We start from the raw sequence: 57,671 nt of genomic DNA on the forward strand, positions 1-57,671 counted from the left end.
GCCTTTGAGGTCTGGCCAGTAGAAGTAGTACAATTGGCGAACCTTTCAGTAGCCCTTTAGGGTTTGGTCAGTAACAAAGGCTTTCAGCCGCAGAGAAAACCACCCGTTCTCACGGGTGGTACTTATTTGATTAAATATATATTTTTTATCTACTGATCAATAAACAATTCTCAAGTAAACGGTCCAAGATATACTCATTTATAGGTTCAGACTTTATGAAACAAGCAATTGCATTAAGAGAGACTTTCTATTCCTTTTTTGCCCACTCCGGTCGCTGTAGGCTACAAAGAACCTCCAGCTCTTTTTCTCGTAAATTACAATACGAACTAACCGTATGTAAATCGTTATCGACATACCCTGGATGACACATGACTTCAATTGAATCGCTCTTACTTTCTTTGAGTCGTTCAAAAATATCTTTAGAGACTCCAGGACCATAAAAATCTAAGTACAGTTCATTTGTTAAAAGGATTTCCTTATGGTCAGATAAAGTGTCAACTTTTCTAACTGGTACCTGGAACTCATTTGCGAGTTTAACGACAACATCCTTAAGTGGTTCCCAGCTGTGGATATGATGGTGACTATCGATGTGATGAAGCTCAAGTCCTGTGTTTAAAAATGCTTCAATCTGCGTTCTCCATTCAAGCTCAACTTGTTCTACATTCGGTGCCTCAGAATGTGCATACGTATTACGATATTTGAAAAATCCATCTTTGTTTATTAAGTCAGGAACCTCTGTACTTAATGGCTTTCCCCAAGTGAGTACAAGGTGGATTCCTACCTTCAAAGAAGGAGTTTTTTTCGCAGCAAGAACGGCATGCTCAACTGCCAAGCCATTCATCATTAACGTCGCGGAATCGACAACACCATCTATATGGCTTTTGATGATGCCGTCATTGATTCCTTTTGTTAAACCAAAATCGTCTGCATTAAATAATACTCTCATTTATAATCCCCCCATTTTTGTGGAACCAAATTTGAACAAACGATTTTTGGCTCATTTCGTGTCTAGCTTGGTTTCACATGCCCTTTTCGTATAACTGAAAGGGCAGAGAGGAAATGAACCAAAAATTAATACCAACATAGAACAAAGGCTAAAAGATAATTTAATCTTGAGGGTAGAAACGCTCAATCACAAAGTTTGTTTTATCTCCTCGAAAATAGGAGCGTGAATATTCAACTTTCTCGCCTTTTTCATTTTCTGCAATGGTTTCAATGTAAAAACACGGAGAATCAGGCTGGCATTTTAAATGAGCACAAGTTCGTTCGTCGGCAAGTGTGATTTCCATTTGCTCTGTTGTTTTTGCAATGTGAACGCCGAATACATCTTTAAAAGCGCCATATAACGAAGTTTCAGCATGCTCTTTCGTGATTCCTGGTGCTACCGTCCATGGAATATAGGCAATTTCAAACTGTGTTGGTTCTCCATCAACCTTCCTCACTCTTTCAATTCGCTGAATCGGATCATTTAGTTCTATCTCCAACTTGTTCAAAAGTAACTCATTTGCCGGTATTACATTGATAGTAACGAGTGTGATTTCAGCTTTCTTTCCTTGTACAGCGACTTGATCTTTGTATTTTTTAAAGGTATGTGACAATGTTTGACTAACTTTTTGATCAGCAACATAGGTACCTTTTCCTTGATGTCGTTCTAGATAGCCTTCTAATGTCAGTTGATTAAGGGCAGTTCGTACAGTGGTTCTACTCACGTTAAATTCTTCGCACAATTCAAGTTCTGTAGGGATTTGTTCTCCCTTCTTATATTTTTCCGATTTTATTCGATCAAGCAGTTCATCTTTTATGTAGGCGTGTAATGACTGATTTTTATCCATATGGTAAACCCCTTCAAGTATTCTATGGTTTGAGTTTACAAGATAATACAATTGTTCGCAATTGTTAATACAAATTTTAAATTTGTATTATTTGTATGAATATCATTATTACGCAAATAAGCTTTTTTATCGCCTCTTTTTATGTTTATATGTAACGACAATATGTGATAAGATATAACAAATTTTATTTTTTAGAAATAGGTTATATACAAATTTTATATTGTATGATATATTTTTGTAAAGGTCATATGTCTAAAAATTCACTCAACATTAAATTAAGTCAATTACAGATAAGGAGCTCGTCATTATGTCTCTAAAATTAGTGGTTGTTGGTGGAGGTTCGAGCTATACACCAGAAATAATAGAAGGGATTATCCGCCGTCATGAAACATTTCCTGTTAGCGAAATCGTTCTAGTTGATATAGAAACGGGAAAGAAAAAACTTGAGGTCGTCGGGAATTTAGCATTGAGAATGATTGAGAAGTCGGCTAAACCGATTCAATTGTCATGGACATTAAATCAAAAAGAAGCGCTTGAAAATGCCGATTTTGTCTCAACTCAAATCCGTGTAGGTGGATTGGAGGCGAGAGCGAAGGACGAACGAATTCCCTTAAGTCATGGCTTTATCGGACAAGAAACAAATGGAGCAGGAGGCATATTTAAAGCATTCCGTACAATTCCAGTCTTAATGGAGCTTGCGCAAAATGTCCATACCATTTGTCCAGAAGCTTGGATCATTAATTTTACAAACCCTGCCGGAATTGTAACAGAAGCTTTGTTAAAGCATTCTCCTCATAAGAAGGTTATTGGGGTTTGTAATATCCCGTATAATATGCGGCATTCAACAGCGGAAATTTTGGACTCCTCACCACAAGACGTTCAAATCGAATTTGTGGGCATGAATCATTTTGTGTTTGGAAAAAAAGTCCTTGTAGAAGGAATTGATCGGACAGAAGAGATGTTGAAGAAAATTTGCCATGCTGATTTTGGTTATTCTCCAGCGAATATTGTCAATCTTGGTTGGACTAAAACATTTATCGAATCATTAAAGATGCTTCCAAATCCTTATCATCAATATTATTTTCAAACAAAAGAGGTTTTAGAAAAGGATATAAACGCATTTAAAGAACATGGAACAAGAGCAGAAACAGTGCAAAAGCTAGAAGAATCGCTGTTGAATTTATATAGTGATCCAAACTTACGGGATAAGCCGAAGGAGCTTGAAAAAAGAGGCGGTGCTTTTTATAGCGATGTGGCATGTAGCTTAATGGAATCCATTTACAACAATCGAGGTGACGTTCAGACTGTGAATACGTTCAATCAGGGATCCATACCAGAGTTACCGCCTGATGCAGTAATAGAAGTAAATAGTGTCATCACTAGAGAGGGTCCTAAACCTCTTGCAATTGGAACTTTGCCCCCTGCTATTAAAGGGATTATCCATCATATGAAAGCTTTTGAAGAACAGGTGATTTGCGCAGCTTTGTCAGGCGATTATCATGAAGCGTATGTTGCGTTAGTGATGAATCCATTAGTTTCAGACGAAAAAATGGCAAAAGTGCTCCTTGATGAACTATTGGATGCCCACAAGCCTTTTTTACCACAATTTCAATAGAAAAAAAGATTATATAATTCCAAGCTTTATAGACTTTCCAATCCTTCACTTATGAAGGGTTTCCTTTCAAAGATTTTTGTAAGCGGTTTAATTATTGGATTTCGTACATTTGAACTGATTAAGGGCCTTTTGGCAACTTGAAGGGGGAGATGCGATGAATCATAAAATAAGCATTATGTAAATGAACATCTCTGCTTTTACACCGTATATGGAGTGAACCTGATTTTTAAAAATTCCTTATAGGGAGGTATTTTAATGCAATTTTTGATAGCATGGTTGGAAAAATATTTTCTACCACTTGCCGGCAAAATTGGGGGACAGAAGCATCTTATTGCTTTGAGGGATGCCTTTATTGGAACGCTCCCAGCCACGATGGCTGGTTCTGTTGCAGTAATGCTTAACGCTCTTTTAAGAGATTTGCCTCCACAATTCTTCGACGGTTATGATGGGAACAGTATACCAGTCATTAGAGAAATTATTGCGGTTAATGGTTATGTCTGGAATGGAACACTTGCGATTGCCGGTTTGATCTTTGTGTTTTCATGGGGATACAACATTGCCAAAGCTTATGGGGTCAATGAATTATCCGGAGGAATCGTTTCTACAGCCGCTTCCATTGCTGGGATTACCTTTTCCTTCTCCGGTGGAATTACCGGTTTGAATTTAGACGCGGCCACTGTGGAAGCAATAAACGCAGCAGGCTGGTCTGCGACTACTGAAGGGATAACTGCGGCAGGATGGGGCTGGCTTCCATTGAATAATTTGGATGCCAATTTTTTCTTTACGGCGATGATTATTGGCTTTATCGCTACGATGATCTATGTGAAATTGATGTTAAAGGATATTACCATTAAGTTGCCGGATTCTGTTCCACCGGCTATTTCGAAAGCCTTTGCCTCGATCATTCCGGCAACTGTAGCTTTGTATGTTGTTGCTATTTTCTATTTTGTATTCTCCAAGATCGTACCGGATATGACGTTTTTACAATGGCTGCAAAAAACAGTTGCACAACCGCTACTTGGATTATCTCAAGGCTTTGGAGCCGTTGTCCTTGTTGCCCTATTCGTGCAATTGTTCTGGTTCTTCGGAATCCATGGACCGAATGTGCTTGCGCCAATTTTAGAGGGAGTTTTCGGTGTAGCTCAATTGGAGAATGTAAACTTATTCCAACAAGGAGGAGTTGATTTAGTACTTTCTGAAGGATATATGTGGGTTCGCGGCTCCTTTGACGCTTACGCCTGGTATGGCGGTTCAGGCGGAACGATTGTTTTAATTATCGCACTTCTTCTTTTCTCGAAACGGAAGGATTATCGAACCGTTGCTAATTTATCTGTCGGACCAGGAATTTTCAACATTAATGAGCCAATCATGTTTGGATTGCCAATTGTATTGAATCCGTTAATGTTCATTCCATTCTTACTTACACCAGTTGTGTCGGTTTCAATTGGGTACTTTGCAACATTGTGGGGACTGGTTAATCCGGTATCTCAACAAGTGGTATGGGTTACTCCGCCATTCTTACTGTCTTTCTTGGCCACAGGGGCAGACTGGCGTGCTCCAATTGTTACATTGGTTGCGATGCTCGTATCATTTGCCATTTGGATCCCATTTGTCATTGCAGCAAACAAGATGGCTCCTGATGCAGGACAAGATGATAAAATTGTGACAGATTTGGGACATGATAACAAATCTGTATAAAAGTGAAAAAATAATAGTGAGGGGCTGCTTCCATAATGAAGTGGCATCCCTCTTTTCATCAATGAGGAAAGGAATAGAAAAATGATTGAAATCAGTACAGGTGTACATCAAGAAAAAATTATTGAACTATTAAACAATTATAACGAGGATGGGATTCAATTTACCTTTAATGAAAAAAAGGGGATCAACCTATATTTTTCCACAAACATAGAAGATTTGGAAAAGGCAGCAAGTGTTGCGAAGTCGGTTATTAAAAAACAACCTTGGGGCTCAGTGCTTTATTTCCGTTCTTCTCCTCTTTCGTAAAAAAATGTTCATTTTGTATTATAATGGAACAAAGAAATGTCAGTGTTCATAAATGAATAAATGAAGATTGCAGAAGAAAATGCTAGAGAAGTATTGCTATGAAAAACTGCGATTTTATAAAAAGGATGATTAACGTGGCGAAAAGAGGGCTATTTCTTCTTAGTATCGGTTGCCTCCTATTTTTATTTAGTGCAAATGCTAAAACGGGGGAGTATGAAATTTTTAATTTAACTACTGCACTCGTTTTAGTAATAGTCGGTGCAATTATGGCTGTAAAGGGAAAGAAGAGAAATAATACTCAAAAAGATTAGGTGAATCTGATGGAATTAGTGAAAAAAATGAATGTACCAGTAGAGTTTCTTTATGAGACGATTTTAAAATCGGTTTTATCAGATATCCATTCTCAAACGGGGAAAAAATTATCGGAAAAACAATTACAAGGGTTCGAATACGAAAAGACATTTTCAAAGCATGCAAAGGCTACCATTCGGATCGAAGAAATTATGAAAAATGAATTTTATCAGTATCGTACAACGAGTAATAAGCAAGATTTTTTAGTCACCTATAAGCTTCGTCCTTTAGAGAATGGTAGTTGCGAATTGCACTATATTGAAAAAATGGAGTCTTTTGGCTATCTTCAGAAATTAAATGATGTCCTTATCGGCATCATCTGGTCTCCGTTAAAAAAAAGAAGATTTAAAGAAATGCTTAACCAAATAGAAGCTACCCATGTAAAAGAGAGCACCGGGACGTGAATGGATATTTTTATAGCTTTTATAATGAGGCTGCTGTTTTATGGCTCATTTCTGCATAACTAATCGATGTCTGAAACAAAGTCTTCACACAGCCAAAAAACGTTTGTGCAACAATATTATCAATGCTTCTAGTTAAAGGAGAATGGCGGGAATTTAAGCTAAGTAAGATCGATAGGAGGAGAGAAACAATGAAAACGATTATGTTGGTTTGTTCAGCGGGAATGAGTACAAGTCTGTTAGTAACAAAAATGCAAAAGGCGGCAGAGTCTCAAAATATTGAAGCAGATATCTTTGCTGTTTCAGCTTCCGAAGTTGATGAGAATTTAGCTAAGAAAGACGTGGATGTTTTATTATTAGGACCACAAGTCCGTTATATGAAAGCTCAATTTGAAAAAAAGCTTCAGGATAAAAATATCCCAGTTGATTCAATTAATATGCAATATTATGGGATGATGAACGGTGAAAAGGTTCTAGAGGAAGCACTGAATTTAATAAAAAATAAATGAGACGATTTTTTTATGGGAAAGTTTAACCGTTTTCAAAAAATAAAGAACTATTGATATTCGTTTACAAGCTAAAATTTTGAAAATCCGTCGAGTGAACATGACCCTAGGGTTTGTACCTGACTTTAAGATATTAGAGTAATCTATCGCTTTTACATTGCAACTTGAAGGGTGTGTCAAGAAAATGGTCGATGAAACGTTAGAAATGATTGCTTTCCAGATTATTAGTAATGTCGGTTCAGCAAAAAGTATTGCCATGGAAGCTCTTTATGCAGCGAAGGAAGGGGATTTTGTTCTAGCTGAAGAAAAATTAGTGGAATCAAAAAAATATTTAGTTGAAGGACATAAAATTCACACTTCCTTAATTCAAAGAGAAGCTGCAGGAAACAAGGTTGAGTTTTCTATGCTTTTTATGCATGCTGAAGACCAATTAATGAGTACTGAAACGATTTCTGAATTAGTTAAAGAAATGATTGAAATGTATCAAAGGTTCGGTAAATAATGGTGACAGCTCTTATTGGAGATAATAACTTGATGTTTTACCGAAAAGTCGAGAAAAGGGACCTTCTCTTTTAAAGAGAGGTCTTTTTTTTGTGTTGTTTTTTTAAGGACCTATCTCGCTTAGTCCGTTTAGACCGAATAGGTTTCTTATTCGGACAGGAGCCTTTTCGTTTAGTTGGTTCAGTCGAAATCCCCCTTTTATTCGGACTGGAATAAAGAAGGAATGAAATGCAACAACGGTTCAGCTAAAAGAGTACGCTGTTCGACATCATTGGATGAGCAAAAAGTGGCTCAGATAATGGAATATAAGAGTAACATAAATTGAATATTCTAATATTTTAACAAGAATCACTCTTTCTCATGAATAATTCATTCCAACTTGGGAAATGAATAGATTTGGGAGGAGTGAAAAAATAGAATGTTACATTTTAAAAAATGGACAAGAAGAAGTCTGATGACAATCTTATTTTGTGCAGCAATATTGACAACATATCAGGGAATTTCTGGAGTCGAAGCTAGAGCTTTACCAACATATTTCAATAGTGAAGACGAGCATTATGAAGAAACAAGCTCTCATACAGAACATAAATTAAAGCCAATGGAGGTTGCATTTAAATTTCTTAAAAGAGTAACCAATCTTGATTTAAAAATCTCATCGAGTGAAAAGGTAGCAGGGACAGTGCCAACACTAGAGGAAGCAATCGATTGGACTCAGTATCCAAGTACAGAAGTAGTAGCTACTGGATACACAGCCGGATACGAATCGACAGGAAAAGGCCCCGATCATCCCCAGTTTGGAATTACGTATTCTGGCGTAAAAGTAACTCGTGATTTATATTCGACAGTTGCTGCTGATTTAAATGTGTTTCCAATTGGTACAATTCTTTTTATTCCTGGATACGGCTATGGGGTTGTTGCCGATAAAGGAGGAGCCATAAAGGGAAACAAGGTGGATTTGTACTACGAAACGGTAGAAGATGTTTACCGTGAGTGGGGGAAAAAGAAGGTTGAAGTTTATGTGATCGAAAAAGGAAAGGGAAAATTGACGGAGGAAGAATTAAGAGCATTAAATGAAAATGAGTCGATGCAAGTATTTCGTCAACAATTTAACCAATCAAAAAGTCAATAAATGAGGGCAGGCACGTGAAGTCGAAAAAGAATCAAAATATAGTGAACCCCCAGGAATCACCATCTGTTAAAGTGGTGATGATTCCTGGGGGTTTTTTTCTTGAGTTATTTTGTCATCAAAGATGGACTAAGTAGTGTAAAATTAATGTAAGGATGATTCCTGTTAATCCTCCAAAAAAGACTTCAATTGGTTTATGCCCAAGTAATTCTTTTAGTTCTTTACGTTTCTCTTGATCGGGCTTATGAGGCCAATCTTTGGCTTCCTCAATAAATCTGTTAAAATCAGCAACGAGCTGGTTTAGCACGATCGCTTGTTCTCCAGCTTGTCTGCGTACACCTGTTGCATCGAACATTGTGATAATGGCAAAAATGGCTGAAACAGCAAATACGGAAGATTGCATTCCTGCTTCAAGTGCCACTCCAGTAGATAATGCAGTAACGGCTGCGGAGTGGGAGCTAGGCATACCACCAGTACTTGTCAGCAAAGACCAGTCTAATTTTTTTGTGACAGCAAAATGAATTGGCACTTTGACAAATTGTGCGAATAGGATTGCTGCTAATGCAGCCCAAAATGAGAAATTGACAAATAGCTCCATGCTGTAACCACCTTTGTTGATCGTAATAAGGTCTATTGTTTACTATTATAAGTCTTCTCCATACAATTTTTTGTAAGCTATAAAACGAGAGGAGTATGTATGTTGAAAGATTATCCACTTGAGTATTATCAGTTTTTTGTGCACTTTAACGAAGGTGATTATTACACCTGTCATGATTTGCTCGAAGAAATGTGGATGACAGAGAAATCAAATTTATTCTTAAAAGGATTATTACAAATGAGCGTCGCCATTTATCATTATGAGTATGGAAATGTCAAAGGTGCTCGCTTAATGATGACGGCTGCTCATGAATATTTACAGCGTTATCGTCCAAAATATTGGGGCCTTGATCTTGAAAAAGTATATCAATTTATAGAGGAGTGCCTCATTATTATACCACAACATATCGATCGAGTTTCATTTTCTCATGTCGATTCCTTACCTGTGTTGCCAAAGCTTCTGTTGTATTTGGAGGAAGATGAATAACAATACGCCAACATGCTTCAGTCGAAAGAAAAGGTGATATCGATTATAATGAATACATATTCTTGGAGGTGACCACATGTTTGAGGTAAAAAATGAAATACAATTTCAAGATTCATTTGAGTGTCTAGTAATAGGAGTTTTAGATAAACCTGAAAAATTTTCTGGCTCGTTGTCTAGGTTAGACGAGTTTTTCACGGGACAATTAACAGAGCTTGTGAAGAGTGGCGACATATCAGCGAAAAAGAAAAGCATTTCAAAGATACATACATTTGGCAAAATTGGTGCAAAGAGATTAATCTTCGTCGGGTTAGGTAAAGAGAAAGAACTAACATTGGAATTGCTGCGAGAGGCGTTTGGAAAAGCATTTAAGGAAATCCAAGCTTCGAAATTGACTGAGGCGGCGATTTATCTTGATACATTTGTTACAGAAGCGATCGAATCTGTAGATGCTGTCCATGTTTTAAGCGAGGCATTACCGTTAGCAACCTATGAGTTCGAAGGGTATAAACAGAAGTCGAATGAACCGAAGAAAGAAATAGAGAAAGTCATTATCTTAACTGAGGACGATGCTGATGAAATGAAGGCAGCTGCAACGGTTGGCTATGTGTACGGGAAAGGCACCAATTCAGCGCGCACATTGGTAAATACGCCGGGGAATTTATTGACAGCAACCGATATGGCTAATTACGCTAAAGAGCTTGGCGAAAAATATAATTTCGAAGTAGAGATATTAGAAAAAGAGGATATGCTAAAGCTTGGAATGGGAGCTCTTTTAGCAGTTAATCAAGGCTCTGATGAACCGCCTAAAATGATTGTTTTAAAGTATCAAGGCAAGGATGAGTGGTCAGATGTGATCGGCCTTGTGGGAAAAGGGATAACATTCGATACTGGCGGCTACTCGATCAAACCGAAGGATGGCATTGTTGGAATGAAATCAGATATGGGTGGAGCGGCTGCTGTTTTAGGTGCGATGGAAATTATCGGAGAATTGCGTCCTGAACAAAACGTCGTTGCGGTTATTCCATCCACTGACAATATGATCAGCGGCACAGCTTTTAAGCCAGATGATGTGATTACCTCAATGAGCGGAAAAACGATTGAGGTATTAAACACAGATGCTGAAGGCCGACTTGTTCTTGCTGATGCTGTCACTTATGCAAAGCATCACGGAGCCGATTATTTAGTCGATGTGGCAACATTAACAGGTGGCGTTATTGTCGCTTTAGGTGTGGATACAACAGGTGCATTGACGAATGATGAAGATTGGTTTGAGCAAGTGCTTGAAGCGTCATACGAAGCCGGAGAACCGATCTGGCGCTTACCGTTATTTGCTAGAGATATTGAGAGGGTTCGCAGTAGTAAGATCGCCGATTTAAATAATTCACCGGGACGTGAAGGGCATGCAATCATGGGCGGTGCTTTTGTTGGTGAATTTGCTGAAGGAACACCTTGGGTCCATTTAGATATTGCTGGAACGGCGACAACAAGAAACCCATCTGATGTAGGACCGGCAGGAGCTACAGGTGTGATGGTACGTACGCTAGCACTTCTTGTTGAAAGATTCGAAAAAAATTAAACAAAATACGGCAGGAAATTTTCTCTTGTTTTCAAGCTGTAGACACTCGAAAAAATCGAGATTGTCTACAGCTTTTTTGTGGTTAGGAAATTTTTGCTATTTTACTAATGAATATATCAATACTTAGTGTTAAGCGGCAAAACTCTCCTTCCTTCGCTCGATCAAAGATTGTACGGCGATGAACATATCATTGATTTCACCTGTGTAGGAGCAATACGTATGAAGTGTGAGAAAAGGCTTGGCAATTTTTTTACAAAAAAGTATTGTAAAAAAATTTGACACCTATAATCTACTATGCTATTTTAATACATATATTTTAATTCTCTACCAATTTAGCAAACTAAAGCACCGAGAGGAGAACATGTAATGAATGCGGTAGTGGTCGCAGTTTTCGTCATGTTAATTTTAAGTTTAATAAGGGTCAATGTCGTCTTAGCGCTTATTATTGGCGCACTCGTTGGTGGGCTAACGGGAGGGCTGACTTTAAATGAAACGATAGAGGTGTTCTCCGGTGGACTTGGGGGAAGTGCAGAGGTTGCACTAAGCTATGCGTTATTAGGTGGTTTTGCGGTGGCCCTATCGAGCACAGGACTTCCTAATTTATTGGTGGATGGGGTACTAGGAATCATCAAAAATGGCGGAGATTCTGGGAAAAAATATTCCAAAGCGCTGATTGTGTTTTCGATTTTAGTGCTGGCCTGTTTATCACAAAACCTAGTTCCTATTCATATCGCTTTTATTCCAATCCTTATCCCGTCTCTTCTAAAATTAATGAATGAATTAAAAATAGATAGAAGATTAATTGCTTCGGTTTTAACCTTTGGTTTAACCGCTCCATATATTTTACTTCCAATTGGTTTCGGAAAAATATTTCAGGATATCATTGCAACGAATATGGAAGATAGTGGTATGGTGGTCAATTTACGTGATATTCCTGTTGCTATGCTAATACCGACAGCTGGACTTGTTGCCGGTTTGCTTTTCGCTGTATTTATTTCATATCGTAAAGAAAGAGTGTATGAAACAAAAGAGATGGAAGCAACTACAAAAGGTTTTTACTCAAAAAGCGGGATTGTGTTTGCGCTAATTTCCATCGTAGGAGCTTTAGTCGTTCAGTTATTTCTCGATTCAATGATCTTTGGTGCATTAGCAGGAATTCTCATTTTATATATAAGTGGTTCCATGAAATGGAAGGAAGCGGATCACCTTTTAACAGAGGGAATGAAAATGATGGCCTTTATCGGCTTTGTGATGCTTTCGGCCTTTGGCTTTGCCGACGTGCTAAAGGAAACGGGACATGTTGCTACTTTGGTGCAACAAGCTGCCCAATTAATTGGCGGGAGCCAGGCACTAGCGGCACTTTTAATGCTAGTCGTTGGATTGCTTGTTACGATGGGGATCGGTTCATCCTTTTCAACGATTCCGATCATTGCTACTATTTTTGTTCCGCTTGCGCTCGAGTTAGGGTTTAGTCCAATGGCGACGATAGCTCTAGTTGGAACAGCGGCGGCTTTGGGCGATGCCGGTTCACCTGCATCAGATAGCACATTAGGACCTACAGCTGGACTAAATGTAGATGGTGGGCATAATCATATTTGGGATACTTGTGTTCCTACTTTTGTGCATTATAATCTCCCTTTAATTCTTTTTGGTTGGGTAGCAGCGATGATATTATAAAAATGGAAAAAATTGTATCTTTCAAGCAAGTGAAGCTCACTTGCTTTTTTATTTGATTGAACGTAGCGTATCAAAAAGCTGAATCTTGCTTAAGCTTTATTTTATTTATCTATTTCATTTCAAAATATTTAACACCCGACTTTATCTGAAAACTACAGTGTTCATCCTATTTATATTCAACTTTTGTAGGTAAACGTTAGGTGAAGTAGACGTAAAGCCCACTCTTAATAGGGGATATTTGCATATGAAATAGTGTAGGGAAGTTGTAATAGAAGGAGGGAGTCGAATGTATCATTATTATAGAAATCCAGTCGCAAACGATCAGCGCTTTTTCTTTTTTGGGGCACCATTTGTTGGAGGGTTGTTAGGAGGATTGGCGGGAGGACTGATTGGTGGAGCCTTCTATCCTCGTCCGAGACCATATCCTGTTCCAGTTGCCCCTGTGCCATATGGTTATGGTGGTTTTGGAGGCTATGGAGGCTATGGAGGCTATGGTGGGTTTTATGGTGGACCACCGATTTATTAAGATTGAATAGGGTCTGAAAGAATAAAAGCTCTCTTTTGAAAAAGAGGGCCCTTTTTTATAGAAAGGACCGGGAGATTTTTGCCCGGTTTTTCTTATGTTTCCGGAATTGTAGGGTGAAATTCTGGAATTAATGCAATTTTTCCGGAAATATATCTGCTTTTTCCGGAATTAAGCAGAAAAATTCCGGAATTAATCACGATTTTTCCGGAATGCATCTTCGTTTAAGTCGTGTAGTATACACGATTTTTTGGTTGTTCTTATTACAGTTGATAAAAAGCTCCTCTGTTGGAAAGTTTGTGGGTCACAAAATTAGTAGTGATTCGCCCTGTTCACGAATAGATGCCGGTACATCCGTGAATTTTTCAACGTTTTTCTTAATTGATAGCTTTGTTAAACAATATTGTTGATGAACCGACTTTTGACTCATTTCGTTTGAAATCAAGTTTTCATACGCTTTTTTCACTGCTGAAAGATCATCTGATTCCATAAGCCAAAAATCAACACCGACATAGAGTAAAGTTTTATTGATAAAAAACTACATCCACTTCAAAGAAAGGTTAAGGTGGCAGCAATCAACATGATCAACAGCTGTTTTAAAATCAAGCTTCAATCCGTCAGGAGAATAGGACACAGAAGGTGATGATTGAATTCCAGTCTCCTTTAACATTTCGTTTACTTTCGTTTTATTAGAGCTTTGAGCGGCAGTCATCAAATCAAATGCGAATTGATGGGAATTTGCCATTTTAGCTAATATAAGGCTGGCGTCTTTCATCAAGGTCTGCATATGCTGAGCAGAATGCATAAAGATATCAGGGTTTACGGTAGGAAATTGCCTGCTCTTTATATATGGTATAAATCGAATCGGTGCTGAATATTGTCCGTAATAATAAGGGGGAGGAGAGTATGCTTGTGAATAGAAGGCGGAATGATAATACGGGTACATCGAACTCATCCCCTTTCCTTTTTAGTTATATATATGTTAGGGGAGGATAGTGCATGCATATTTCATTACCTGTACTCCATGCGTATTTTACCTGAATCGAATACTGGGCAAAATTACAGACGTTTATATGAAGAATTGGTATAATTTGATGAAGAGCATATGTATAAAATAAAAGCCTGAAGATATTGGGAAGAGATGAATGTCCTATTTGGCATTGAGAAAGAGGCGTGCAAAATATGGAACTTGATTTTATATTGGACCTCATTGAAAGTAGCGGATATTTAGGGCTTTTTCTATGGCTTTGGTTAGGGGTATTTGGCGCGCCATTGCCAAACGAACTTATTGTGATGACAATTGGAATTGCTGCTTCGCAAGTCGTATTAAATCCAATTGTTACCTTTTTTGTGACCTATGGGGGAATTGTAGCGGCTTTAACGACGGCCTATTTACTAGGTCGATTTGTCGGCAGACCAATGTTGCCTTTCCTACAAAAAAGAAAGCGCTTTTCTAAAGTGATAGAAAGATCTCTTAATGTGATGAATAAATACCATTCATACTCCTTAACCTTTAGTTATTTCATCCCCGGTTTAAGAAATTTTGTTCCGTTTTTATATGGCGTTAGTAAACTACCATTTAAAACCTTTTTGCTCTTTGCCTATTCAGGAGCGTTTGCTTGGCTTGTCATTATGTTTAGTTTAGGCTACTGGTTTGGGGACCACAAGGAAAGAATTTTTCAGATGGAGACAGAGATCCTTTTTATAGCCGCGGTTCTTATTGCAAGCTATTTTATTTTGAAACTGATCAAAAGAAAAAGAAAACAAAAGATTAATTCAATCACATAATAACAACGTTCGATGGGCCATTATTCGAATTCATAGGGGAGGGAAAAGTATGGATCTAACAAAAACACTTATTCATGCTCTTGGAATTGAAGTGATTAAAGTTGAAAAAGGGTTGGTCGTTGCGACAATGCCTGTAGACGAGCGAACGCGCCAGCCGTGGGGGTTGCTCCATGGTGGAGCTTCAGTAGCATTAGCAGAAACGGTTGCCTCTGTTGGAGCCTTTGAGCTCGTCGACAAGACGAGTGAAGTGGTCGTGGGACTCGAAATAAATGCCAATCATGTCAGAGGAAAAAAAGATGGTATTGTCACAGCTACAGGGACTGTCTTGCATAAAGGGAAAACAACGATGGTTTGGGATATTAAGATTACAGACGAAGAAGAGCGGTTAATCTGTGTTTCTAGATGCACCATGGCTGTTATAAAAAGAAGGTAAAAACGAATTCGTTTTTACCCTCTATTTTCCTCTAATGAAAAGACGTTTCGTAATTTATGTTCATGGATGGCAGCGGGTGTGATGCTTAGCATTTTATTACGGATAGAACAAAGAAAGGGAATGTCGATTTGTGCTACTTTTCCAAAGATGCGGGAGTCTTGAGTAATTTTCCGCGTTCTTTCAATTCGCAGCTCTTCAAACTTTTTAAAAGCTAGATGTAACTCATTCTCACTCTTTAAACTTTTGCTTAAAAAATAGGCATCTTCAATAGCCTGACAGGCTCCTTGACCTAAGTTTGGTGTAGTCGCATGGGCCGCATCACCTGTAAGGATGATACGATCGTATGTAAATTGGTGTAAAGGGTCAAGGTCGTAAATGTCGTGTTGGATGACATGACAGTCTAAAGTTTTATCAATTAATTGAGGAATCGGATCATGATAGTATAAAAAATTATACAATAGTTCCTTAGTCGTCCAAGATGAGAGCTCCGGATCATGTGGTGGACAGTTTTTTAAAGCATACCAATAGAGCCGATTTCCTGATAAGGGTATGATCCCAAAGCGACCTTTTGGACCCCAAGTTTCGGAAAAACTTTTTTTAATATGATTGGGACAATTGTGAAGAATGCCCCTCCAGCATGTATAGCCCGCATAGCGCAGCTTTTTCAACGGCTGAATTAGTCTGCGAATGTTGGACTTGATTCCGTCACTAGCAATAAGGTATTCGGTAGCAACCTGTTTACCATTTTCGAAATAAAGATCGATTCCATAAGGAGTGTACATAAAGTCACTTAGCTTTTCATTAAAGGAAATCATATCATCCTGAATTTTTTGTGACAGAATTTGAATTAAATCTTGTCGATGTATAAAAGTATAGGTGGGGTAGTCTTTGGAAAGCTGATAAATTTCGGTGAGTTCTTTTCCTGAGTCTGATAAAATTGTCCAAGAATCGGTTGAGAAGCCGTGTTTTTTTATGTCTGCCATGACGCCTAATTCATGCAATGCTTGTAGAGCATTGGCTCCCAATAGAATTCCTGTTTCCAGCGAACTAAAATGTGTGCTTTTTTCATAAATTTTCACAGTAAACCCTTTATTTTTTAAAGCGATCGCCGTGCTTAAACCACTAATTCCGCCTCCAATAATGGAAATTAAATTTTTCAAAAGAAACACCTCCCCACAAAATTATCCTATTATTACTATAAGCTACCAATTGCGGACAGAGGTATGGATAAATATTGAACATTTCCCAGTTGAAGGGAACCGTTGAATTCTTGTCACAAAAAGGCTTGCAACAAGGTTTGCTGTCCAAAAAAGCCATTTCATTCTTGAGAGATTAAGGATTAGGTTTTAGGGAACGCAAACAGTTGCACATCTTGCGCAAAAGATACTTAGTTATCAAAATTTATTTCTCGACTAGGCTGAAAGAGAGTTTGAGCGTAGAGGTATGCCAATTAAGACGTGACAAGGCGTTTAAACCGGGAAAGAAAGGTTAAAAAAAGCAAATGGAGACAGTCGAGATCTGTCTTCATTTGCCTTTTTATAATCTATTTTAATTTAATTTGTTTCTTTAGAAGCGGCGATTTGTTTCGCTTTTTTTAGATCGTCATGGACACTGCGTTCCGACATTTTGACGCCGGAATGATAAGCAGCACGGCTAATTAGATGGCCGGCAACTGGAGAGGTCATGAATACGAAGGCAATCCCCAGTATAAGCCGTGAATTAAAATGTCCTTCTAAAAAGTAGAAATAAAGAAAGGTCCCAAATAATATTGACATGACTCCTAATGTCGCCGCTTTAGAAGCCGCATGATTTCGAGTATATACATCTGGAAGTCTGATGACTCCAAAGGTTGCAGCCAGACTGAGAAATGCTCCAACTAAAATAAAGAAGGCGATGAAATAACTAGCGATCTCGTTCACGTTCGAAAATAACCCCCTTCTCTAAATACTTTGAAAAAGCAACCGTTCCAATAAAAGCAAGGATTCCAATTAGAAGGATTACTTCTAAGAAGGCATTTGTCTTAAGAACGATTGAGGTAAGTGCAATAATAGCAATTAAATTAATCCCAATGGCATCAAGAGCAATGACTCGATCGGGAATCGAAGGCCCTTTAATGACTCGGTAGATGAGACCAATCATGGAGAGAGCTAAACAAAATAACGCGACATGGATAACCGTATCTAACATTACTGGCTCACCTCCAGGATTGCTTTTTCAAAAGTGTTCTTAATACTGTTGACTGCGTCGTCTACATCATCGATATCCATTGCATGGATGTACAATGTTTTCTTATCATCGGATACATCAATGACTAATGTTCCAGGTGTCAACGTTATTAGATTGGAGAGCAGTGTAATTTGCCAATCTTTTGTTAAAACCGTTTGATAAGCGAAAATCCCGGGGCTTATATCAAGTTTTGGCTTTAAGATAACTTTAAGCACGGCAATATTTGATAGCAGCATCTCTTTTAAGAAGATGAGCATAAGCTTGATGAAAGCATAAACTCTTGCTAAATAAAAGCGTGAGCCGAAAAAGCGTCTAAAAACAAAAATAATGATAAGCCCAAAGAAATAACCTTTAATAAAGCTGGATAGATCAAATGAGACTTTTATAAACATCCATAAGAAAGCAAGAAATACATTAAGTAAAATTTGAAAGGCCATTCCCATCACTCCTTTAAGACAGCATCAATGTATAGACTTGGATTTGCTAGTGTCTCTGCTGCCTGAGAAATATACGGTAAAATGGCTTCTGTACCGATACCGTACACTGCTGAAAGAATTACCAGTATGATTGGAGAAATTAATAGCCATTTTACAGGTGCTTTTTCTTCGTTCACATAAGTCTGGTCTTCTCCCCAAAAGCCGTTAATAAATATTTTCATCACCGAGAACAAGACAAGTAAGCTTGAGAGTAAAACAACTGCGGCTCCGAAATAACTTTCTCCTTCAAATCCACCTTGGACGATCAAAACTTTTCCGATGAATCCACTTAATGGTGGAATTCCAGCCAGAGACAGTGCTGCGATAAAGAACGTCCAACCAAGTCCTGGATAACGCTTGATTAACCCGCTCATATGGCGAAGATTGCTTGTTCCAGTAATGGCTATGATAATCCCTGCTAGAAGGAATAACCCAGCTTTAATAATCATGTCGTGAATTAAATAGTAAATCGAACCAGTGAAGGCATCAATATTCATGACGGAAATTCCGTATAAAATGACACCGACGGCAACAATGATGTTATAGATGATGATTTTTTTTACATCCCAATAGGCAATTGCCCCAATGACTCCAATAATAATGGTCAAGATCGCTAAAATTTGAAGGAGTTGATGGGTAAAGCCGACATCATGGTAGAAGAACAATGTAAATGTTCTCGTTATGGAGTATACTCCCACTTTTGTTAATAAAGCTCCGAACAATGCTAGAACAGGTGCAGGTGGTGCATAGTAAGAGCCTGGCATCCAGAAATATAGTGGGAAAATAGCTCCTTTTAAACCAAATACGACTAAGAACAAGACAGCAATAACAGATAGAATCGCTGGTTGTCCAATTTCAGCTACTCGCTCTGAAATATGGGCCATATTTAAAGTACCAACCATTGAATATAGATAAGCAACAGAGATAACAAAGAGAGCTGAAGAAATGATGTTGACGAGCAAATATTTAACCGATTCTCGCAGCTGAATCTTTGTTCCACCTAGCACCAATAGGACATAGGAGGACATGAGCATCACTTCAAAAAATACAAATAGGTTGAAAATATCTCCTGTTGTAAATGCACCATTTACCCCGACAATTAAAAAGTTGAACACAGGGTAGTAATAGAAATTTTCTCGTTCTTTTCCAATTGATTTAAAGGAAAAAATTAAACATGTAAATGCCACGATGCTTGTTGTTAATACAAGCAAAGCCGAGAACATGTCGGAAACAAGAGTGATTCCAAAGGGGGCTTCCCAGCTTGCAATATTTAGTGATTGAATCCCGTTAGTGTGCACATTATGCACTAAAGCTAAGGCAGCGATGATCGTTACAATAGAGGACAGGGCAGAAATCCATCTCTGTATCTTAATTTTCTTGTGAAAGAATATTAAAACGGCTGCCGTTAAAAATGGGATTAGTATAGGCAAGATGATTAAATTATTCATTTCCTTTTGTTCCTCTCATCTGTTCAATATTATCAGTACCTAGCTCTTTATATGCCCTGTATGCTAGTACTAGGAAAAATGCTGTAACCCCAAAGCTAATAACAATAGCCGTTAAGATTAGTGCCTGAGGCAACGGGTCTGCGTAGTTCTCTGCATTTTCTCCTAAAAGCGGAGGTGCCCCTCTTTTTAACCCGCTCATTGTTAAAAGTAAAAGATGAGCACCGTGGCTAAGAAGCCCGGTCCCAACGATGATGCGCAATAAGCTTTTTGAAAGCATTAAATACGTGGCAACCATAAAGAGAATGCCAATTACGATCGACATAAGTATCTCCACTATTCATCCTCTCCTATCGTTTGAATAATGGTCATTGTAACTCCCACAACTACTAGATAAACGCCTAAATCAAAAATCGTAGCGGTATGAAGTGAAATATCTCCTAGAATCGGTAAATCAATATGACCAAATGCATGAGTTAAAAACGGTACATCAAAAAATATTGCACCTGCACTTGTTCCGATTGCAAATAGCAACCCCAATCCTGTCATAATTCGGTAGTTAAACGGCAAAATAATCGAAACCGTTTTGATATCGTATGCAATGAGGAGAAGCACGATGGCACCTGCCGTCATTAAGCCGCCGATAAATCCACCACCAGGGTAATAATGCCCCGCGAAAAAGATGTAAACAGAGAAGAGGATAATGATAAACAGTACGAGTCGAATTGTTGTTTCGAGAATTACATTATTACGAGATCTCATTCCTCTTCCCTCCTTGCCAGTCTAAGCTTAATCATTCCAAAAATTCCTAATGCTGCAATGGCCAGAACAGCAATTTCAAATAAAGTATCAAAGCCACGGAAGTCAACGAGAATTACGTTTACCATATTTTTACCAGCGGCTTTTTCATACGTATTTTCAATATAGTATTGTGAAATTGATGAGAAAAATTTGTTGCTATGTGCTGATAGGGCAATTAACGTAACGACAATACCGACTCCAACGGAAACAACAGCGTTTGTAAGCTTAAAGCGAACACGGTTCTCTTCCTTGCGCAGTTTTGGCAAGTGATAGAAACATACTAAAAACAGAGCAACTGAAACTGTTTCGATGACCAATTGTGTTAAAGCTAAGTCTGGTGCTCTAAATAAAACGTAGAAGAGTGAAACGGTATAACCTACGGCACCAAGTAAAATGATTTGTGACAATCTTGTTTTCGCAAACAAGATGCTAACTGCTGCAATCACTATGAGCAGGGCTAGCAATACCTCGTAAATACCAATTGTGGCAAGCTCACTTGTATCTACCTTTAAGGCGTTCTTATAAAAAAGTGAAGTAGCTAAAATCACGATAAAGAATGTGAAAATATAGACTAAGTAAGAACGGATGGAACCATTCATAAATGATTTTGTGAATTTGAAAGAACCAGTTTGTGCTCTCTCGACTGCTCCATCATAGAAACGATTTAGCGTAAGTTTTTCAGGGAATAGATCATATACTCTTCTCCACTTTGGAAGTGTTAAATAAAGAAGTATCCCAACAGCAATGACTCCCAATGTCATAAATAATTCAGGGTTAAATCCATGCCATTGATAAATATGAACCATAAATCCTGTTTCTTCTGTTACTAAGCTAGGAAGTATGGAGGCAAGCGCCGGCGAAATAAGATTGTCTGATAACAGAGAATTTGGAAAGAAGAAAATAATGATCACTAAAGAAGCAAGGATGATTGGTGAAATCAGCATACCTAAAGGTGCTTCATGTGGTTTCTTTTCCAATTTTTCTGGTTGATATTTTCCTGTAAAGGTTTTGAAAACAAGAATCATACTATAGATAAATGTAAATACGCTTGCTACCCAAGCGAGTATTGGGAACAGAATCGCAAAGGAATCAAAACTAAAGAAATCCATTTCAAGGACACGAAGCATGCCTGTAAAGAACATTTCTTTACTTAGGAATCCGTTAAACGGTGGTAGTCCAGCCATGGAAAATGCCCCGATCATCGCTAAGGTAAAAGTGATCGGCATAAAATTGAGCAATCCACCAAGTTTGCGTATATCTCTTGTGCCCGTTTCATGGTCAATGATTCCAACAACCATGAACAAGCTTCCTTTGAAGGTGGCATGGTTAATCAAATGAAAGATAGCTGCCGTCGTTGCGACAACATAAATATTATCATCCAATCCATCGTAATGAAGGGATGCTGCTCCAACACCAAGCAGAGACATAATTAAACCTAGCTGACTCACGGTAGAAAAGGCAAGAATACCTTTCAGGTCCGTTTGCTTTACTGCTGAGAATGAACCCCAGAACAGTGTGAAAATCCCAAAGCTTGCAACTAACCACAACCATAAACCGTCAACGGCAAATACAGGAGTTAGTCTTGCTACTAAATAGATCCCTGCTTTCACCATCGTTGCCGAGTGCAAATAAGCACTGACTGGAGTTGGTGCTTCCATTGCGTCTGGTAGCCAAATATGGAATGGGAATTGGGCAGATTTCGTAAATGCTCCAAGCAATACACAAATTAAGGCTGGTATAAATAATGGACTTGTTACAATGACATCTGCTTGTGTAATGATTTCTGTAATGCTAAAGCTTCCCGTCATGAGGTATAGCAGGATAATACCTCCAAGCATGGATAGGCCGCCAAAAACGGTAATTAGCATCGATTTTTGAGCGCCATAACGGGACTTTTCGCGATGGTACCAATATCCAATTAATAAAAAGGATGAAAAGCTTGTTAATTCCCAAAAAGCATACATAACAATCAAATTATCCGATAAAACTACTCCGAGCATAGCACCCATAAAGAGTAGCAAATACACATAGAAATTATGCAGCTTTTCTTTATCCTTTGATAAATAATAAATAGAGTAGAGGATAACAAGAGCGCCAATACCAGTAATTAATAAGGCAAATAACAGCCCGAGACCATCTACTTTTGCTGTGAAATTGATTCCGAGTGACGGAATCCAATCCAAGGTTTTCATAACCACTTCTTTACTCTTAGTAGTGGAAATAAAGGAAAAGAAGTAAACAAATAAGAGAATAGGTAATGGTAAAATAAACCATCCGGTATGTATTCGACGGAAGCCTTTATAGAAAAATGGAACCAAAATGGCGAAAATTAATGGTGCAACAATGGCTAAATGCAATAACGACAAAACGAACCCCCCTTAAAAAATCATATCCACTTCAAGAAGTGGCAAATAAATCGGTTTGAAAATGATAAATGAGGTAAGGAAACCTAACGTACATTGCACTAATTATTCAATATAAATTAAAAACACGATGAAATTAGGTAATCCTCTATCCATGTTTCCCCATTTATGCCTGCAAAATTCTATTCTCTCATTACTTCACGATAAAACATATTTAAGAGAAGCTTCTTGTTTAATATTAGTAGCGGTGACTTCTCATAAAATCGAATAATTCTTGTTGCTTTTCATCACACAAATAAAATTATACATGAAAAAGTATATGGGTGCATGTCTTAAAAGCCTGTGGCAAAAGGAACATCTTAATTATTATAAATAGGAAGAAATGCGTAAATTTTCGAGTAAAATTTTTTGTTTTGGACAAATTTTGCTATTGTTTTCTATACAAGCATGTTTATGTACTTTACTTTGGATGTATAAAACTTTATTTTTTTTCGCACACTACTTATAGACGGGGGTGTGTGTCATGAAAAGGAAAATTATCGCATCCATTTCAATCTTTCTCCTTTTGTTTTCCTTAGCTTGGTTATGGGATCATCAAAATGCGCGGGAATTTTTTGACCCAGAATTGGCTGATGGGGACGATGAAGTGGTTGAAATTACTATTTCCAACCCATTTAGCATGCCAAAAAAATACGAGGTATTTAAGGCGAGAGAATATGTTCGTATTGAAGAGCTGTGAACATGACAAGCGGTTTATGCAAGTGAGTTCATTATAAACATCAGCAAGCTCAGAGTTATTGCTCTGAGCTTTAGTTGCGTTTGAGCATTAATTTTAAAGTAGCTATATTATATTGAACTTTGGTTCACTTTCCCTCTGACTCCATTTCATTCATCTTTTTATGGAATTAGAGGGCTTTTAGCGATTGCTAAAAGGGGTAAATCCAAGGTTTTACACGAAATGAGCTAAAAATCTTTTAACAAGTTTATTCTCTAGTTGATGAGAGGATATGGTTCGAACTATACTAGAGAGGCAGTTATAAAAAGCAACTTTTGGAGAAATATAATGAAAAATACATATTTTACTAGTTATTTTCCGTTACTTGCGATTCTTTTATTTAGTTTATCGCTATCCATCCGCGTTGAGATGACAGTCATTGAACTGTTAAAAAATGCTGGCATATATGAAGGAATGAAGGAGTTCTTTTCAGATGGCGGAATTCAATTGGCTTTGCTTGTACTATTGCTCGTCCTGTTTTTTATGGTGTTTGCAGCACTTAAATTAATCGCTAATACGATTAATGAGCTGTCTTTGCTTTTTTTCTCTAAAGAATCAGAGGGTGACAGCTTAAAACAGATTCGAAGTGGCTCAAGCATCTACTTTATAGGAGGGGCGCTATCTTTATTAAGCTTGTATAGCTTCATCGGAATTGCCGTAATTTTTCTGGGAGCAACGATTATTTACTTCATTTATTTTGTCTTCAAAATTAGTTCATCCATGTCTTTTATGGGTACAATAGGAGTTATTTTATTTCAAGTAATCGTCTGGTCTTCCATGATGATCGGTGTTTGTTATATCGCCTTGAAGGTCTATAACAGTATTATAGCTAGCTTGCCAATTTAAGTGGATGCCCGTAAATAAGGGCATCTTTTTTATGACAAGGTTTTGTTAAATGTCGATTCTGCTTTTTGGCTCGTTTTCTCACATCGCTTCATGGACTTAGAAGCCCTTTCAGTATAATTGAAAGACGTGTGAGCCTAAGGTTTCATATGAAATGTGCCAAAAATCGTTTAATCAACAATATTGTTTAATAAAGCTTATGACAAAAAAGTTACGGTTCGATTTATTTCACGTTTTGCGATTTCTTAGGTGTGACAAAAGTAACTGCTTGGTCCTATTTATAATCTTTATAATTAAATACAAAGTATAAAATACAATAGGAAATCAGGTGAAGAATATGCACGGAACAGGACACCCGCACGGGAAAGGACATCCCCATGGAATGGGGAAAACGATAGATTATAATGAAAATCCATTTATTGCAATCTGGGAGGTTACAAGAGCCTGTCAGCTAAAATGTGTACATTGCCGCGCGGATGCACAAACAAAACCGCATCCAAATGAGCTTACCCATGAAGAGGGAATCAAACTTATTGATCAAATTTATGAAATGAATAATCCGATGCTCGTATTTACAGGTGGAGACTGTATGATGAGAGAGGATCTTTTTGAATTAGCCGACTATGCGGTGAAAAAAGGAATGCGAGTTTCCATGACTCCAAGTGCCACAGCAAATGTAACGAAGGAAAAGATGGAAAGAGCGAAGAACGTCGGACTTTCAAGATGGGGATTCAGTTTAGATGGTCCTACTCCAGAAATCCACGATCATTTTAGAGGAACTCCAGGCTCTTTTGACTTAACTTTGGAAAAAATCAAGTACTTGAATGAGTTGAATATGCCGCTGCAAATTAATACAGTTATTTCCCGTTACAATTATGAACACTTAGAACAAATGGTCGAGTTAGTGAAGGAACTTAAAGCGATTATGTGGTATATTTTTCTCCTCGTTCCTACAGGAAGAGGCCAGGAGGATGCATGTATTACCCCTGCTGAGCATGAGAAAGTGTTTAAATGGTTGTACGAGCTAAGTAAAACGGCACCATTTGATATAAAAACAACGGCAGCGCAGCATTATCGGAGAGTGGTGCTACAGCAAAAAGCAAGAGAGCATAAAATTGATGGGGCAGATATTCGTTATGAAGATACAATTACAACTGACCATGCTTCTGTAATTGATGGCTTAAAGAGAGCACCAAAAGGAGTAAATGATGGCAATGGCTTTATCTTTATCTCTCATGTGGGAGATGTCCTTCCAAGTGGGCTTCTTCCAATAAAAGTTGGGAATGTGAGAGAGAAGCCGTTAAAGGAAATTTATCGAGAATCTCCAGTACTTAAGGAGCTTCGCAATCCCGATTTGTATAAAGGAAAGTGTGGAGTGTGTGAGTATCGCTTTGTTTGCGGAGGATCGCGTTCTAGAACCTATGCAGTGACGGGCGATTATCTCGAGAGTGAGCCATATTGTGTGTATATCCCTATGGCGATGAGAGACAAAAAGAAAAGAATGGAAGCATAAGAAGTGGATTAATAAAAAGGAAGAGGTTCTACCAAAATATATTGGTGTAACCTCTTCCTTTTACTTTATTCCAGAAACGATTTCTTTCCAAATACGTTGATGAGGTGCTGTCGCTTCTACATATTTGATATCGGAGGGAGTATCCTTCCCAATCCAGACACCAGCCGTTGCTGTATCGGTTAATCCAATGAACCAAAAGTCATAATAATCATTGGTTGTACCTGTTTTTCCTCCAATATATGAACTTTGAAAATTGGCTTTTTTGCCTGTACCGGATGTGACAACCTTATTTAAGGCCGTTCGCATTTTCGTTATCGTTGTGAGATTCCATACTTGAACGGGTGTGTCTTCCCAGTGATAAAGGACGTTTCCATTTAAATCAGTAACCTGTCTGATCGCTCTCGCTGGTTGAAAAAACCCCTCCGTCGCAAAGACAGTATAGGCATTTGTTAATTCTAAGGGAGTCATTCCATAAGTAAATCCGCCAATCGCTGACGGTAAGCGATAATCTTCTTCTGTAATCCGTTTAAACTGGAATTTATTCAAGTCCTGGAAGGCGTTTTCAATGCCGGTTTTATTTAAAATCCGCACCGCTGGTGTATTGTAAGAGCGCATAAGCGCCTGTTCTAATGAAACTTTTCCATATGTTCCGCCGCCATAATTTTTCGGGCAATAGCCTTTCACGCAAAAGTCGTCAGCACTGATCATTTCATCAAGTGAAGCGTTCGTTTGATTGATATAAGGTGCGTATACAAGAAGTGGCTTAATTGCTGAGCCCGGTTGTCGATAAGCTTGGAATGCCCGATTAAAATCGTATTTTTGATAATTTTTTCCGCCAACAAGGGCAATGACTTCATGTGCATGGTGATCAATAACAGTGGCAGAGCCTTCAATATCTTTATAAGGGAGATTGCTTTTTACAGCTTGGATAGCCTTTTTTTGGACAGTCGGATCTAATGCAGTCTCGATGATGACACCTGAGGCAAGCACTTCCTCCACTCTTAACTTTAAATCTCGCTTTAGTTTCTCCTGCTGGCTAGGATCTGCTTGTTCGAGCTTACTTTGGAAGCCTTCTGTAGTTGAGATCAGTTCTTTTAATTCAGCTTCTACATAGGTAATATAATCAGGGTATAAATCTGTTCTACTGCGCAATTGAATCTCGATCGATTCTGCTTTCATTGCAACCGCTTCTTCATTGTTGATTACCCCTTCTCGTTCCATCAAATCTATTAATCGTTCTTGTCGTGCTTTTGTCCGATCAAAATGTTTAATAGGATTGTAGAGTGATGGATTGTTTGGGATGGAAGCTAAAAAGGCTTGCTCTGCGGCAGTTAACTCTTCCGTCTTTTTTTGAAAATAGGTATTGGCAGCAGCTTCAATGCCATAGGCACCATTTTGAAAATAGACAGTATTTAAGTAAAGCTCTAAAATGGCATCCTTCGAATAAGTGCGTTCAAGTTGATAGGCATATAAAACTTCACTCAGCTTGCGATTGTAGGATTGCTCATAATTTAAGTATAAATTCCGTGCAAGCTGTTGCGTAATTGTGCTTGCGCCTTCTTCAATCTCATTGGCTGAAATATTGACAGCTAACGCCCTTCCCATAGCCGTTAAATCAAAGCCAGGATGTTCATAAAAATGCTGATCTTCTGATAGAATAAATAAATTTTTAGTGAACTCAGGTATGCGTTCAGAGCTTATGTAGATTCGATTCATCGGCTTATAGATTTCCGAAACGATTTCATTATTACGATCTTTAATATAGCTAGTTTGCGTTAATTGGGTTTCAGCAATATTAATGCGCTCATCTAATATGTGATGGAAGCTTTGAACCTGCCCTGCCTCAGTGGTAACAAGCATGATAAGAAAAATAAAAAAAGGCAAGAGCAATATTATGAAAAAATAGCCGGTGAACATTCGCACCATGTTAATCCATTCCTTTTCAAAAACGTCGGATTTTTTATATTCAAGTTCCAAATTCTAGGACTTACATCATTATATGTCATCTTTATCGAATGTACAATCTAAGAACAAGCTTCTGTAGAAAAGATGTAAAGAGATGTTTTAAAACTTTAGCCTAATTCGTTATCGTACAGAATAAAATCATTGTATGAGGATAGGGATAATAAAAATGTTATCGAAAAGAGTCTCCTTTTTACAGAAAAGTTAAAAAACTAGATTCGAAAAATGCTATAATAAAAAGATAATCATATGCGAAAGGCAGGGGAAATATGTGGTCGATCATCAATATTTGTTTATTGATTTTGAATTTACAATGCCTGAGCGCAGTGTAAAATATAAGGGATTTTATCCGGAAATTATCGAGGTGGGAATTGTAGCTGTTCGAGGAAACCAAGTATATGAAGAGTATTCTTCCTATGTTTTACCAGAGCGATTCCCAATTTTATCTGAACGGTGCAAATCCTTTTTAGGTATTTCGCAGGAACAAGTCGACGCAGGAATTCCGTTTGCAGAATTAGTGAAGAAATTTGAAGAGATTACTGCTGATTCTAAAAAAAATACGATTGTTACTTGGGGAAATATGGACATGAAAGTTTTTCGCAATAGTTGTCAAAAAGGGAGCTATTCATTTCCATTGAAGGGACAAGAAATTGACTTATCGATGGAATATAAACGCTTCTTCGGTGATCAGAATCAAACAGGTTTGTGGAAAGCGGTTGAGGAATACGGAAAGGAAGGGGTTGGAAAGCATCATAGAGCTTTGGATGACGCACTTACAACCTACCATATTTTTAAATTAGTTGAGAAGGACAAGAGGTATTTAAAGAAACATGAACCAACAACAATTGGTGACAGAGTTGATTTCTCAAAACTTTTTAATAATCTCGCATAATAAGCCAAATCGCTCATAAAAGATTTGGCTTATAAACATATGCTTCCTAAAAGGAGGAAAATTTCATTTGAAATAGTCCTTTTCAAGAACTTCAAGATTTTTTATACTTTTTTGAGCCCATAAAGAATCTTCAGCTTGTAATTCTTCCTTCATCTTCGTAACGGCTTCTTTTAAAGACGTAACATATTCTGGTATTTCTCCAGCATAAGGTTTGACCATTTTTATAGGTATATTGGCTTGCTCCCTATAGGCAAGCGCACGCCGTTCATGGAATAACGGCACGTCTATCTCCTTGCCTGAATGGATATCTCCCTGCATTGGGTGCTTAGCTACTGCTAATACCCTCACTAAATATTTATCCCCACGAATATCGGTGATTTCTCCAATATACTTCCCTGTTTTATAAAAGGCTGTCACGGAATCGCCAATTTTGAGTTCAGTCATATACTTGCTCCTTTCCAAATGGTTTAACAATGATTTATCATAATTATGACGGAATGAAGTCAATATCACAATATTTGTGCTAAAAGCATCAATAGATAGATATTTTGTATGGAGGGAATTCAATGAAGAAAGGGCATTATCTAGTTATTGTTCTAGTAGCCGTTCTCTTGTTTGGAACTTATTTTTATTTATTAAAAAGTGGGCAAGATGAAGGTGTTGAGAAAGAAAATGAAACTTTTCCACAGTTGACAACAGAGGTTCTTCCTGGAGAGCGTCTAGTGGAGCTGGAAACATCTATGGGGATAATTAAAATCAAGTTGTTCCCGGAACAGGCGCCAAAAACAGTAGAGAACTTTATCACTCATAGCGAAAATGGCTATTACGATGGCCTTACTTTTCAACGCATTTTGAATGATTTTATGATTCAAGGTGGAGATCCGCTTGGTACAGGCGCAGGTGGTGAAAGCATTTATGGTGAGTTTTTTGAAGATGAAATATCACCGCAGCTTTATAACTTGCGCGGTGCGTTATCGATGGCCAATATGGGGGTGAAAAATACGAATTCAAGTCAGTTTTTCATTGTTCAACGCAAACATGTTGATGAGAATCAAGTAAAAGATTTGGAAAAAGCAAACTATCCACAGAAAATAATAGAAGCGTATAAGGCAAATGGGGGCACACCTTGGTTAGATCAGGCACATACTGTGTTTGGACAGGTAATTGAAGGAATGGATGTGGTTGATAAAATAGCATCTGTACCTGCTGGCTCTCAAGGAAAACCTAATGAGGATGTCTTAATCAAGAAAGTATCCGTTTTACAGTAGTAGTACTGGGACAATTTGTTGCGAATTAATCTGAAATGATGGTGTGACAGGAACTGAACTGCTATAATATTTGAATGGAAGAGGATGGGTGAAAAACTGGATCAGAGAGGAAGTATGTCATGTTTGACTGGACGATTTTATCGCTCTTTTTATATTTTCCTGAGGATAAAACAGAGTATATCCCGGCGGCGATCACATCTGCCATTTTTCTTATTGCGGCTATATTGACGATGCGGTTTATCATGAAAAAGTCGAAACAAGAAGAGGAAAAAACGAAAGCTCTTGAGGAAAAAATGCTTCAGTATTCACAAGAAGATAAGAAAGAATGAAGAATAAAAGGAAGCTAACCTCAATGCTGAGGTTAGCTTCCTTTTATGGTGCTTTAAATTGATTGAGACCTCTTATCTCAATTTAAGTGAAAGCTGTTTTCAAACGTGTCAATCCTTCAACTAGAGTGTCGTGTGTACAAGCTATGTTCATTCGCACGAAACCTTCTCCGCCATGCCCATATTTTGGTCCAGGCTCAAGTCCGAGTTTTCCTTTTTTGATGAGGCGTTCTTTTAGTTCTTCGTCTGACAGACCAAGCTTGCGGCAATCGATCCATAGTAGGTAAGTTCCGTCAGGCTGCATGACAGTAAGATTTGGTAATTCCTTTTCAATGAAGCTCGTTGCTGTTGTGACGTTATTCTGCAAATAAGCTAAAAGCTCCTCTAACCAAACATCACCATATTTATAAGCTGCTTCCATTGCGGTAATTCCAAAAGTATTTAAACTGAAAAATCCAAGCTTATTTTGTACATTTTTAAAGCGATCGCGGATTTCTTTGTTTGGAATAATCGCAGCTGATGCTTGCAAACCAGCTAAATTAAACGTTTTGCTTGGTGCGATACAAGTGATAATCTGTTCTTTGTACCTCTCGTCCAATGAGGCAATTGGTAGATGCTTATTTGGTTTAAACATAAGATCAGAATGGATTTCATCGGATAAAATATAACAGTTATATTGAATACAAAGCTCTGCTATTCTTGTTAATTCATCCTTATTCCAAGCACGTCCACTTGGATTATGGGGATTACAGAGTAGAAACAGTTTCACTCCTTCTTTGAGCTTTTCTTCAAAGTCGGCAAAATCAATTTCATAGCGATTATTCTTCCATTTTAAAGGAGAATTGACGACAACTCGTTCATTATTATCAATCATATTGAAAAAAGGCGTATAAACTGGAGATTGAAGCATCACTTTATCGCCACGGTCCGTAAGTGCTTGAATAGCAATTCCAATCGATGGCACAACACCTGGGCTATAAAGAATCGCTGAATGGTCAATTTCCCAATCATGACGTTTTTTTACCCAAGCTTGAATAGTTTGTGAGACGCTGTCAGGAACATAGGTATAGCCGTAAATTCCATGGTCTAATCTATTTTTTAAGGCCTCTGTGACCTCAAGTGGTGGTTCAAAGTCCATATCTGCTACCCACATTGGTAGAACTTCTTCTGTTCCAAAAACAACGCGATTCATCCCCCATTTAACAGAGGCTGTGTTAAGGCGATCAATTTTCTTATGAAAGTCATAAATTCCCATTGCGGCACCCCGTTTCAATAAATATTAAGTTCATTACTCTTATGATAGAATATTAACCGTAAAATAGAAACTAATTGAGATTGTCTCTTTAAAACAAATACATAATATTTAGGTGATTGATTTGGAAATGATAGAAACAAACATTAAGCTAGTTAAAATCCTAAAGGATTGGGATCCAATTGGTTACGGGGAAGAGTCATATGATCCGGAAATTGCTGATTCGATTGCAGCGGTTCATACTCTTAATGATGAAGGGGAGCTTGCCGAAAAAATTCAAGCGATTTATGAGTTTTCCTTTGAGGAGCTGATTCCGCTCGAACAATGTCAGAAAATCGCTCGAGCATTGCTTACAATTAAAAATGAAGGAGCTTGTTCTATTTAGAGGTGCCTTTTGGACACCTCTAAAATAGTGCTCGTTTGCGGAACTGCTCCCGAGCGAAAAGTTCAATAAAATGAAGGTCATTGATGTTCACTTGTCTTAAGCATGGAACCTTTATCATTCACAATAAAATCTCTAATATGTAGATAAACTTCTGCTGGTCGTTCTTCAGGAACTAAGTGTCCGGTTTCCTCGAATACAATTAAATTTGAATGCTTTAAATCGCGATGAAGTCGTTTGCCGATCTGAAGGGGAACGACTTTGTCCTGCTCTCCCCAAATTAATAGACAGGGAGTGTTAATTTGGTGAAGTTTTTCCTTCGGGAGATCACCTTCCCGATGACGAATTAACCGAGTCAGCCCTTTAAAAATATCATCCTCTAAAAAAGGCCTCATATAACCATGGAACATTTCTTCATCAATTAAAGATTGATTGTAGACAACGTTTTGGAGATTTTTCAATACACCAGAGCGGGCTAAATGTCTTTTGACAATTAAATGAAAGAATGGCAAGTAACTTGCTAAAATTAAGGATTGCTTTGAACGTTCTAAATATCCTGAACTGCAGAGCAGTATCGCTCTTTTGACGAGATTGGGTTGCAAATAGGCAATATTTAAAGAAATTTGGCCGCCCATGGAATGACCGATAACGACAAATTCTTTTACTCCCAATTTTTTTGTAAGTTCAATGATCGATTTAGCCATATTCTCATATGAATAAATAAATTGCGTTGATTTTCCGCTATTTCCAAAGGGAGGAAGATCGACAGAAATGACATTATACTCTTCTTTTAGCAATGGAATTAATCGGCGAAAGCTAAAAGTCGAAGATAAGAATCCATGTATTAAAACGAGCGTAATTGTTGAGGCTTCGTTTTTATAGTATTCATAGTAGAGGTCATTTCCATTAATTTGCTGATGACCTTTATAATGAGGGCTCTCCAACTGAAATTTCCTCCTTCCAATTTAAAGGTAGTGCTTCCATTCTACTGTAATAGTGCTGCATGGCTTTGCTCATACTGCCAGTTCTCAGATCGTAAAATTTCCTCGATGGATTGCATGTTAAATAGCAGACCTATTTTCAATCTGAAATTGATCAACTTATGGATATTTTGCTATAATTTAGTTATTTTATGACGTTTGTATTTAATTTTTATTATTTTGAGTACGAATGTAAATTGCTAGCTATTTTGAAATTAAAGGTGGGTCATGGATGCAGTTAACTGAAAAAGAATTAGAAATTGTAGAAATTCTTGAACAAGATGCTCGAACAAAAATTGTGGATATCGCAAAAATGGTAAATATCAGTGTAAATGAAGCTGAGGCATTAATCAAGAAATTAGAGGAAAGCAATGTGATCGTCCAGTATTCTTCTATAGTTGATTGGTCAAAAATATCTGGACATGAAGGAGTTACAGCGATGATCGATGTCAAGGTTACTCCGAAACGTGGGGTTGGTTTTGATGAAATCGCAGAAAGAATTTATCGTTTTAAAGAAGTGAAGGCATTGTATTTGATGTCTGGCGCATATGATTTATCAGTTATAGTTGAAGGAAAATCGATGAATGAAGTGGCAAACTTTGTTTCCCAAAAATTATCCACATTAGATTCAGTACTCTCTACCACTACCCATTTTATTTTGAAAAAATATAAGCATGATGGCACCATTTTTGAACAAGGTGAAAAAGATAAACGAATTGTGGTGTCACCTTAATGAAGCAAACGAAAACATATTTATCAAAAACTGTGGAAGAATTAAAACCTTCAGGAATCCGCCGTTTTTTCGATCTTGCGGCTGGAATGGAAGGCGTGATTTCCCTTGGTGTTGGAGAACCTGATTTTGTGACATCCTGGTCTGTCAGAGAAGCGGCCATCCTTTCTCTCGAGCAAGGTTATACATCGTATACAGCGAATGCAGGCTTGCTTGAATTAAGAGAAGAAATCGCTGCCTATATGGAGAATAGCTTTGGTCTGCAGTACTCTGCAAGTAATGAAATGATCGTTACGGTGGGAGCTAGCCAAGCGTTAGATATAGCATTAAGAGCAGTCATTGATCCTGGAGATGAGGTCATCGTCATTGAACCGAGCTTTGTTTCCTACATCCCACTTGTCAATTTGGCCGGTGGCAAGGGTGTCACTGTGCAAACGAAAAAGGAAAATGATTTTAAGGTCACACCAGCAGAATTAGAGGAGGTAATCACGCATCGGACGAAGGCGATCATTCTTTGTTCCCCTAATAATCCTACTGGTACAATGCTGAATGAGCAAGATCTCAAGTCCATTGCTTCCGTAGCGAAGAAACATGATTTAGTGATCATTGCTGACGAGATTTACGCAGAGCTTTCATATGATGAAAAATTTGTTAGCTTTGCCGCAATTGAAGAGATGAGAGAGAGGACGATCTTGATTTCTGGTTTCTCGAAAGGCTTTGCAATGACAGGGTGGCGTTTAGGCTTCGTCTGTGCTCCAAAGGAGTTGACTGAGGCAATGCTCAAAATTCACCAATATGCGATGATGTGCGCACCGACAATGGCTCAATTCGCCGCAATTGAAGCATTAAGACATGGCAATGAAGATGTAAACGAGATGAGAAAAAGCTACCGAAGAAGAAGAAATTATTTTGTACAGTCTTTAAATGAGATTGGTCTTGAATGCCATACGCCAGGAGGAGCTTTTTATGCATTTCCATCTATTGAGCGTACAGGGCTCACGTCAGAACAATTTGCTGAAAGATTATTAGTGGAGGAAAAAGTTGCTGTTGTACCTGGAAATGTATTTGGTCAAAGTGGTGAGGGGCATATACGATGTTCTTATGCATCTTCAATGGAACAATTACAGGAATCCATTAAAAGAATGAAGCGTTTTTTAGAGAGAGAATTTTAAATTTTTTTGAGATGCTGTCATGTTAGCGTCTCTTTTTTTGTCGATTTTTGGCGTTTCGCCGATATATTGATTTTTTCGCTGATATATTTGAAAAAACGCCGATATAATCCGATTTTCGCCGATATATTTAAATAATCGCCGATATATCCAAAAGCATTGGATTTAGCGCCTCAGGTTTAAAACTAAATGGGGGAATAAAAAGGCGAAGCTCTCCCAAGTGTGTATCAAAATACTTTTGGGACAGCTTCGTTAGATTGTTTGTTACGCTGATGGAGCTTTTTCTTTTGTAGGCCAAATAAAATTTGAAATGGCAATGAGAAGATCTACAACTAAAACGATCGACCAGATTTGGATAATCCCATTGAACGCTTCTGTTTTTGAAGGAGTATCTATCCAAAAGATCAATCCTACTAATAAGCCGGCCCCAATGATATAGGCGATTAAATGTTTGACCCAGCCTCTGAAATAATGCTTAGCATAATCCATTCCGTATCGTTTCTTTGGTTTTTCCCCTTGTTTAGTTACGTAATATTGAAAGCGTTGATCTGCCCATTCAATCATACTTTTACCAAATGCAATGGAGACCCCTATATAAACAGCAGCAATACCATGTGCTGTGGACGCGACTGCACCCCGATATAAATCAATGCCTGCTGTGATCAACAATATTAAATCAATTAGTGGGGTAAGAGCCAAAAAAAACATCCCTAATCGTTTTAGCTTAAAAATATAACGTGCTACTAATCCAAGAATAATGACAATCCAAAATGCGATCTCACAAAAAACGATCATCCAACCAACAGTACTCAAAGATGCCACTCCTTTATAATACAATTGTATCATTTAAAACAAAGTATAGCATCATCATTAAAATAATACAATCGTATTATAAAAGTGATGTTTTTTTGATACAATAGAGTTATGCCAAAAATAGTTGATCATGAATTAAGAAAAAAGCAAATTGCAGAAGCCTCATGGAGAGTCATTCAAGAACAGGGAATGGAAGGGGCGACAGTTAGGAATATAGCAAAAGAGGCTGGTCTCTCATTAGGTGCTTTACGTCATTATTTTTCTACTCAAGATGAGTTGCTAGAATTTGCTATGAATCTTGTCATTGAAAGAGTTACAAAACGAATTAAAAAAATAGCCCTGAAAGAATTACCTCCAAAAGAAAAAGTCTTACAAATCCTGCTTGAGATTGTCCCAACAGATACTGAATCGATGGCGGAAATGGAAGTATGGTTTTCTTTTGTTGCTTATGCAAGACATAAAGAAGGTTTTGATGCACAGCAGGATCGAATTTATGATGGGATTCGTAACTTAATTCTCTATCTGGACCAAGAGAGGATATTGCGGAAAAATCTTAATAAAGAAATGGAAATGGAAAGATTATATTCGTTAGTAGACGGTACTGCTATGCATGCGTTGCTGGAACCAAAGAGGTTGGGAAAAGACCAGATCTATGAGTTATTTGTTTATCATTTAGATTTGCTCTGTGTTGATGAAGTCTAAAAAACGAGAGAACAGACCAAATTTCGGTCTGTTCTTTGTTTGATTTTTTGTTGAAATTAATTGTCAGCTCATCCCCTAAGTTTGCAAAAAAAGGATGAGCCATTAATCACATTATGAAGCATGCTTATTTTCAAGCTGCTCATAGAAGGTGAGAGAGCTTCGCCAAAAAAGAAATGGTATTATACTTGCTCGAACATTGTACCATTCATTTCATCATTATTTTGTAGTAGTTCTGCTGCTGGTACGTCCAGCACAGTTGAGATTTTCAAAAGTGTCGCTTTTGTAGGAATGTGCTGCCCAGTTTCATATTTTTCAATTCTGGATGTACCAACACGAATTTTTACTGCGAGCTCCTCTTGGGACATATTGGCCCTTTCCCGGTATAGCTTAATGTTATCACCGATGGAACCCATAATTTCACCATCCTTTCCATGACACTTCTATCTATTTATAGTGTATCATGCCAAAGGTTGGTCGACTGTTTTCTTTCGTGAATAATTCTTAACATATTCGTTATGTTATATGATTCTGTTGATTATTGGCTCATTTCGTGAGAAAACAAGGTTTCTCAAGCCTTTTAAGCTATGCTGAAAGATGGCTCGGACTCGATGAAACGCTAGGAGAAAGTTTTCTTCCACGTTTGATCGAATCCGAGCTAAAATGAACCAAAACTGATCAACCATATGGTTTAACACAACCAATTTAAATGGCTACCAGTTTAGTTGATAGCCATCTATTCTTTAAAAGATTCCAATTGAATTTAAGAAGACAAAAATGATGCCGACAGGGACAATGTAACGAATGGTAAAGTACCATATATCAAAGAGAGTACCTAATCCGTGTGTGCCAAGATTGAGCTCTTCTTTAACCATTTGTCTCGGCATGCGATAACCGATGAATAATGAGATAAAGAAGGCACCGAGCGGTAAGCTGATGTTACTGACTAGAAAATCGGCAAAATCAAAAATACTTTTATTAAAAATGCTTATGTCAGCCAGGCTACCGAAAGAAAGCGCACTTGGTACACCAACAATAAAGATGAGAATGCCAGCAAGCCAGGTTGCCTTTTTTCTTTTGCCAGCTTCATTTTTGACACTTGCTGCTACGACAATCTCAAGAATGGAAAAAGCAGATGTTAAGGTCGCAAACAGCAATAAAATTAAGAAAATCGTTAAGAATAATCCGCCATAGGCAATCTCGTTAAAGACAGCTGGGAGAACGACAAAAACAAGCCCTGGTCCTTCCCCAGGCTCAAATCCAAGAGCAAATACTGCTGGGAAGATAACAAGTCCAGCTAATAATGAAATCAAAATATTTAAGCCGACAACGGAAAATGCTGACTTCATCATATTTTCAGTTTTGGCTAAGTAGGAAGCATATGTGACCATAACAGATATCCCTACGCTTAAAGCAAAAAAGGATTGTCCTAAAGCAAGGAGGAATGTCTCCCCAGTAACACTGCTAAAGTCCGGTTTTAATAAGAAAGAGACTCCCTCTAATGCTCCGTCCAAGGTGATCGAGCGAATCGCAAGAATGATAAAAAGAATAAATAATGCTGGCATTAAATACTTATTCGCTTTTTCAATTCCCTTTTGAATGCCACCTTGAACGACCCAGATTGTAATGAGAAGAAAGATCAATTGGGCAATGATGACTTCGGTTGTATTTCCAATTGTATGGTTAAAAAGGTCAACATATCCGGTTGGCGATAATCCAGAAAATGCTCCTGTTATACTTCTCCATAAGTAAGATAAAATCCATCCTCCAACAACACTATAAAAGGATAATAAAATAATGGAAGCGACTACTCCTAAGTATCCGAGTAATTGCCAGGCCGATCCAGGAGCAAGTTGACGATAGGAGCTAACCGCATCTTTTTGTGTACTTCGGCCGATGACAAATTCCGCAATTAAAATGGGCGTTCCAATCAATACGGTAAAAACAATAAAAATTAGGAAAAAAACGGCGCCTCCATTGGTTCCCGCTACATATGGGAATTTCCAAATTGCTCCTAGTCCAATTGCAGACCCAGCAGCAGCTAAAATAAATCCAAGCTTTGATGTCTATTGTTCCTGTTTGTTCATGTTAAACAAATCTCCTTCAATCAATTCATATTTTTCCATGTTACTATGAATTGTCGAAAAAGGGTAGTTTTAAAAAATACATTTCGTGTATATTATGTGATTTTTGCCATTTTGCCGAATTTTCCTGCTCTCTCCCTCCAAAGTTAAAGTTTTATTAAAGAATGGGAAAAGATCACAAAAAACACTTGTGTCGTTCCTTATAAAGGTGTTATAGTTCTTTATATAGAATTTATTCGTTATAAAGAATTGAAAGAAGCGGATTTAACAAGGATTTTTTAAGAATAATCATTATTTTTTCCGTTCGTTCATATTTTTTTTATTATTTCGCTCTTTATAAAGAACTATTTTGGTGATGTCTTCTTGCCAATATCAATGAAGGCACTCGATCATGCTGTGGGTTAGATGAACCTTAGACGCGAGTCGTCGATAGTGTGATGTGAGGATGGGTTAGATGCCCAATCTGATTTTTGTTAAGGAAATTATAAATATCATTGTTATGAATCGCTTTTTAATGAGTGTATCTACGTGAAGCGTAAGCAGCCAAAGCTTACAAACTTCAGGTACAAGTAAAAGGCGGTATATTGATTTTTACAACCTACGATAAGGAGAATCTACGGTGCTTAGCACGATAGGTCTCCTTTGTCGAAAGAACAGGCCCTTTTAAGGTTGTACGGTGAGGAGCACTAAGGAAAGTTTCATCGTAGGAACAATCTGCTTTCCGATTGTTCAGAAGGTGCCCCGTGCTTTAGTGTTTTTGGGCTGTGAGTGATCGAAGTGGTTGATGTTTGGCCGATTGCAAACTCCTTTATGTAAGCAATCGGTTAAATTTATTCATTAGATTTTGTTTAACATAGCCATTTCTGAGAAAGGGGTATAGGGGTGGAATATCGAAAAAGATTGTCGGTTTTTTTCTTTACTGACTCTATTATTGTTATCACGGCATTTTTTATAGGCAGTCATTTAGTCGATTCGAATCTTAATGATAGATCGACAACATTTTTGCTAAGTATCGTGATTTTACTTGTTAGCCATCATTTCTTTAGCTATTTATACAAACTTTATAAAAAAGCATGGATGTATGCGAGCATTGGTGAATTAATAATCGTCTTTAAAACGATTACAAATACATTTCTTTTCGTTTCCTGTTTACAGTTTATGATGTTTCAAGCGATCGATTATCGATTGCTGGTCGTTACCTGGATGCTTCATACGTTGTTGATTGGTGGTTCGCGATTTTGCTGGCGGGTCATTAACAATTCTTATAAACAGGAAGTGGATGATAAAAAACGCACTCTTATTGTTGGGGCAGGTTCGGCAGGAACAATGGTGGCCAGACAATTGCTAAATAATCATTATTGTGAGTTGAAGCCAGTCGCATTTATAGATGATGATGAAAAAAAGCACCAGCTTGATATACTAGGAATTCCAGTATTGGGTGGTAGGGAAAAAATTGAAAAAGTAGTGGAACATTTGGCGGTAGAAACGATTGTGATCGCAATCCCATCACTCGGAAAAAGGGAGCTTAATAAAATTGTTCAGGAATGTGTGAATACGGGGAAAAAGACGCAAACGATCCCAAAATTAGAAGACATCATGACTGGAAAAGTATCAGTCAATCATTTTAGAGATGTTCAAGTAGAAGATTTATTAGGAAGAGAACCGGTACAGTTAGATACGGAAAAAATATCCGAATTTATTATGGGTAAAATCGTATTAATCACTGGCGCCGGAGGATCGATTGGATCCGAAATTTGCCGACAGATTTGCAAATTCACTCCTAAAAAGCTTATTTTACTTGGTCATGGTGAAAATAGCATCTACACAATTATGATGGAATTGAAGGAAATGTATAGACATAAAGAGATAGAGTTTGTGGCGGAAATTGCAGATATTCAAGACGGGGATAAAATGCTGACGATAATGAGTAAGCATCATCCGAATGTAGTCTATCATGCTGCTGCACATAAACATGTTCCATTAATGGAAAGTAATCCTGAAGAAGCCGTGAAGAACAATATCATTGGAACATTGAATGTGGCAAATGCAGCAAAATGGAGTCATGTCGATGAATTTGTCATGATCTCAACGGACAAGGCAGTTAATCCAACAAGCGTAATGGGGGCTAGTAAGCGTCTCGCAGAGATCCTTATTCAAAACATCAATTTGGAAAGCGAGACGAAATTTGTTGCTGTTCGATTTGGAAATGTCTTAGGAAGTAGAGGAAGTGTCATTCCCCTATTTAAAAGGCAAATCCAGCAAGGGGGACCTGTGACCGTTACGCACCCAGATATGGTTCGTTATTTTATGACAATTCCAGAAGCGTCTAGGTTGGTTATTCAGGCTGGAGCATTGGCAAATGGAGGCGAAATCTTTGTACTAGATATGGGTGAACCAGTAAAAATTGTCGAGTTAGCGATGAACTTAATTAAGCTATCGGGAAACTCGGTGGAGGAAATAGGGATCGAATTCACTGGGATGAGGACTGGTGAGAAATTATATGAAGAATTACTTAATCCAAATGAATATAACGAGATTCAAGTATTTCCAAAGATCTATACGGGAAAAACAACAAATTACAATGTTGAGGCAATTATGCAACTCATTAATGAATATCCGCTATTAGACGAAACTACATTAAAGGCACGATTGCTGGAGCTAAGTAATGAGCAGGCAAAGAGCAGCAAAAAATTAGCAGTATTATAGATAGGTGGGATGGAGATGAGAATTAGAAAAGCGATTATTCCAGCTGCAGGGCTTGGTACGAGATTTTTACCAGCGACTAAGGCCCAACCGAAAGAAATGCTTCCAGTTGTTGATAAACCAACGATCCAGTATATTGTGGAGGAAGCAATTCGTTCAGGCATAGAGGATATTATTATTGTCACCGGGCGTGGAAAACGAGCTATTGAGGATCATTTTGATAAATCGTATGAACTGGAAGAAGTACTGCTAAAAAAACATAAATATGAAATGCTTGCCGAAGTTCAAGAAATTTCCAATTTGGCGAATATCCACTATATTAGGCAAAAGGAAGCAAAAGGTTTGGGGGATGCCATTAATTGTGCGAGCCGATTTATTGGAAATGAACCATTTGCTGTGCTTTTAGGAGATGATATTGTTCGCGGGCCAAAGCCTTGTTTGCGGCAGCTAATGGAAGTGTTTGAGCGCTATAGTACCTCCGTAGTTGGTGTTCAAGAGGTAGCACGTGAGGAAGTTAATAAGTACGGGATTATTAATCCTAAAAATGTAGATGGACGCATTATTTCTGTAGGCCATTTAGTTGAAAAGCCTTCTATAAAAAAGGCGCCTTCCAATTATGCGATTTTGGGAAGATATATTCTTCAGCCGGATATTTTTGCGATTTTGTCAGAGCTTCCGCCCGGTGCTGGAGGAGAGATTCAATTAACAGATGCTATTAATCTATTGAATGAAAAGAAAGAAGTTTTAGCGTATGAATTTGAAGGAAAGCGCTATGACCTAGGTGATAAGTTGGGTTTTGTTAAGGCAACGATCGATTTTGCATTAGAACGGGATGAATTAAAAAATGCTGTTTTTGCTTATATACAATCTATGGTAGAAAAACAAAAAGTACTGAACCTGAGTTGATTCTTAATCGGAATATGACTAGGTAAAGTACTTTTTATTTTTTAGGATGGATGCTTTCGTTTCTGCATCGAGTTTCTACTATTGGTATTTTCTAGATGCATGTTGGGAATTTTCTTTCATTTATCCACCATTTGAACTTTGATTGTCCCGATCGTGCCGCAAGCATTTTTTTATATTCTTTAATTTGGAGGTGAAAGGTAATTGGCCATTCTTGTAACAGGTGGAGCCGGCTATATAGGGAGCCATACATGTGTTGAGCTTTTAAATGAAGGATACGATGTCATTGTCATCGATAACTTTGCTAATAGTCATTTGGCAGCCCTTGAAAGGATTTATATGATTACTGGCAAGAACATTAAATTATATACGGTGGATTTAACTGTTCAACATCAAGTAGAAGCTGTGTTTATGGAGAATGAAATCGATGCAGTTATCCATTTTGCCGGTTTAAAAGCAGTGGGAGATTCTGTTAAGGTGCCACTGCGCTATTATGAGAACAATGTGACGGGAACGATCATCCTTTGTAATTTGATGAAAAAATATCATGTGAAAAAGATGGTATTCAGTTCATCAGCTACCGTATATGGTGTTCCAGATTCAGTTCCTATTAAGGAAAACTTCAAACTGAAGCCAGTTAATCCGTACGGGCGAACGAAAATGGTGATTGAGGGAATTTTACAGGATTTATGTAGTTCAGACGAAGAATGGAGCATTTCAATTTTACGCTATTTTAATCCAATAGGTGCTCATGAAAGTGGCCTAATTGGAGAAGACCCTAATGGTATTCCCAATAATATCATGCCGGCTATTTCACAAGTGGCAGTAGGGAAGTTACCCTATTTGAAGGTTTTTGGGAATCAATATCCTACGGTGGATGGGACTGGTATACGTGACTACATACATGTCGTCGATTTAGCTAAAGGGCATCTTAAGGCGTTGGCGCAAACGATTAAAGGGAATGGGATAGAAGCATACAATTTAGGCACGGGTAAGGGATTTAGTGTGCTCGAGTTGGTATTCGCTTTTCAAGCGGTTTCAGGAGTGGAAATTCCTTATCAAATTGTTGAACCTAGGCCAGGGGACATAGCGATCTGCTATGCAAATCCGAATAAGGCTAAACAAATTTTGCATTGGTCTGCTGAGAGGGGAATAAGAGAGATGTGCGAAGATGCCTGGAGATGGCAGTCGAATAATCCAGGGGGATATTCAATCTTCAATGAATTGGAGCAAGAGGACTCCTTACCTTATGTTTATGAAAAATAGGTAACAAAGGCATGATATTTTGCGAATATCACTTTTGTTAAAAGCTAGAAAGAAATGTAGAAGAAATAATGGAAGTGAAATGATGAAAAGAATAGTCGATTTGTTGATTACATTACCGCTAGTGATTGTTGCTGCTCCGTTGATGCTAGTGATCTCGTTTTTTATTAGATGGAAGTTAGGGACACCCATTCTTTTTAAGCAGCAAAGACCCGGTTTAAATGGAAAGCCGTTTCAACTCTATAAATTTCGTTCCATGAGTAATGAAAAAGACCAGACTGGCCAGTTACTGCCCGATCAGCAAAGAATTACACCGTTTGGCATGTTTCTCAGGAGGTATAGTCTTGACGAACTGCCGCAGCTATTCAATGTGATAAAAGGTGATGTAAGTCTTGTTGGTCCAAGACCGTTGCTAATGGAGTATCTCCCTTTGTACTCTGAGAGACAAGCGAAAAGACATTTGGTTAAGCCGGGGATAACAGGATGGGCTCAAGTTAATGGCAGAAATGCGATCACTTGGGAAGAAAAGTTTGAACTTGATGTCTGGTATGTGGAAAACCGTAGCCTTCTACTGGATCTGCGCATTTTATTGCTGACATTTTTAAAAGTTATTTCCTCAGAAAATGTAAGCCTTGATGAAATCGATTTTGAAGGTAGTGCTGATAAGAAAATATCAACGAAGTCAATGTAAGAAATGAAATCATTAGGAAAGGGAGGAGTCACTTTGCTCAACGCAAAGGTAGAAAAGAGAATTCATTTATCTCCGCCCCATATGAGTGGAGAAGAATGGAAATATATTACTGAAGCGTTCCAAAGCAATTGGGTTGCGCCATTAGGGAAAAACGTAGATGAATTTGAAAACGAGATAGCGGCGTATGTTGGAGTAAAGGGAGCGGTTGCTGTAAGCTCAGGGACTGCGGCGCTTCATTTGGCTCTTTCTTTATTACATGTAAAAGCCGGAGATACGGTGTTTTGTTCGAGCTTAACCTTTGTTGCTTCAGCAAATCCAATTTTATATCAAGGAGCTACGCCTATTTTTATCGATTCTGAGCCAGAAACGTGGAATATGTCGCCTCAAGCTTTAGAACAAGCTTTATTTGAGGCTTTTCGTGAAGGCAGGCTGCCAAAGGCTGTCATCATTGTTCATATTTATGGGCAATCAGCAAAGATGGAGGAATTGACAGCGATTTGCTACAAATACGGAGTTCCGATTATCGAAGATGCTGCAGAATCATTAGGTTCATCTTATAAAGGAAAAATGAGTGGGAGCTTTGGTGAGTTTGCCATTTTTTCCTTTAATGGCAACAAAATTATTACAACTTCAGGAGGAGGTATGCTTGTATCCAACAATGTTGAGGCATTAGAAAAGGCGCGGTTTTTGGCAACTCAAGCAAGAGAGCCTGCCAGTCACTATCAGCATAAGGAAATGGGCTACAATTATCGGTTGAGTAATGTATTAGCAGGAATCGGCAGGGGACAGATGGAGGTATTGGAGAAGCGTATACAAAAGAAGCGAGAAATTTTTGCAAAGTACAAACAAGAGCTTGGCCAACTTCCAGGAATCCGATTTATGCCAGAGTTAGAAAACACATGTTCAAATCGCTGGCTAACAGTCTGCCTAATTGATCAAAATGCAGTTGAAAAAAACAGGGATCACCTCCTTAAAGTGTTAACGAATGAAAATATAGAAGCAAGGCCGGTGTGGAAGCCGCTCCATATGCAACCCCTTTTTAATAGAAATAGATTTTATCCTCATGTTCAAGATCATATCATTTCAGAGCAATTATTTTTAAACGGACTTTGTTTGCCTTCGGGAACGAGTATGACTTTAGAGGAACAGATGAGAGTGATTAATTGTATAAAAAATCAATGCTCTAGCTTTTAGTTTGATGAAGTGCTGTTCTACTTTTTAAATTAAATTTATCTTAAAGAGGTTAAAATATGATCGGGAAAAATATCGCAAAAATACGGAAAAAAAGAGGTTATAACCTGTCTGAGTTAGCAGAGTTGTCGAATATTTCGAAGTCATACTTGAGCAATATTGAACGCAATATTAATAACAACCCCTATGTAGAAGTGCTGCAGAGAATTGCCAAAGTCTTAAATGTGGATTTTATGATGTTAATAGAACCAGATTTAAATATAGAATCGCATTTATATAGAGAACAAGAATGGAGTGCTCTCCTGAAAGAGCTTAAGGAATTGGGGATTGAAAAGAATGATATTCGTGAATATCAAACCCTAGTTGAATTTATTAAATGGCAAAATAGCAGATGAGGTTCCTCTAAATTAATCAAGGAGGTAAGACTAGACTGTTTGTCTACTAAATTGGAGGTTACAATGGAGAAATCAATTAGTATGAAGGAGCTTCTTGGAATATTGATAAAGCGCTGGAAATTGATTATCATTCTGACTTTTTTAATGGGAGTAGTGAGCGGAACTGTAACTTATTTTTTGCTCACTCCTAAATATGAAGCATCTACACAAATTTTAGTTAATCAGAAGGATACAATTACCCAATTTGATCCTTCGCAAATGCGAGGGAATGTGGAATTAATTAATACGTACAGCGTAATTATTAAAAGCCCGGTTATTTTGGAGAAAGTGATTGAAAAGCTAAAACTTAGTCAAAATGTAGAAGAGTTAAATCGAAATATTGTTGTGAACAGTGAAGCGGAGTCACAAGTATTTTCCATCACAGTTTCTGATAGTAAACCAGAACGAGCAGTGAGAATAGCGAATACGATTTCAGACACATTTCAACAAGATATAAAGAGCATTATGAATGTGGATAATGTAAATATATTGGCGAAGGCAGAATTAAAGGAAGATCCGATTCCAGTTAGTCCTAAACCACTTATTAATATCGCGATCGGAATCATTTTTGGCATGATGGTGGGAGTAGGTTTAGCTCTCCTTATTGAATATTTGGACAATTCTTTGGAAAGCGTTGATGAAATTGAGGCCTATTTGGGGCTACCTGTGCTTGGCTCGATTCAGAAAATACCGAAGAAAAAGGGGCGGCCAAGAGCTAAATCCAAGAGAACGGGAGTTGATATTATTGAGTCGCAAGTCAAGGGTTAGGGAAAAAAAGAGCGGGATTCCGTTAGTTGCCTATAATTACCCAAGAGAAGTTATTTCTGAGCAATATCGATTAATTAGGACGAATATTTTGTTTGCATCAGTAGATGAAGAAGTAAAATCGATTATGATTACCTCTTCTGAACCAGGGGATGGGAAATCAACAACTGCGGCAAATTTAGCTATCGTCCTTGCGCAGCAAGGAAAAAAAGTATTACTTGTAGATGCAGATTTAAGGAAGCCTAGCATCCACTATTCTTTCCAATTGAGCAATATGTTCGGTTTAACAAGCATATTAACGAAGGATATTGACATTGATGGCGCAGTTTCAAATTCCTATATCGGAAATCTTCAAATTTTAAATAGTGGTCCTATCCCACCTAATCCGTCAGAACTATTAAATTCAAAAGCAATGGAGAACTTAATGAAGGAATTAAACACCCTTTATGATTATGTAATCTATGATACGCCTCCGTTGCTGGTAGTCGCAGATCCGCAAATTATTGCCAATAAGTGTGACGGAACCGTTTTGGTGATTGCAAGTGGAAAAACGCAAAAAGACCGTGCTTTGAAAGCGAAGGAGCTATTAGTGAAAGCAAAATCAAAAATTTTAGGAGTCGTCGTTAATGGCGTGGAATCGATGAAGGATGAGTATTATGGTCGATAGTCTAAAAAACGGGGAGGCATTCATTAGTGATAGATTTACATTGTCATATTATTCCGGATGTTGATGATGGTCCATCACATATCTCACAGTTTTTAGAAATGGCTCACATGGCTGTGGAGCAGGGAGTGACTCATCTATTTGCTACTCCCCATCATTTAAATGGAAGCTATGAAAATCCTAAAAATAAAATTTTGCAAATGACACGTCAATATTCCAATTATCTGGTCGAAGAGAAGATTCCATTGGTGCTACATCCAGGGCAAGAATTGAGAGTTCACCGTGAGATTTTTGAAACCATTGAAAAAGATGAAATGTTAACACTTGATAATCAAGGAAAATATGTATTACTGGAGCTACCTAGCACGAATGTCCCCAATTATCTTCATGAAGTGGTTTATGAATTAAGATTACGGGGGATGACGCCCATTATCCCGCACCCTGAACGAAATGTAAAAATTGTAGAAGAACCGGATTTACTATATGATTTGCTCGCAGAAGGAGCATTAACGCAATTAACCGCTGGAAGCATTCTTGGACAGTTTGGGAAAAAAATAAAGAGCTTCTCGGAAAAATTAATCGAGCATCAATGGACTCATTTTATAGCATCGGATGCCCATAATACGCGCTCTCGAGGCTTTTTTCTCCAGCAAGCGTATGAAGCGCTGACTAAAAAATTTGGCATGGATGCGATCTTTTATTACAAGGAAAATGCAGAACTGCTTTTACGTGGACAAAATATCGTAGCCGAAGAAGCGAAACCGATGCGAAGGAAAATCTTTGGCTTTATTTAGCGGGAAATTGAGGGAAAATCACTACGTTAATCAATCAAGGAGAAGTAAATGATATGAGGAAAATTTTATTCACGGCTACGATAGATGAGCATATATGGTCTTTTCATCTCCCGTATCTTAAATGGTTTAAAGAAAATGGATTTGAAGTTCATATTGCTAGTAGCGGCAAAACGACCATTCCATTTTGTGATCAAAAGTTTCATATCCCTTTTCAGCGCTCCCCTTTTAATTGGTCAAATTGGCAGGCATATAAACAATTAAAAAGGCTTATACACTCTCAGCATTATTCGCTTATCCATTGCCATACACCAATGGGGGGCGCGTTAACAAGGTGGGCGGCGAAAGAAAAAAGAAAGGAAGGGACAGCAGTTGTCTATACAGCGCACGGGTTCCATTTATACAGAGGAGCGCCGTGGATGAACTGGGCGATCTATTATCCAGTTGAAAAATGGCTTTCCCGATATACCGATTGTTTGGTCACGATTAATAACGAGGACTATGTACTAGGGCAAAGGCTTTTGGCAAATCAGGTGAGATTGGTGAATGGTGTAGGCCTTGATTTAAAGAGATTTACTCCGCCGACAAAGACGCAAAAAAGTCAATTGAGAGCGCAATATCATTACTCGGAAAACGATTTTATCTTAATATTCGTGGCGGAGCTTAATGAGAATAAACAGCAAGATCTATTAATACGGATGATCGATAAATTAAAAGCTAAAATTCCGACAATCAAGCTTCTGCTTGTAGGTGATGGGTTACTGCGCGAAAAATATCGAATGCTTGTAGAAAAACATGGGCTTAGGCAGCATGTTTTTTTTCTTGGCTATCGAAGTGATATTGCCGAGCTTCTCTCGCTTTCAGATGTTGCCCTTTCATCTTCCAAAAGAGAAGGACTACCTGTTAATATCATGGAAGCCATGGCAGTAGGGCTACCGGTTGTAGCAACGGATTGCCGAGGCAACCGAGATTTAGTGAAGGATGGAGAGACTGGTTTTTTAATAGCTATTGATGATGTAGAGAAATGTTCTTCCTATGTTGAAGTGCTCTATCATTCTCCCCTTCTTCGAAAAGAAATGGGCGACAAAGGGATGCAATACATGAAGAAGTATTCTTTGCAAGTAATTGAGAAGGAAATGGCTGCGCTCTATTTCGACTTGTTGCAAATGGATAGGGAACAGACTCCATCAACCTTCGGAGAGGTGATTAATGAATGATGCGAGTGCTGCATTTACTTTCAAGTAATAGTTTTTCTGGCGCAGAAAATGTAGTGTGCCAGATTATGAGATTGTTTAGGGGAGAGATTGATATGGTCTATTGTTCTCCCGATGGTCCGATTAAGGTGACACTTCAACAGAAGAAGATTAAATACATACCACTCGAGCGTCTAACTACCGGACAATTAAATAAGGTCATTCATGAATACAAGCCAGATATTATTCACGCCCATGACGTTAGAGCGAGTGTGATTGCTTCTCAGTATTCGAAAAAGGTGATGATTATATCCCATCTCCACTGTAGATTTGTCGAAATGTCCAAAATTACAGTGAAGTCGCTCTTGTATCAGCTTTGTTTAGCGAAATTTAGTCATGTTTTTACCGTTTCCAATAGCATTCGATCAGAATATGTCTTTTCAAAAGCTTTAATGCAAAAATCATCTGTTTTATACAATGCGATTGATGAAAAAGTGATCAAAAAAATGGCTGAACATGAGGAAATTGTGCGTTATGATGGTGTTTTTTTAGGAAGATTCTCATGGCAGAAGAATCCGCAAAGGCTGATTAAAATAATCGGTGAAATTGTAAAAAAGCTTCCTGATGCTCGATTTGTCCTTATTGGAAAGGGGAGTTTACTAGGGGAAGCGAAAGAACTGACCAAGAAATTAAATCTTCAGGATAATATTACTTTTACCGGATATTTATCAAATCCCTTTCCGTATTTGCGAGCATCACGATTTATGCTGATGACCTCCCGTCTAGAAGGAACACCGATGTGTATTTTAGAGGCGATGACATTGGGGATCCCGGTTGTTTCTACTGGAGTAGATGGCATAAAGGAATTGATACAAAACGGAGTAGATGGCTTTTATACAGATGAGGATGCTGAACTGGTCGAGTATGCTTGTCAACTTATTGTAAATGATCGTTTGCGCCATCGTCTTTCGCAAAATGTACTGGAAAAATCCCGCGCTATTAATAATTTGGTTAATTATAAGAAAAAACTTCGTAAAGTGTATCAGTCTCAAGCCTTTTTAGTCCTGAGAGAGAGAAAAAGTATGGTGAGACCACTTGACTAAAATCAATCTCTCCATTGTGATTCCATCTTTACAAACTGGCGGTGCGGAAAGCATGGCCTTTCAGTTGGCAAAAGCGATTAATAAATCCCGCTTCAATTTACAATTTATCTGTCTCTATTCAAGCAGTGGAACGACGTTTGAGCAGGAACTTGAGCGGATTGGAGTGAAGATTGTTTTTCTTGAAAAAGGAATTGGGCTCAATTTACTTACGTTTAGAAAAATGTGGAGGGCGTTAGAAGAGCATCAGACTGAAATTGTTCACAGCCATCTTGGTGCTTGTTTGTACGCCGCACCTTGGACGTTAATGCGCGGTAAGAAATTACTCCATACTGTTCACAACCTTCCAGTTAAGGAATTGCCATCCCTCCATCGAATGGTCTTAAGGGGGATGTTTAAATTGAAAAAAGCCATTCCTGTTTCTATTTCGGACACGATTAGACAGGAAATAAGTCGTTTTTATAGCCTCCATGAAACAGCGGTTCCGCTTGTTTATAATCCAGTTGATCTTCGCCACTATCACTATAAGGAAGAAGAGAAGAGGCAAGAAGCTGAAACCATTAAGTTTGTATGTGTAGCAAGGTTAGCGCCGCAAAAAAACCATAAAATGCTGTTAAAAGCTTTTGCAGCTGTTCAAAGTGAAATGGAAAATACAAGATTAGTATTGGCTGGTGAAGGAACGTTAATGAATCAGCTAAAGTTGCTTTCTGAACAATTAAAAATTAGTGAACGAGTCGATTTTTTAGGCAATGTTGAAAATATTCCAGAGCTTTTAAAAGCATCGGATATTTTTGTATTGGCTTCATCGTATGAAGGACTGCCGCTGACAATTCTAGAAGCAATGGGAGCGCGCCTTCCTGTTATCGCAACGCGCGTTGGTGGTGTTCCAGATATTGTGAAAGAAAATGGTGTACTAATCGAACCAGATCAACCTCATAAATTTGCTGAAGCTATGTTGAAGCTAGCAAAGCATAAAAATTTAAGAGAAAGGATGGGCGAACAAGGATTTTTGATGTCTTCTCAATATGATATCGAAACGATCTCCCATAAGTATGAGCAATTATATATTACGTATTGTTCATCATCTTGAATGATTGTTCCTTTCAAGTGTCTGCCTGCATTGCGAAGCGAAAAAAGAGTTCATATGAAGAGATAGTGTCAAAAATTCTATGGCAACTACTTAGATGTTTAGGTTCTTTCCCATTTATTAGGTGGAAAGGCGACGCAATCGCTCTTGAAAAACACGCCAATGGTTTGTGTTTGAGGTAACAAGGGTGAAGGAAAAAGAAGACATACCAAATAGCTCTTGGCTCTTGGTTCTTTCAATTTTAAACCATTGGCAAGTTCGGTTTGTCAAGAGTTCGCTGACTCCGATTGCTGACCAGCTCAAAACTCAAGGGCTCTGCTAGTGAGGCAGCCTCTGTTGGGTAATCCATTGTTGAGCGAACCCAATGAGTTTAGTCCATCGGGCTGGCATCCTTGGCAAGCCTGATAACTCTGGATGAACAACAGGTACTTTAAGGTTCATGAGGACAAAGAGCGCTGAAAAAAAGCAAAGTGTGTCCTCATAGAGGGTTCATGAGGACAAGGAATTGTGAGAATAGAGCAAGCTTGTTCTCATATTTTGATACTCTTATTTTTGCGTTCCTATGTCTTCGAACTGGTTTCAATGGTTCCCTCTGTGAGAAGTAGTTGATAATCAAGCTTTTAAGGGACGACAATGACGGGAAGCTCGTCCACCTGAAGCTTTCGAAAAGGTTTATTTACGGGCGTTTCTACGGGTTTATCGAACATACTCTTCCCCACAAGAAGCGATTGAATTGTTCTTGATAGTTTATAAAAGTTAATAAATATAGGTTATAAGTTGAGGGGACAACAACTTGTTACTTCCTATTTTAGGAATTTTGATGTCGTGTGGTAACCTCATCAAACCATAAAATTCAGGGTGGCCTTTTTTTGCTTACAAAGCCCTCTAACTAGGTCATTTATAATCTATTTCTTATAAAAGTTCTGACAATAGGTATGAAGAGGGGGGAGATTATAGATGAAAAAAAGAAAAGTAGCTATAGTAGTGCCATCATTCGTTGTTGGTGGTGCGGAGAAGATGGTATATCAGCTTGCGGCGGCATTAGATCGAAAAGAGTTTGTGCTTAAGCTAATTTCATTAAGTCCACCACAGTGCACGTCTTTTGAAGAAGAACTGCAGAAACAAGGGCTTGATATCACATTTTTAAATAATTGTGGCAAATTGAGTTTAAAGACGGTTGCTTTAGTTTGGAGGGAGCTGAGTAAGTTTAAGGCGGATATTGTTCATACCCATTTACATGCTTTCCTTTATGTATTTCCCTGGGTTTGTACCCATGCAACGTCCATGCTCCATACGATTCACAGTACACCGAAAGTTGAGTTCTCCTCCAGGCTCATTTTTTTGATGGAGCGTCTTTATAAGTTGAAAAAAGCCATTCCGGTCGCCATTTCGAGCACAATTAGGAAGGAGGCATCTGAGCTATACAAGCTTCCTTTAGATGAGGTCGAACTAGTTTATAATCCTGTTCAACTTGTAAAACATCGAGAAACGAGCTTTAGCAACGAAGCAATTACCTATATTAATGTAGCAAGATTAGAACCTATTAAAAATCATAAGCTTCTGCTTCAGGCCTTTTCCGTCATAAATAAAGAGTTGCCGCAAGCGTCTTTGATTTTGGTTGGAGATGGGAAGGAGAAAAAGACGTTAGAAGCGTATGCTGATGAATTAGGAATTAGAAATAAGGTCGTATTTACTGGAAATGTTTCTAATGTGGAGGATTATTTGGCCCGTTCAGATATTTTTGTGCTTACTTCTATTTATGAAGGTTTGCCTTTAGCAATTTTAGAAGCGATGGCAAGTGGTCTTCCGATTATCGCAACGAATGTTGGCGGGATTGCAGACGTGATAAAGGGCAATGGTTTATTAGTAGAAAGCGGGGATTTGCTAGCCTTAAGTGATGGGATGTTAGAACTGGCGAGAGATAAGGAGAAAAGGGTGCAAATGTCGAAATGTGCAAAGGAAAACGTCAAAGCTTATGATGTGGCGATTGTGGCACAGAAGTACGGGGAGTTATACAAGAAATATGGATAATGTCATGGCTGTTAATAGAGAGGATACCTTCGAGCAGAGGCATTGGGCGAATATCATCGGGAAAGAAAACAAATTTTTTGTTTTCTTTGCTAGCTTGATTTTTTTGGCAGTGCTTCTCCGCGATTATTTTGATGTACCCATTCATAAATATGTGCTTTTACTGATTGTGGTAGTTGCTTTCATTTATTTGAGCGAGAGCTTTCTTATTGCCTACTTTGCTTTTCTTATTCCGTTCTTGCCAGGCTTGCCAGGAAATTATATTGTAGCGGCTGCTATTTTCTTTCTTATTTTGAAGCAAGGAAAAATGGTGCTTAATGGGTATATGTTCGCTGCCTATGCCTTTCTTCTTTTGCAACTTATTCATCTTTTTTTGTTTCAATCTTCTATTGGCGGCTTTGTCAAATTCAGTCTTTACATTATTTTAATAGTACTCGTTTTATTGAAAAAAGAAAAAAATGAGCGCCCAGCGCTCGTATTATTATCTTTTGGAATTGGCGTTATCGCAGCCTTTACGATCATTCTTTTAAATACATTGAAATATATGCCATTAAGCTTGCTGATTAAAAATGGCATCAGATTGGGGAATATTGCAACAGTGAATGCACAGTTCGATGTTACGGATATTACGTTAACGTTAGATCAAAATACACTCGGCTATTTCTGTGCAATTGCTCTTTCCCTTTTTCTCGTCTTATTGTTCTCAAAAAAATTATCGCCCCCTTGGGCAGTTGTATGTATTGTCATTACCTTTATTTATGGGAGCTTAACTCTTTCCAGAACGTTTATTGTCATTAGCATCGGTGTGATTGCCTATTATTTTTTAATGAATTTGCGGATTAGCAAAAATTCTATTTTAGCCTCAACTTCTCTTGCTGCTTCAATCATGTCCATTTTCATCGTTATTCAAATGTTTTTTCCGACAACGTTTCAGTTTATTATGAAACGTTTTCAGGAGGCAGATCTTACAAATGGTCGGGCAGAGATTTGGAATCAATATCAAGAATTTATGCTGGCAAAATTAGATCGCCTTATTTTTGGTATCGGCATTCAGGAGATGCATGTAAAGGCTGGATTCTTTCATGTGCCACATAACGGATTTCAACAAATATTTGTTGCGGGAGGAATTGTCGGATTCCTCTTATTTATGATCTTTTTATTCGGACTTTATCGTTGTAATAAGGCCCGTTTTAAGGATGGAAATCAGAGGATTTATTTATTGCCGATTATTACTTTGTTTGTTTACATTCAAGCATTACAATTCCTTTCTCCACATATTATGATGCTCCCGCTAATCGTTGTTTTTTGCGCACTGCGAATACCCGCTGGAGCCAATTTAAAAAGGTATTAAAGGAAAATTATTACTAGAAGGAGATTGAAAATGAGTGTGCTCGTAAGTATTAATTGCATTACCTATAACCATGAAGCATATATTCGCCATGCAATAGAAGGCTTTCTGATGCAAAGGACGGAATTCGCATATGAAATTTTGATTGGAGAAGACTGTAGCACCGACAGAACGCGTGAGATTGTTGAAGGGTATAGAAAACAGTTTCCTGACAAGATTCGGATCATTACATCTCAAAATAATGTTGGTCCAAGTGAAAATAGCTTGAGATTGCTTGAGGCTTCGCAAGGAAAGTATATCGCTCTTTGCGAGGGGGATGATTATTGGACAGATCCGTATAAATTACAGAAACAAGTCGACTATATGGAAAATCATTCGGACTGCACCCTCTGTTTTCATGGGGCTAAAATTTTTGATGAAGGAAAGCAAAAAATGATTTCAGACATTAAACCGTACGCTAATAGTAGGATTAGTCCAGTGGAAGATATTATTTTTGGAGGAGGTGGATTCTGCCCGACTGCTTCATTGTTGTTTCGTAAACAGTCTGTGGAGCAACTGCCACTGTTTTTTCAAAAAGCTCATGTAGGCGATTACCCGCTCCAAATGTATTTAGCAAGTCAAGGCTATGCCTATTATATGGACGAAATGATGGCGGTATACCGCTATGGTGCTGAAATGTCTTGGAACTATCAATTAAATTCCGGGGAGGATCGGCTTGAGAAAGCAATCCAATTAAAGGAAGCTGATAATCGTCTATTAGAGGAATTTCATCGCTTTACAAATGGACGCTATCTGATGGCGATTGAAAGTACAAAGAGGAAAAACGAGTTTGCTATTTTACTGCTTCAAAATCGAATTGGGGAGCTGAAAAAACAGCCATACCGAACTTTTTACAAAGAGTTAACCGTGCGTCATCGTATGAAATTGAGAGTGCGCTACCACTTGCCAAAGGTCTATCGGTGGATATTAGAGATGAAAAAGCATTTGAAGAAACTGGCGATCGTACGTCTAGGTGTGAATAGATGAGAGAGTATCAACAAGTAAAAGAAAGAACGATAAGCGGATTAATTTGGAGCTTTATTGATTTATTAGTAAGTCAAGGGATTCAATTTATCGTCCTGCTTATTCTTGCTAGAATTTTAGCACCGGAGCATTTTGGTTTAATTGGAATGGTGGCGATCGTGATCGCGGTCTCTAATTCGATTATTGATAGTGGTTTCTCTCAAGCACTTATTCGTGAGAAAGAAGTGGCAAGAGCAGAATACTCTACGATTTTTTATTTCAATATTTTGATGTCGAGTTTGCTCTATACAGCTTTATATGTAGCAGCCCCTTATATTAGTGCTTTTTTTAATGAATCACAGTTAATGATCATGATTCGTTTCTTGTCTTTCGGAATCGTAATCAATTCCTTTGCGATTATTCCGAGAGTCCTGCTTATTAAAAAGCTACAGTTTCGAACGCAATCGCTCATTACAATGATTTCTTCGACTTTAGCTGGAATCATTTCTGTCTATTTAGCGGCAATGGGTTATGGAGTATGGAGTTTAGTTGTGCAAGCACTGATGACCCAAGCTTTACAAACTATTATCCTTTGGACTGTTACGAAATGGATGCCTGCACGGGCATTTGAAAGGGCCTTTTTTCGAAGATTATTTCGTTTTGGTTCCAAGCTTTTGCTCTCAGGACTAATTGACACTTTCTATCAAAATATTTATTCACTTTTGATCGGAAGGCTTTATCCAGCAGCTATGCTCGGATATTATACGAATGCAGCGAAATTGACCGATGTCATCGCTAATTCGACAACCGCTGCACTTCAGAGAGTTACATATCCTGTATTGAGCGGCTTTCAAGATGATACGCTGCAACTGCGGAATATGTATGAAAGATTGATCAGGCTTGCAGCATATATCATGTTTCCATTAATGATCGGACTTCTGACAGTGGCTGATTCGTTCATTCCCTTGCTGCTCGGGGAACAATGGATTCATTCGATTGGTTATTTTAAACTATTATGCTTAGCGGCGATGATTTACCCGTTGCATGCTTTAAATTTGAATATTCTTCAGGTGAAGGGAAGGGCAGATTTGTTTTTAAAGCTTGAGATTATAAAGAAATCATTGTTGACGCTACTTATTGGGGCGTCTTTATTGTTTTCTTTAGGGATTTACGGTTTGATAACAGCGGCAGTTTTATGCTCCTATCTTTCTTTGTTTATAAATACTTACTACTCCGCTAGGGAGATATCCTATTCTGTTCAAGAACAGCTGAAAGATTTAATACCTTCGTTTTTTCTAGCGTTGTTGATGGGAGGCTTCGTATTATTGGTTGGAATGTTACTGCCAGAGCTATATTTCATCCGCATCCTTGTTCAAGGATTAAGTGGAGTTATTTTCTACTTTACTATGAGCAGGATCTTAAAGCTATTTGAATTTGAGATTTTATATTCGGAACTGATGAGAATTTTTAATGGTCGCAAGGAAAAATTAATGAAGGCAAAAGGAGCATAGCTATGAATTATGTTACAGTGCAAAAATACCAGCAGCAATTTCAAACACAAGGCTATCATTTTGAACTACTTCCGTTAACGGAGGAAAATATCGGACGAATAAGTCGCATTTTCGAGGCTTTAAATTCTGAGTTTCTCTTTCCTGTTGAAGATAAAGAAGCGTTGATAACGTACGCCAATAAGCTGCTAAAAAACGGTTATAATTTTATCTTATCAACCGGGGAGGAGGATATCGCGATTACCTCTATTTATGCGAATGATTATCGAACAAAAATAGCATTCTGCAACAGCTTTGGAATCGTTCCTGCTTATCGGGGCAATCGGATTGTTGTCAAGTTAGTCGAATTTAGTTTGGCTTTTGCGAAGGAGGTTGGGATGGAAAAGTATCGAGCAGAGATAAATAAAAAAAATTCAAGATGGCTCCAGTTTTTATTGGGCTATCAATTTCAAATTGAAAAGGAGACAGACAATCATTCGTACTTAATTATTAAAGATTTGTAGTTTTCTTTAAAAATTGATAAATGGAGGCTGATGGAATGAGAGGCATCATCTTAGCAGGGGGGCGAGGAACTCGATTGTACC

61 protein-coding genes and 1 pseudogene (1 of these 62 running past the window's edge) are annotated in these 57,671 nt (G+C 38.0%); 42 read left to right on the forward strand and 20 right to left on the reverse strand.

What is annotated here, in order from left to right; genetic code table 11:
- Nucleotides 1-247: 247 nt before the first annotated feature.
- Both chbG and PZE06_RS09200 read right to left on the reverse strand, forming a co-directional pair.
- Nucleotides 248-946, reverse strand: coding sequence for a chitin disaccharide deacetylase (chbG, locus tag PZE06_RS09195; protein WP_150915398.1), 699 nt, complete (start codon nt 944-946; stop codon nt 248-250).
- A 160-nt stretch (nt 947-1,106) separates the two neighbouring features.
- Entirely contained in the window at nt 1,107-1,832 is a 726-nt protein-coding gene (locus PZE06_RS09200; RefSeq protein ID WP_150915399.1) for a GntR family transcriptional regulator, read from the reverse strand.
- Nucleotides 1,833-2,139: 307 nt separating this feature from the next.
- On the opposite strand from PZE06_RS09200, the gene PZE06_RS09205 reads away from it, so the two are divergent.
- The 8 genes from PZE06_RS09205 to PZE06_RS09240 all read left to right on the forward strand — a co-directional run bounded on the left by PZE06_RS09205 (nt 2,140) and on the right by PZE06_RS09240 (nt 8,339).
- On the forward strand, nt 2,140-3,447 hold the full coding sequence (locus tag PZE06_RS09205; protein WP_150915400.1) for a 6-phospho-beta-glucosidase: 1,308 nt from the start codon (nt 2,140-2,142) through the stop codon (nt 3,445-3,447).
- A gap of 255 nt (nt 3,448-3,702) precedes the next feature.
- The gene (locus tag PZE06_RS09210; RefSeq protein ID WP_150915401.1) at nt 3,703-5,145 is read left to right on the forward strand and encodes a PTS sugar transporter subunit IIC; all 1,443 of its coding nucleotides are present in this window, start codon (nt 3,703-3,705) and stop codon (nt 5,143-5,145) included.
- A gap of 81 nt (nt 5,146-5,226) precedes the next feature.
- Nucleotides 5,227-5,451, forward strand: a complete 225-nt coding sequence (locus PZE06_RS09215; RefSeq protein WP_150915402.1) for a hypothetical protein — start codon at nt 5,227-5,229, stop codon at nt 5,449-5,451.
- A 134-nt stretch (nt 5,452-5,585) separates the two neighbouring features.
- Nucleotides 5,586-5,762, forward strand: coding sequence for a DUF3188 domain-containing protein (locus PZE06_RS09220; RefSeq protein WP_191963201.1), 177 nt, complete (start codon nt 5,586-5,588; stop codon nt 5,760-5,762).
- A 9-nt stretch (nt 5,763-5,771) separates the two neighbouring features.
- The gene (locus PZE06_RS09225) at nt 5,772-6,206 is read left to right on the forward strand and encodes a DUF3284 domain-containing protein (protein ID WP_150915403.1); all 435 of its coding nucleotides are present in this window, start codon (nt 5,772-5,774) and stop codon (nt 6,204-6,206) included.
- A 188-nt stretch (nt 6,207-6,394) separates the two neighbouring features.
- Nucleotides 6,395-6,712, forward strand: a complete 318-nt coding sequence (locus PZE06_RS09230) for a PTS sugar transporter subunit IIB (protein WP_150915404.1) — start codon at nt 6,395-6,397, stop codon at nt 6,710-6,712.
- A 181-nt stretch (nt 6,713-6,893) separates the two neighbouring features.
- A complete protein-coding gene (locus tag PZE06_RS09235; protein WP_150915405.1) occupies nt 6,894-7,211 on the forward strand; it encodes a PTS sugar transporter subunit IIA in 318 nt (105 codons plus the stop codon).
- A 417-nt stretch (nt 7,212-7,628) separates the two neighbouring features.
- Complete coding sequence (locus tag PZE06_RS09240; RefSeq protein ID WP_150915406.1) at nt 7,629-8,339, forward strand: 3D domain-containing protein; 711 nt, start codon at nt 7,629-7,631, stop codon at nt 8,337-8,339.
- Nucleotides 8,340-8,454: 115 nt separating this feature from the next.
- Here the strand turns inward: PZE06_RS09240 and PZE06_RS09245 are convergent, their stop codons facing one another.
- A complete protein-coding gene (locus PZE06_RS09245; protein WP_150915407.1) occupies nt 8,455-8,934 on the reverse strand; it encodes a divergent PAP2 family protein in 480 nt (159 codons plus the stop codon).
- Nucleotides 8,935-9,036: 102 nt separating this feature from the next.
- Here PZE06_RS09245 and PZE06_RS09250 point away from each other — a divergent pair, with 102 nt between their 5' ends.
- The 4 genes from PZE06_RS09250 to PZE06_RS09265 all read left to right on the forward strand — a co-directional run bounded on the left by PZE06_RS09250 (nt 9,037) and on the right by PZE06_RS09265 (nt 13,199).
- On the forward strand, nt 9,037-9,420 hold the full coding sequence (locus tag PZE06_RS09250) for a DUF309 domain-containing protein (protein WP_150915489.1): 384 nt from the start codon (nt 9,037-9,039) through the stop codon (nt 9,418-9,420).
- Between the two features lie 76 nt (nt 9,421-9,496).
- Complete coding sequence (locus tag PZE06_RS09255; protein WP_150915408.1) at nt 9,497-10,996, forward strand: leucyl aminopeptidase; 1,500 nt, start codon at nt 9,497-9,499, stop codon at nt 10,994-10,996.
- Between the two features lie 366 nt (nt 10,997-11,362).
- A complete protein-coding gene (locus PZE06_RS09260; RefSeq protein WP_150915409.1) occupies nt 11,363-12,673 on the forward strand; it encodes a Na+/H+ antiporter family protein in 1,311 nt (436 codons plus the stop codon).
- A gap of 286 nt (nt 12,674-12,959) precedes the next feature.
- Nucleotides 12,960-13,199 carry a hypothetical protein gene (locus PZE06_RS09265; protein WP_150915410.1) on the forward strand — a complete coding sequence of 80 codons (240 nt, stop codon included), beginning with the start codon at nt 12,960-12,962 and terminating at the stop codon, nt 13,197-13,199.
- A 301-nt stretch (nt 13,200-13,500) separates the two neighbouring features.
- On the opposite strand, the gene PZE06_RS09270 is transcribed toward PZE06_RS09265, so the two are convergent.
- Together PZE06_RS09270 and PZE06_RS09275 are read right to left on the reverse strand one after the other, a co-directional pair.
- Entirely contained in the window at nt 13,501-13,686 is a 186-nt protein-coding gene (locus tag PZE06_RS09270) for a hypothetical protein (protein ID WP_150915411.1), read from the reverse strand.
- A gap of 48 nt (nt 13,687-13,734) precedes the next feature.
- Nucleotides 13,735-14,142, reverse strand: coding sequence for a YuzC family spore coat inner layer protein (locus PZE06_RS09275; RefSeq protein WP_150915412.1), 408 nt, complete (start codon nt 14,140-14,142; stop codon nt 13,735-13,737).
- Between the two features lie 236 nt (nt 14,143-14,378).
- Between PZE06_RS09275 and PZE06_RS09280 the strand changes: the two genes are divergently transcribed.
- Together PZE06_RS09280 and PZE06_RS09285 are read left to right on the forward strand one after the other, a co-directional pair.
- Complete coding sequence (locus PZE06_RS09280; RefSeq protein WP_150915413.1) at nt 14,379-14,984, forward strand: DedA family protein; 606 nt, start codon at nt 14,379-14,381, stop codon at nt 14,982-14,984.
- Nucleotides 14,985-15,033: 49 nt separating this feature from the next.
- On the forward strand, nt 15,034-15,417 hold the full coding sequence (locus tag PZE06_RS09285; protein WP_150915414.1) for a PaaI family thioesterase: 384 nt from the start codon (nt 15,034-15,036) through the stop codon (nt 15,415-15,417).
- A gap of 14 nt (nt 15,418-15,431) precedes the next feature.
- Here the strand turns inward: PZE06_RS09285 and PZE06_RS09290 are convergent, their stop codons facing one another.
- The 8 genes from PZE06_RS09290 to PZE06_RS09325 all read right to left on the reverse strand — a co-directional run bounded on the left by PZE06_RS09290 (nt 15,432) and on the right by PZE06_RS09325 (nt 22,731).
- On the reverse strand, nt 15,432-16,577 hold the full coding sequence (locus PZE06_RS09290) for an FAD-dependent monooxygenase (RefSeq protein WP_150915415.1): 1,146 nt from the start codon (nt 16,575-16,577) through the stop codon (nt 15,432-15,434).
- Nucleotides 16,578-16,970: 393 nt separating this feature from the next.
- Complete coding sequence (gene mnhG / locus PZE06_RS09295) at nt 16,971-17,336, reverse strand: monovalent cation/H(+) antiporter subunit G (protein WP_150915416.1); 366 nt, start codon at nt 17,334-17,336, stop codon at nt 16,971-16,973.
- Complete coding sequence (locus PZE06_RS09300) at nt 17,320-17,604, reverse strand: Na(+)/H(+) antiporter subunit F1 (RefSeq protein WP_150915417.1); 285 nt, start codon at nt 17,602-17,604, stop codon at nt 17,320-17,322. The genes mnhG and PZE06_RS09300 overlap by 17 nt, the downstream gene beginning before the upstream one ends.
- Complete coding sequence (locus tag PZE06_RS09305) at nt 17,604-18,080, reverse strand: Na+/H+ antiporter subunit E (RefSeq protein ID WP_150915418.1); 477 nt, start codon at nt 18,078-18,080, stop codon at nt 17,604-17,606. The genes PZE06_RS09300 and PZE06_RS09305 overlap by 1 nt, the downstream gene beginning before the upstream one ends.
- A gap of 5 nt (nt 18,081-18,085) precedes the next feature.
- Nucleotides 18,086-19,567 carry a Na+/H+ antiporter subunit D gene (locus PZE06_RS09310; RefSeq protein WP_150915419.1) on the reverse strand — a complete coding sequence of 494 codons (1,482 nt, stop codon included), beginning with the start codon at nt 19,565-19,567 and terminating at the stop codon, nt 18,086-18,088.
- On the reverse strand, nt 19,560-19,901 hold the full coding sequence (locus tag PZE06_RS09315) for a Na(+)/H(+) antiporter subunit C (RefSeq protein WP_150915420.1): 342 nt from the start codon (nt 19,899-19,901) through the stop codon (nt 19,560-19,562). The genes PZE06_RS09310 and PZE06_RS09315 overlap by 8 nt, the downstream gene beginning before the upstream one ends.
- Nucleotides 19,901-20,326 (reverse strand): Na(+)/H(+) antiporter subunit B, encoded by a 426-nt coding sequence (locus PZE06_RS09320; protein ID WP_150915421.1) that lies wholly within the window; start codon nt 20,324-20,326, stop codon nt 19,901-19,903. The genes PZE06_RS09315 and PZE06_RS09320 overlap by 1 nt, the downstream gene beginning before the upstream one ends.
- Nucleotides 20,323-22,731 carry a Na+/H+ antiporter subunit A gene (locus PZE06_RS09325; RefSeq protein ID WP_150915422.1) on the reverse strand — a complete coding sequence of 803 codons (2,409 nt, stop codon included), beginning with the start codon at nt 22,729-22,731 and terminating at the stop codon, nt 20,323-20,325. The genes PZE06_RS09320 and PZE06_RS09325 overlap by 4 nt, the downstream gene beginning before the upstream one ends.
- A gap of 520 nt (nt 22,732-23,251) precedes the next feature.
- On the opposite strand from PZE06_RS09325, the gene PZE06_RS09330 reads away from it, so the two are divergent.
- From PZE06_RS09330 to PZE06_RS09340, 3 genes are all read left to right on the forward strand, one after another.
- Nucleotides 23,252-23,467, forward strand: a complete 216-nt coding sequence (locus PZE06_RS09330) for a hypothetical protein (RefSeq protein WP_150915423.1) — start codon at nt 23,252-23,254, stop codon at nt 23,465-23,467.
- 324 nt (nt 23,468-23,791) lie between these two features.
- On the forward strand, nt 23,792-24,349 hold the full coding sequence (locus tag PZE06_RS09335; RefSeq protein WP_150915424.1) for a DUF5366 family protein: 558 nt from the start codon (nt 23,792-23,794) through the stop codon (nt 24,347-24,349).
- A gap of 334 nt (nt 24,350-24,683) precedes the next feature.
- Nucleotides 24,684-25,859 (forward strand): TIGR04053 family radical SAM/SPASM domain-containing protein, encoded by a 1,176-nt coding sequence (locus PZE06_RS09340; protein ID WP_150915425.1) that lies wholly within the window; start codon nt 24,684-24,686, stop codon nt 25,857-25,859.
- A gap of 60 nt (nt 25,860-25,919) precedes the next feature.
- Here PZE06_RS09340 and PZE06_RS09345 read toward each other — a convergent pair whose 3' ends face one another.
- A complete protein-coding gene (locus PZE06_RS09345; protein WP_191963202.1) occupies nt 25,920-27,785 on the reverse strand; it encodes a transglycosylase domain-containing protein in 1,866 nt (621 codons plus the stop codon).
- Nucleotides 27,786-28,092: 307 nt separating this feature from the next.
- Between PZE06_RS09345 and kapD the strand changes: the two genes are divergently transcribed.
- The gene (gene kapD, locus PZE06_RS09350; protein ID WP_150915426.1) at nt 28,093-28,713 is read left to right on the forward strand and encodes a 3'-5' exonuclease KapD; all 621 of its coding nucleotides are present in this window, start codon (nt 28,093-28,095) and stop codon (nt 28,711-28,713) included.
- A gap of 63 nt (nt 28,714-28,776) precedes the next feature.
- Here the strand turns inward: kapD and kapB are convergent, their stop codons facing one another.
- On the reverse strand, nt 28,777-29,157 hold the full coding sequence (kapB, locus tag PZE06_RS09355) for a kinase-associated lipoprotein KapB (RefSeq protein WP_150915427.1): 381 nt from the start codon (nt 29,155-29,157) through the stop codon (nt 28,777-28,779).
- Between the two features lie 122 nt (nt 29,158-29,279).
- Between kapB and PZE06_RS09360 the strand changes: the two genes are divergently transcribed.
- Nucleotides 29,280-29,981, forward strand: coding sequence for a peptidylprolyl isomerase (locus tag PZE06_RS09360; protein ID WP_150915428.1), 702 nt, complete (start codon nt 29,280-29,282; stop codon nt 29,979-29,981).
- Between the two features lie 119 nt (nt 29,982-30,100).
- Complete coding sequence (locus PZE06_RS09365) at nt 30,101-30,310, forward strand: hypothetical protein (RefSeq protein ID WP_150915429.1); 210 nt, start codon at nt 30,101-30,103, stop codon at nt 30,308-30,310.
- 82 nt (nt 30,311-30,392) lie between these two features.
- Here PZE06_RS09365 and PZE06_RS09370 read toward each other — a convergent pair whose 3' ends face one another.
- Complete coding sequence (locus tag PZE06_RS09370; protein ID WP_150915430.1) at nt 30,393-31,562, reverse strand: MalY/PatB family protein; 1,170 nt, start codon at nt 31,560-31,562, stop codon at nt 30,393-30,395.
- A 127-nt stretch (nt 31,563-31,689) separates the two neighbouring features.
- On the opposite strand from PZE06_RS09370, the gene PZE06_RS09375 reads away from it, so the two are divergent.
- Complete coding sequence (locus PZE06_RS09375) at nt 31,690-31,944, forward strand: DUF1871 family protein (RefSeq protein WP_191963203.1); 255 nt, start codon at nt 31,690-31,692, stop codon at nt 31,942-31,944.
- A 77-nt stretch (nt 31,945-32,021) separates the two neighbouring features.
- Here the strand turns inward: PZE06_RS09375 and PZE06_RS09380 are convergent, their stop codons facing one another.
- Nucleotides 32,022-32,885 (reverse strand): alpha/beta fold hydrolase, encoded by an 864-nt coding sequence (locus PZE06_RS09380; RefSeq protein WP_150915432.1) that lies wholly within the window; start codon nt 32,883-32,885, stop codon nt 32,022-32,024.
- Between the two features lie 268 nt (nt 32,886-33,153).
- Here PZE06_RS09380 and PZE06_RS09385 point away from each other — a divergent pair, with 268 nt between their 5' ends.
- Nucleotides 33,154-33,654, forward strand: coding sequence for an Lrp/AsnC family transcriptional regulator (locus PZE06_RS09385; RefSeq protein ID WP_150915433.1), 501 nt, complete (start codon nt 33,154-33,156; stop codon nt 33,652-33,654).
- Nucleotides 33,654-34,823 (forward strand): aminotransferase, encoded by a 1,170-nt coding sequence (locus tag PZE06_RS09390; RefSeq protein ID WP_150915434.1) that lies wholly within the window; start codon nt 33,654-33,656, stop codon nt 34,821-34,823. The genes PZE06_RS09385 and PZE06_RS09390 overlap by 1 nt, the downstream gene beginning before the upstream one ends.
- A gap of 261 nt (nt 34,824-35,084) precedes the next feature.
- Here the strand turns inward: PZE06_RS09390 and PZE06_RS09395 are convergent, their stop codons facing one another.
- Nucleotides 35,085-35,633: a hypothetical protein gene (locus PZE06_RS09395; protein ID WP_150915435.1), complete on the reverse strand. Its 549-nt coding sequence runs from the start codon at nt 35,631-35,633 to the stop codon at nt 35,085-35,087.
- 111 nt (nt 35,634-35,744) lie between these two features.
- Between PZE06_RS09395 and PZE06_RS09400 the strand changes: the two genes are divergently transcribed.
- Nucleotides 35,745-36,335 (forward strand): TetR/AcrR family transcriptional regulator, encoded by a 591-nt coding sequence (locus tag PZE06_RS09400; protein WP_150915436.1) that lies wholly within the window; start codon nt 35,745-35,747, stop codon nt 36,333-36,335.
- A gap of 179 nt (nt 36,336-36,514) precedes the next feature.
- Here the strand turns inward: PZE06_RS09400 and PZE06_RS09405 are convergent, their stop codons facing one another.
- Together PZE06_RS09405 and PZE06_RS09410 are read right to left on the reverse strand one after the other, a co-directional pair.
- Nucleotides 36,515-36,748, reverse strand: coding sequence for a helix-turn-helix domain-containing protein (locus PZE06_RS09405; RefSeq protein WP_095311238.1), 234 nt, complete (start codon nt 36,746-36,748; stop codon nt 36,515-36,517).
- Nucleotides 36,749-37,075: 327 nt separating this feature from the next.
- Nucleotides 37,076-38,398: pseudogene (locus PZE06_RS09410) on the reverse strand (sodium-dependent transporter); the annotation flags it as partial.
- A 900-nt stretch (nt 38,399-39,298) separates the two neighbouring features.
- On the opposite strand from PZE06_RS09410, the gene PZE06_RS09415 reads away from it, so the two are divergent.
- From PZE06_RS09415 to rfbA, 18 genes are all read left to right on the forward strand, one after another.
- Entirely contained in the window at nt 39,299-41,122 is a 1,824-nt protein-coding gene (locus PZE06_RS09415; protein ID WP_150915437.1) for a polysaccharide biosynthesis protein, read from the forward strand.
- Between the two features lie 15 nt (nt 41,123-41,137).
- Nucleotides 41,138-42,025 (forward strand): UTP--glucose-1-phosphate uridylyltransferase GalU, encoded by an 888-nt coding sequence (galU, locus tag PZE06_RS09420; RefSeq protein WP_150915438.1) that lies wholly within the window; start codon nt 41,138-41,140, stop codon nt 42,023-42,025.
- Between the two features lie 201 nt (nt 42,026-42,226).
- The gene (galE, locus tag PZE06_RS09425; protein WP_150915439.1) at nt 42,227-43,288 is read left to right on the forward strand and encodes a UDP-glucose 4-epimerase GalE; all 1,062 of its coding nucleotides are present in this window, start codon (nt 42,227-42,229) and stop codon (nt 43,286-43,288) included.
- Between the two features lie 82 nt (nt 43,289-43,370).
- Complete coding sequence (locus PZE06_RS09430) at nt 43,371-43,976, forward strand: sugar transferase (protein ID WP_150915491.1); 606 nt, start codon at nt 43,371-43,373, stop codon at nt 43,974-43,976.
- A gap of 33 nt (nt 43,977-44,009) precedes the next feature.
- Nucleotides 44,010-45,170, forward strand: coding sequence for an aminotransferase class I/II-fold pyridoxal phosphate-dependent enzyme (locus PZE06_RS09435; protein ID WP_275791671.1), 1,161 nt, complete (start codon nt 44,010-44,012; stop codon nt 45,168-45,170).
- Nucleotides 45,171-45,226: 56 nt separating this feature from the next.
- Nucleotides 45,227-45,562, forward strand: a complete 336-nt coding sequence (locus PZE06_RS09440) for a helix-turn-helix domain-containing protein (RefSeq protein WP_150915441.1) — start codon at nt 45,227-45,229, stop codon at nt 45,560-45,562.
- A 63-nt stretch (nt 45,563-45,625) separates the two neighbouring features.
- Nucleotides 45,626-46,369, forward strand: coding sequence for a YveK family protein (locus PZE06_RS09445; RefSeq protein WP_225310658.1), 744 nt, complete (start codon nt 45,626-45,628; stop codon nt 46,367-46,369).
- Nucleotides 46,347-47,033 (forward strand): CpsD/CapB family tyrosine-protein kinase, encoded by a 687-nt coding sequence (locus tag PZE06_RS09450; RefSeq protein ID WP_275791672.1) that lies wholly within the window; start codon nt 46,347-46,349, stop codon nt 47,031-47,033. Before PZE06_RS09445 ends, PZE06_RS09450 begins: the two co-directional genes overlap by 23 nt.
- A gap of 26 nt (nt 47,034-47,059) precedes the next feature.
- Nucleotides 47,060-47,824 (forward strand): tyrosine-protein phosphatase, encoded by a 765-nt coding sequence (locus tag PZE06_RS09455; RefSeq protein ID WP_150915443.1) that lies wholly within the window; start codon nt 47,060-47,062, stop codon nt 47,822-47,824.
- Between the two features lie 53 nt (nt 47,825-47,877).
- The gene (locus PZE06_RS09460; RefSeq protein WP_150915444.1) at nt 47,878-49,038 is read left to right on the forward strand and encodes a glycosyltransferase family 4 protein; all 1,161 of its coding nucleotides are present in this window, start codon (nt 47,878-47,880) and stop codon (nt 49,036-49,038) included.
- A complete protein-coding gene (locus PZE06_RS09465; RefSeq protein ID WP_150915445.1) occupies nt 49,035-50,117 on the forward strand; it encodes a glycosyltransferase in 1,083 nt (360 codons plus the stop codon). Before PZE06_RS09460 ends, PZE06_RS09465 begins: the two co-directional genes overlap by 4 nt.
- Nucleotides 50,110-51,204 (forward strand): glycosyltransferase, encoded by a 1,095-nt coding sequence (locus PZE06_RS09470; protein ID WP_150915446.1) that lies wholly within the window; start codon nt 50,110-50,112, stop codon nt 51,202-51,204. Before PZE06_RS09465 ends, PZE06_RS09470 begins: the two co-directional genes overlap by 8 nt.
- 954 nt (nt 51,205-52,158) lie before the next feature.
- Entirely contained in the window at nt 52,159-53,232 is a 1,074-nt protein-coding gene (locus tag PZE06_RS09475) for a glycosyltransferase (protein ID WP_150915447.1), read from the forward strand.
- Nucleotides 53,225-54,580, forward strand: coding sequence for an O-antigen ligase family protein (locus PZE06_RS09480; protein ID WP_150915448.1), 1,356 nt, complete (start codon nt 53,225-53,227; stop codon nt 54,578-54,580). The genes PZE06_RS09475 and PZE06_RS09480 overlap by 8 nt, the downstream gene beginning before the upstream one ends.
- 30 nt (nt 54,581-54,610) lie before the next feature.
- On the forward strand, nt 54,611-55,603 hold the full coding sequence (locus PZE06_RS09485; protein WP_150915449.1) for a glycosyltransferase family 2 protein: 993 nt from the start codon (nt 54,611-54,613) through the stop codon (nt 55,601-55,603).
- Entirely contained in the window at nt 55,600-57,090 is a 1,491-nt protein-coding gene (locus tag PZE06_RS09490; protein WP_150915450.1) for a lipopolysaccharide biosynthesis protein, read from the forward strand. The genes PZE06_RS09485 and PZE06_RS09490 overlap by 4 nt, the downstream gene beginning before the upstream one ends.
- Before the next feature lie 2 nt (nt 57,091-57,092).
- Nucleotides 57,093-57,590 (forward strand): GNAT family N-acetyltransferase, encoded by a 498-nt coding sequence (locus tag PZE06_RS09495; protein WP_150915451.1) that lies wholly within the window; start codon nt 57,093-57,095, stop codon nt 57,588-57,590.
- Nucleotides 57,591-57,625: 35 nt separating this feature from the next.
- A protein-coding gene (rfbA, locus tag PZE06_RS09500) for a glucose-1-phosphate thymidylyltransferase RfbA (protein WP_150915452.1) crosses the window boundary here: on the forward strand, nt 57,626-57,671 show its 5' end (the start). The gene runs 860 nt beyond the window's last position; 46 of the gene's 906 nt are visible here — the first part of the coding sequence; its start codon is at nt 57,626-57,628; the stop codon falls past the right edge of the window.

It is taken from the genome of Robertmurraya sp. DFI.2.37 (assembly GCF_029211245.1).
GTDB lineage: Bacteria > Bacillota > Bacilli > Bacillales > Cytobacillaceae > Robertmurraya > Robertmurraya methanolica_A.

What these genes read in the sequence shown, in the direction of transcription:
- chbG (WP_150915398.1), bottom strand. Translation starts at nt 946, where the DNA reads ATGAGAGTATTATTTAATGCAGACGATTTTGGTTTAACAAAAGGAATC.
- PZE06_RS09200 (WP_150915399.1), bottom strand. Translation starts at nt 1,832, where the DNA reads ATGGATAAAAATCAGTCATTACACGCCTACATAAAAGATGAACTGCTT.
- PZE06_RS09205 (WP_150915400.1), top strand. Translation starts at nt 2,140, where the DNA reads ATGTCTCTAAAATTAGTGGTTGTTGGTGGAGGTTCGAGCTATACACCA.
- PZE06_RS09210 (WP_150915401.1), top strand. Translation starts at nt 3,703, where the DNA reads ATGCAATTTTTGATAGCATGGTTGGAAAAATATTTTCTACCACTTGCC.
- PZE06_RS09215 (WP_150915402.1), top strand. Translation starts at nt 5,227, where the DNA reads ATGATTGAAATCAGTACAGGTGTACATCAAGAAAAAATTATTGAACTA.
- PZE06_RS09225 (WP_150915403.1), top strand. Translation starts at nt 5,772, where the DNA reads ATGGAATTAGTGAAAAAAATGAATGTACCAGTAGAGTTTCTTTATGAG.
- PZE06_RS09230 (WP_150915404.1), top strand. Translation starts at nt 6,395, where the DNA reads ATGAAAACGATTATGTTGGTTTGTTCAGCGGGAATGAGTACAAGTCTG.
- PZE06_RS09235 (WP_150915405.1), top strand. Translation starts at nt 6,894, where the DNA reads ATGGTCGATGAAACGTTAGAAATGATTGCTTTCCAGATTATTAGTAAT.
- PZE06_RS09240 (WP_150915406.1), top strand. Translation starts at nt 7,629, where the DNA reads ATGTTACATTTTAAAAAATGGACAAGAAGAAGTCTGATGACAATCTTA.
- PZE06_RS09245 (WP_150915407.1), bottom strand. Translation starts at nt 8,934, where the DNA reads ATGGAGCTATTTGTCAATTTCTCATTTTGGGCTGCATTAGCAGCAATC.
- PZE06_RS09255 (WP_150915408.1), top strand. Translation starts at nt 9,497, where the DNA reads ATGTTTGAGGTAAAAAATGAAATACAATTTCAAGATTCATTTGAGTGT.
- PZE06_RS09260 (WP_150915409.1), top strand. Translation starts at nt 11,363, where the DNA reads ATGAATGCGGTAGTGGTCGCAGTTTTCGTCATGTTAATTTTAAGTTTA.
- PZE06_RS09265 (WP_150915410.1), top strand. Translation starts at nt 12,960, where the DNA reads ATGTATCATTATTATAGAAATCCAGTCGCAAACGATCAGCGCTTTTTC.
- PZE06_RS09270 (WP_150915411.1), bottom strand. Translation starts at nt 13,686, where the DNA reads ATGGAATCAGATGATCTTTCAGCAGTGAAAAAAGCGTATGAAAACTTG.
- PZE06_RS09275 (WP_150915412.1), bottom strand. Translation starts at nt 14,142, where the DNA reads ATGTACCCGTATTATCATTCCGCCTTCTATTCACAAGCATACTCTCCT.
- PZE06_RS09280 (WP_150915413.1), top strand. Translation starts at nt 14,379, where the DNA reads ATGGAACTTGATTTTATATTGGACCTCATTGAAAGTAGCGGATATTTA.
- PZE06_RS09285 (WP_150915414.1), top strand. Translation starts at nt 15,034, where the DNA reads ATGGATCTAACAAAAACACTTATTCATGCTCTTGGAATTGAAGTGATT.
- PZE06_RS09300 (WP_150915417.1), bottom strand. Translation starts at nt 17,604, where the DNA reads ATGTTAGATACGGTTATCCATGTCGCGTTATTTTGTTTAGCTCTCTCC.
- PZE06_RS09305 (WP_150915418.1), bottom strand. Translation starts at nt 18,080, where the DNA reads ATGGCCTTTCAAATTTTACTTAATGTATTTCTTGCTTTCTTATGGATG.
- PZE06_RS09310 (WP_150915419.1), bottom strand. Translation starts at nt 19,567, where the DNA reads ATGAATAATTTAATCATCTTGCCTATACTAATCCCATTTTTAACGGCA.
- PZE06_RS09320 (WP_150915421.1), bottom strand. Translation starts at nt 20,326, where the DNA reads ATGAGATCTCGTAATAATGTAATTCTCGAAACAACAATTCGACTCGTA.
- PZE06_RS09330 (WP_150915423.1), top strand. Translation starts at nt 23,252, where the DNA reads ATGAAAAGGAAAATTATCGCATCCATTTCAATCTTTCTCCTTTTGTTT.
- PZE06_RS09335 (WP_150915424.1), top strand. Translation starts at nt 23,792, where the DNA reads ATGAAAAATACATATTTTACTAGTTATTTTCCGTTACTTGCGATTCTT.
- PZE06_RS09340 (WP_150915425.1), top strand. Translation starts at nt 24,684, where the DNA reads ATGCACGGAACAGGACACCCGCACGGGAAAGGACATCCCCATGGAATG.
- PZE06_RS09345 (WP_191963202.1), bottom strand. Translation starts at nt 27,785, where the DNA reads ATGGTGCGAATGTTCACCGGCTATTTTTTCATAATATTGCTCTTGCCT.
- kapB (WP_150915427.1), bottom strand. Translation starts at nt 29,157, where the DNA reads ATGACTGAACTCAAAATTGGCGATTCCGTGACAGCCTTTTATAAAACA.
- PZE06_RS09360 (WP_150915428.1), top strand. Translation starts at nt 29,280, where the DNA reads ATGAAGAAAGGGCATTATCTAGTTATTGTTCTAGTAGCCGTTCTCTTG.
- PZE06_RS09365 (WP_150915429.1), top strand. Translation starts at nt 30,101, where the DNA reads ATGTTTGACTGGACGATTTTATCGCTCTTTTTATATTTTCCTGAGGAT.
- PZE06_RS09370 (WP_150915430.1), bottom strand. Translation starts at nt 31,562, where the DNA reads ATGGGAATTTATGACTTTCATAAGAAAATTGATCGCCTTAACACAGCC.
- PZE06_RS09375 (WP_191963203.1), top strand. Translation starts at nt 31,690, where the DNA reads ATGATAGAAACAAACATTAAGCTAGTTAAAATCCTAAAGGATTGGGAT.
- PZE06_RS09385 (WP_150915433.1), top strand. Translation starts at nt 33,154, where the DNA reads ATGCAGTTAACTGAAAAAGAATTAGAAATTGTAGAAATTCTTGAACAA.
- PZE06_RS09390 (WP_150915434.1), top strand. Translation starts at nt 33,654, where the DNA reads ATGAAGCAAACGAAAACATATTTATCAAAAACTGTGGAAGAATTAAAA.
- PZE06_RS09400 (WP_150915436.1), top strand. Translation starts at nt 35,745, where the DNA reads ATGCCAAAAATAGTTGATCATGAATTAAGAAAAAAGCAAATTGCAGAA.
- PZE06_RS09405 (WP_095311238.1), bottom strand. Translation starts at nt 36,748, where the DNA reads ATGGGTTCCATCGGTGATAACATTAAGCTATACCGGGAAAGGGCCAAT.
- galU (WP_150915438.1), top strand. Translation starts at nt 41,138, where the DNA reads ATGAGAATTAGAAAAGCGATTATTCCAGCTGCAGGGCTTGGTACGAGA.
- PZE06_RS09430 (WP_150915491.1), top strand. Translation starts at nt 43,371, where the DNA reads ATGAAAAGAATAGTCGATTTGTTGATTACATTACCGCTAGTGATTGTT.
- PZE06_RS09440 (WP_150915441.1), top strand. Translation starts at nt 45,227, where the DNA reads ATGATCGGGAAAAATATCGCAAAAATACGGAAAAAAAGAGGTTATAAC.
- PZE06_RS09445 (WP_225310658.1), top strand. Translation starts at nt 45,626, where the DNA reads ATGGAGAAATCAATTAGTATGAAGGAGCTTCTTGGAATATTGATAAAG.
- PZE06_RS09460 (WP_150915444.1), top strand. Translation starts at nt 47,878, where the DNA reads ATGAGGAAAATTTTATTCACGGCTACGATAGATGAGCATATATGGTCT.
- PZE06_RS09465 (WP_150915445.1), top strand. Translation starts at nt 49,035, where the DNA reads ATGATGCGAGTGCTGCATTTACTTTCAAGTAATAGTTTTTCTGGCGCA.
- PZE06_RS09475 (WP_150915447.1), top strand. Translation starts at nt 52,159, where the DNA reads ATGAAAAAAAGAAAAGTAGCTATAGTAGTGCCATCATTCGTTGTTGGT.
- PZE06_RS09480 (WP_150915448.1), top strand. Translation starts at nt 53,225, where the DNA reads ATGGATAATGTCATGGCTGTTAATAGAGAGGATACCTTCGAGCAGAGG.
- PZE06_RS09485 (WP_150915449.1), top strand. Translation starts at nt 54,611, where the DNA reads ATGAGTGTGCTCGTAAGTATTAATTGCATTACCTATAACCATGAAGCA.
- PZE06_RS09490 (WP_150915450.1), top strand. Translation starts at nt 55,600, where the DNA reads ATGAGAGAGTATCAACAAGTAAAAGAAAGAACGATAAGCGGATTAATT.
- PZE06_RS09495 (WP_150915451.1), top strand. Translation starts at nt 57,093, where the DNA reads ATGAATTATGTTACAGTGCAAAAATACCAGCAGCAATTTCAAACACAA.